We start from the raw sequence: 56400 nt of genomic DNA, 5'->3' as shown, positions 1-56400 counted from the left end.
CGGCGCCGTTGGTCAGCCCGCCCAGCTCACCCTGCGCCGCCTCGTCGCCCCAGAGCCGGCGCATCCGGTCGTTCGCGAAGACCACCCGGCCCGCGGCGTCGCAGGCGGTCACCCCGTCGTGCAGACTCTCCAGCACCGCGTCCAGGAACCGGTGCTCCTGCTCCAGGTCGAACCGGGCCAGCTGCTCGCCGACCAGCAGGGTGGCCACCTCGGCCGCCTCGGCGACCGCGCTGATCTGCTCCGGTGCCCAGTCACGGGGGCGGTGGCCGTACGCGCAACAGACCCCGAGCACTGATCCGTTCCGGTCGTGGATGGGGTACCCGAGATACGACCCCCCGTGCGCCTTGATCAGGCCGGGCGGCACCCGCGGGTCGGCCTCCGCGTCGTCGACGATCACCGCTCCGCCGCCGCGCACCACCAGCCCGCCGAGCGACCCGTCCAATGGCGTGTCCGCGATCGACGTCCAGTCGACCGCCACCCCCCAGCTCCCGTAGAGCCGCAGCCGATCCCCCTCGACCAGCTGCAGACAGGCGCTCGGCACGTGCGCCGCCCGGGCGGTCAGCGCGGCCAGCTGATCAGCGGTCCCGCTGGTCAGCGCCCCCCGGTGCAGCGCCGGCCGCTCCCCGTCGGCTCCCGCGCCCCCGAACACCCGCTCCCCACCCGCCGCCGCACCGGGATCCCGCACATCGGCTCCCGCCGCCGGATCCGGATCCCGCGCGCCGGCGGCCGTCGCCGAGCCGGGATGCTCGTCGACGGCCGTCCCCCCGTAAGGTTCGGCCACACCGGCGAGTGCCGGGTCGTCCGCCGCCCGGCCCCGCTCGGGCCGTCCGGCGACGCCGCCGGTGTCCTCTCGCCGCATGGCCGACCTCCGCCCCTCAGGGTAGTGGCGCGAATCGGCTGAAACCGGCGATTCCCCGTCCCCCGGCGGCCCGCACTCACGGGCACCCGAACAACCCCGGCACCCCGGCCGAGAGGGCGCCGGGCATCAGGCGCGGGCGTACCGGAGATCGGTGATGGGGCGGCCCGCCGCGGAGCCGCGCGTCTCGAACTTGGTGCTGGGCCGATGGTGCGGAACCGGCGGCAGGGGACGCAGGAAGGGGTCGGCGTCCAGCGTCTCGGCCATCGACGCGGCGTACTCCGGCCAGTCGGTGGCGCAGTGCAGCACCCCGCCGGGGCGCAGACGCTCGCGGAGCAGGGCGACGTTGGCCGGCTGGATCAGGCGGCGCTTGTGGTGGCGCGCCTTGGGCCACGGATCCGGGAAGAAGACGTGCACGGCGTCGAGCGAACCGGGTGCGATCCGGTGCACCAGCTGCATCGCGTCACCGAGGGCGACCCGGACGTTGGTCAGTCCCCGCTCGCCGACGAGCGCCAGCAGATTCCCGATGCCCGGCGTGTGCACCTCGACGCCGAGGTAGCCGCGCTCCGGGTCGGCCGCGGCCATCACGGCGGTGGCGTCACCCATCCCGAAGCCGATCTCCAGCACCACCGGCACGCCCGGCCCGAAGAGGTCACCGAGGTCCAGCGGGGTGCGGTCGCCGTCCACCACGTCCAGCCCGTAGACGGGCCAGAGCGCGGCGTGCGCATCGGCGTGGCGGGCACTCATCCGCCCCCGCCGCGGGTGGAACGTGCGGATCGGGCGGTGCGCGTTCTCGGTCTCAGTCATGGCCCGCCCACGATACGGCCCACCCCGGTGTCCCGCCCACTCCCGCCGCTCCCGGTCCCAGCAGGTACTCAGGGCTGTGTCGAGGCCCCGGAAAGAGCCCGACCCTGCCGATCGATTCTGAACCGCCCAGGCGGGACGCCGGATCCCGCGGCGGGCGTCCAGTCGGCCGTCTCCGCCTCGCCGCGCTGCACGGGGTGCCGGGGCCTGGTCGTGCCGGGGCCCGGTCGTGCCGGGCCTGGTCGCACACTCCAGGAGCGGTATCGGGACAGGGCCGTGTGCCAGGGGCCTCGGCGACCCGGACCGCCAGCGTCTACCCGGCGGTGTTCAGCGAGCCCGCTCGAACACTCGCCGCCCGCGGATCGCCGGTTCCGTCGGGCGGGGTTCGTTCGTGGACCGGCCGGGCGGTGCCCCCGTGGGCGGTGGGCTGGCGGTCCGGGGTGTCTCGGGCGCTCCGAGTGACCCGTGAACGCCAGCCGCACCGGGAAAGCTGGCGCTCACGGGTCACTCCAGCCCGCCGACACACCCCTCACCACCAGCCACCAAGATCAAACCCGCAGTTGATCATGAAAAGTTGATCAAACCCGGCCAGCCGGGGCCCACCCCAACCGGGGGAAACCCCCATCCCTAACGGAACAGTGGCACAAAACAGCGATCTTGGCCCGGGGCCCTGTGGATAAACCCCAGCTGTGGATAACCCCCAACCCGGGCCATGACCGAGAACGCCCACCCCGCTACCCCGCCGGCGACGACGATCCCGCCGGAATCGACCAGCGGAGTCAGCCCCGCGAACCAACCGGCGCTAGCGGGAGGTGGGCTGGGAGCCCGGGTGCAGGGGGGTGCGGGTGTTGGTGGCGAGGTCGAGGAGGAAGAGCCAGGATCCGTTGCGGTAGCGGCCGGTGACCACGGCCTTTCCGGTTCCGGCGTACGACAGTTCGCGGTCCAGGGCGGTGCCGAGGGTGCGCTTCGTACGGGACGCGACGTCGTACTCGACCACGTGGATCGGCTCGTTGGACGCCGGGGTCTCGCCGATCTGGGCGGCCGTCCACGCCAGCTTGGCACCGTCCGGGCGCCACGCCGGTACCACCGCGAACCCGCTGTTCTGGGTGCCGCCACCGCCGTAGCCCGCGACCGGCTGCTCGGTGCCGTCGGCGATGGTGCCGATGGTCAGGCAGTCGTCGACGATCGACTCGCAGTCGCCCCCGCGGAACGCCACCCGTCTGCCGTCCGGGGACCAGGCCACCGCGTCGTCGGTGCGCAGGCGCTCGTCGAGGGTCGCGGGTGAACGGCGGCCGGTGATCGCCGGTTCGGCGGGGAGGGGCTCGTGGCGGCAGTCGTTCGGGAAGAGGACCTCGACCTTGCCGCCGGCGGACGGGATCCGGTAGACGCCGGGGCCGCCCGAGCAGGAGAGCGAGGCGAACGCGATCCACTTCCCGTCCGGGGACCAGGACGGCCCGGCGGCGGCGCGGGTGGTCAGGCGGCGCGCGCCGGTGCCGTCCGCCTGCATGGTCCAGAGCCGTCCACCGGTCAGGTACGCGAGCCGCCGGCCCTCCGGTGACCAGCGCGGACGGGCGTGACCGCCGCCGGTGGTGAGCCGCTTCTCGATCGCGCCCCGGCTGGTGTAGACGTCGCCGTCCCGGACGTACGCCACCGGGCCGGGCAGGGCCGGCACAGCGGCGGACACGGGGGCGGGGGCGGGGGCGGGCGGGACCGGGGCGAGAGCCAGTGCCGCCAGCATCACGTTCATCATCATGGCGACCGCCCCCGATGCTCCCGCCTGCGCCTACGTCAGACGTCATCGTCGCAACCGGCCCGCGACTGAGCGGTGACCCGGAAACAAGTCCACGCGGACGGGGTCCGGGCGTCACCCGGACCCCTCGGCGGATCAGCCCGCGGGATGGACCACGGCGGCGGCGCCACCGCCGCGGCGGACCGGCTCGGCGACCGCGATCACCGAGCCGTGCCCGGTGAACTCGATCGAGGTGGCCGCCCCGATCTCGGCGGCGTCGGCGGCGAACGCGTGCCCGAGCGCCGTCAGCTCCGGCCCGTACAGCGTGTGGAAGGACGGCTCCGCCTGGATGCCGGCGGTGTTCCGCTGAGCGCCGCGCGGCGCGGCCATCGCCTGCTGCAGGGTCATCCCCCGGTCCACCCGGTTGTAGATGATCTCCAGGACCGTGGTGATGATCGTCGAGCCGCCCGGCGAGCCGACCGCGAGGTACGGCTGCCCGTTCTTCAGCACGATCGTCGGCGACATCGAGCTGCGCGGGCGCTTCCCCGGCCCCGGGAGGTTCGGGTCGGCCGCGGTCCCCTGCGTACCGGTGAAGTTGAAGTCGGTCAGTTCGTTGTTGAGCATGAACCCGCGACCCGGCAGCACCATCCCGTTGCCGCCGAACTGCTCCAGCGTCAGCGTGTACTCGACCACGTTGCCCCACCGGTCGGTGACGGTGAGGTTGGTGGTGCTCATCCCGGTGTCCGGCGAGACCGACGCCGCGGGCGCCGCGCATCCACCAGCCACCAGGTCACCGGGCGCGACCGGCTTGACCAGTGCCTTGTCCGGGTCGATCCGGCAGGCCCGCTGCGCGCCCCACTCGTTGGAGAGCAGCCGCTTCACCACGTCCGGCGAGGTGTTCGCGCCGATGTAGCGCCCCCGGTCGGCGAAGGCGAGCGCCGACGCCTCGAGGTACTGGTGCACCTTCTCGAGGTCGGTGGCCGAGGCCGGTAGCGAGCTCTCCAGGATGTTGAGCGCCTCGCCGACCGTGGTACCCCCGCTGGACGGCGTGTTCATGCCGTACACGGTCAGCCCGCGGTAGTCGGACGTGGTCGGCGCCGGGGTCCTTACCCGGTACGACGCGAGATCGGAAGCGGTCAGCGTGCCGGGCCGGATCGGGTACGCCCACGCCGTGGTGGGCGACGTCGAGACCGCCGGGGCGTGCACGGTGTTCAGCAGGTCCCGCGCGATCGCGCCCTGGTAGAACGCCGTCGTCCCCTGCTTCGCGATCAGCCGGTAGGTGTTCGCGAGATCCGGGTTCCTGATCGTGGTGCCCACCTCGGGCGGCAGCCCGTTCGGCAGGTAGAGCGCCTTGGTCGCGTCGAACTGCCCGAACGCCGCCGCGTTCTCGGTGACCTGGCGGCGGAACTCGGCGTCCACCGTGTAGCCGCGGTCGGCCACGTCGGCGGCGGTGCGCAGCGCGCTGCTCAGCGACCGGGTGCCCCACGCCCGGGCGGCCGCCTCCCAGGTGGCCAGGGTGCCGGGCACGCCGACCGAGAGGCCGCTGACCCGGGCCTCGTCGAACGCGTACGGCAGCCCGGTCGCCGGGTTGACGAAGTAGGTCTCGGTCATCGTGGCCGGGCCGGTCTCCCGCCCGTCGATGGTGGAGACGCTGTGCTTGCGGGCGTCGTAGTAGACGAAGAATCCACCGCCGCCGATGCCGGAGGCGAACGGCTCGGTCACCCCGAGCGTGGCGGCGGCGGCGACCGCGGCGTCCACCGCGTTGCCGCCCCGGCGGAGCACCTCGAGCCCGGCCGCGGTGGCCGTCTTGTCGACCGTGACGACCGCTCCACCGGATCCGGTCGCACTCGTACCGATCGATGGCGCGCCGCCGGCGAGAGCGGGCGCGGAGGCGACCGCGCCACCGGTGAGAGTCAAGGACAAAGCTGCTAGAGCTGATAGGAACCGCATCGGTCCTCCAGACAGGACAGTCTCGGTTGTCTATCCCTGCCTACCGCCGACGGCGGCGGCGCACAACCGATCGGTCAACGATCAGCCGATGCCGTAGGGCTCGGGCGCGATGGCGGGACAGCTCGTCCCGGCCTCCGGGAGGCGCAGCCCGACCAGGTACCGGTCGACGACGCCGCGGACGCAGTCGCTGTGCGAGTAGGCGACGTGCCCCCACCCCTCGTAGGTCACCAGCCGTGCGTTCGGCCCCAGCTGCGCGGCGACCTGCTGCGCCCAGGCGTGCGCGGTCGCCGGGTCGTGTCGCGTACTGATCAGCAAGACCGGTATCCGTGCGGGCGTCAGCGGCCGTTGCGGATCGGCCGGCCCGCTGGGCCATCCGATGCAGCCCGCGGCGGCGGAGAGCGCGAGCGAGGAGGCGCGGATCTGCGGTGCGCGCGCCTTCAGGCCGTCCAGCCTTGTGACGTACGCGGAAAAGTCCCCGACTGGAAGTGACCAGTCGGCACAGAACACCGACGGGAAGCTGTTGGGTGCCAGATCGACGTCGTCCGCGGCCCTCTCCGGCGCCGGCGGTGGCGGCCCGCCGGCCGGGGCCTCGTCGGCGTCCTTGAGGTAGTGCGCGAAGGAGAACCACTGCGGGTCGTAGAACGCGCTGAACGCCGCCGAGATCAGCCGCCACACGGTCAGCTTCTCCGGCGGATCGTACGGGTCGGCGAGCCGGCCCTCCCCCGCACGGGCGACCAGGGACTCCCAGAGCGCCGGGATGTCCCGCCCGCGCAGCACGCACCGGGTGTCCCGGGCGCACCAGGCGACGAACTCGTCGAAGGAGTCCTGGGCGGCCTCGGTCTCCTGGGTGAGGAACCCGTCCACGTCGACGCTGTGGTCCATCACGCTGTCCAGGGTCACCGCGCGCAGCCGGTCCGGGTAGGACTGGCCGTACAGCTCGCCGATCAGGGAGCCGTACGAGGCGCCGAAGATGCTGATCCGCTGCTCGCCGAGCGCGATCCGGAGCGCCTCGACGTCGTGCACCACGCTGGCCGTGTCGGTGTGCCCGAAGACCGGTCCGCTGCGGGCCGCGCAGTCCGCCGCCAGCTTCCGGTTGTACGCCCCCAGCGCCGCGAACTCGGCCGCGCTGGTGACCAGCGGGGAGGGTTTGGCGTCGATCAGGTCCTGGGCGCAGAGCACCGGGGAGCTGCGGCCCACACCGCGCGGGTCGAGCCCCACGATGTCGAAGCGTCTCCGCAGCTCCGGGGTGAAGAACTCGGTGTCCAGCGTCATGTTCACCGCCGAGCCGCCGGGGCCGCCCGGGTTGACCAGCAGCACCCCGATCCGCTGGGCCGGGTCGGTCGCCGGGCGCCGGGCCAGGGCCAGCTCGATGCCGGTGCCGCGGGGCGCCGCCCAGTCCGCCGGGACGCGCATGAAGCCGCACTGCACGGCCGGGTCCTCCGGGCAGGGCGACCAGGTCACCGCCGGGACGGGGTCCCGCGTCATCACCCTCGGTGGGATGCCCTGGCCCTGGCCGGCCAGGGCGGGCGGTGACGCGTACACCAGAATGGCGCATGCGAACGAGAGCGTGAGCGACCGTCCGAGAACTCGCAAAACCTGTTTTCTCCGCCCTGCGCGGCCGGCGCGCCACGCGGCCCCCATCTTGGGACGCGCCCACCCGGCCAGTCCGGAGAATGCCCGGTTTTACCGCCTATGAGGCATTCACCCCTCAAGGTGCCCGATCGATCATGGCAGGGTTGAGTGATGACGACCGTCACTCGCCTCATCGCCGCGGCGACCGGAGCCGCCCTGCTCTCCGCCTGCTCCACCGACGGCGACGCGGCCGCGCCGTCGGTCGCACCGGTGCCGTCGGTCTCCGGCGCCCCGGCCGCGCCCACCGCCTCGGCCGGGCCGGTGAAGGCGCCGGACCTGACCGCGGAGCCGGAGACGATCGCGACCGGGATCCGGGTGCCGTGGGGGCTGGCGTTCCTGCCGGACGGGACCGCACTGGTCGCCGAGCGCCAGACCGGGGAGGTGTTCCAGGTCGGCCCGGGCACCGGGAAGAGGGCGGTCCACCGGGTCGACGGCGTCGTGACCGGCGGCGAGGGCGGCCTGCTCGGGCTCGCGGTGGCCGCCGACCACGCCACGACCGGGTGGGTCTACGCCTACTACACCGGCGCGGACGACAACCGGATCGTCCGGTTCACGCTCACCGGCGGCGGCGAGCCGGAAGTGATCTTCAAAGGGCTGGACCGGGGCGGACGGCACAACGGCGGGCGGATCGCCTTCGGGCCGGACGGGATGCTCTACGTCGGCACGGGCGACGCCGGCGACACGCCGCAGTCCCAGGACCGGGACGACCCGAACGGCAAGATCCTGCGGCTGACGCCGGACGGCGACGCGGCACCCGGCAACCCGTGGCCGGGCTCACCGGTCTGGACCCTGGGCCACCGCAACGTGCAGGGCCTGGCCTGGGACGCGCAGGGCCGGATGTACGGCATCGAGTTCGGCCAGGACACCTGGGACGAGGTCAACGTCATCCAGGCGGGGAAGAACTACGGCTGGCCCGAGGTCGAGGGGAAGGCCGGCGACGAGAGGTACACCGATCCGATCGTGCAGTGGCGCACCGACGACGCGTCCCCGAGCGGGGCGGCGGTCCTCGGGGACACGCTCTACGTCGCGGCGCTGAAGGGTGAACGGCTCTGGACCGTCCCGCTCGGCGGCGGCACCGCGAAGGCCGAGCTGACAAAGAAGTATGGTCGCCTCCGGACGGTCGCCACGGCTCCCGACGGCTCTCTGTGGCTCACCACTTCGAACACCGACGGCCGCGGCGACCCGTACGACGGAGACGACCGGATCCTGCGCTTCCCTGCGTGATTAGCCTCCTTGCATAATCACGCGTCTTAATTCTTGTTGTTGGGGGGTAGTTCGGGCAGGGACGAGATGGCGGCGGCGTACTGGGCCATCAAGCGCCCGTTCGCCATCACGCCGAAGGCCCGCATCTGGTCGGTCAAGGCCTGCTTGACCTGGGCCTCCTGCTGGCCGCGATGCGTCTGCATCACCTTGTTGACGACGTAGTCGACACGGAGCTGCTGCTGCCAGCCGGGGCCGCGCTGGCCGCCGGGGGCGAGGCTGCTGACTGAAGAAAGGGCTTCCATGCCCCTGGTATTCGGTCGCACAGGTAGCTGTCTTGAAGATATGAGGACCCTGTGCAACGGGACGGATACCGTTCCGCTCCGCAGCCGACATCAGTCCTGCGGGTCCGCCGGATCCGCGGGCTTCGGGGGAGGCGGGTTCAACCGCCTCCAGAGCAGCATCGACAGGCCCACGACGAGCATCCCGAGCCCCATCCAGAGGTTGATCCGGACACCCTGCGCCTTGGTGAGCTCGGCGCCACTGTCGAAGAGCCCCACCCCGGTGACGATCAGGCCGTAGACCACGAACAGGCCGCCGATCACCGTACGTACGTCGAAGAGCATGACGGGCCTCCTACCAGACCGGGATGTAGAAGAGGACGGCCAGCACGACCGCGATCGTGCCGAGCAGGACCGGGTTGCGCCACCAGACCCGATCGCCGGCCAGGATCACCTCACCGGACACGGTCGGCCCCGCCAGCCCGTAGACCAGGCCGCGCAGCTCGTCCTCCGGCTTCGGCGGGGTGAACGCGGAGACCGCGAAGGCGACCAGCACCGCCACCACGAACGCGGCGCCCGCGCCCCAGAAGCTCTCCTCCAGGTCCGAGTTGAAGCTGAACGCGCCACCCAGGTAGCCCAGGTAGAGCGTGAGCGAGGCGAGGAAGCCGAGCAGCAGCGACCAGAAGCCGGCCCACGCGGACATCCGCTTCCAGAACATGCCGACGATGAAGGTGGCGAAGAGCGGCGCGTTGAAGAGCGAGAACAGGGCCTGGATGTAGTTCATGATGTTGTCGAATCCGGCCGCGATGAACGCCGTGCCGATGCCGATCAGCACGCCGGCCACCGTGGCGATCCGGCCCACCCGCAGGTAGTACCCGTCGTCGCGATCCTTCCGGACGTACGCCTGCCAGATGTCGTACGTGAAGACGGTGTTGAATCCGCTCACGTTGGCCGCCATGCCGGCCATGAACGAGGCGACCAGGCCGGTCACCGCGACGCCGAGCACGCCGTTGGGCAGCAGGTCGCGCATCAGCAGCGGGATCGCGTTGTTGTAGGTCAGGTCCCCCTTCTCGGCGCCCAGCCCCTGCACGGTGACCAGCGCGATCAGGCCGGGGATCACGGTGACCACCGGGATCAGCAGCTTCGGGAAGGCACCGATGATGGGCGTACGGCGGGCGGCACTCATGTCCTTGGCGCTCAGCGCGCGCTGCACCTCGGCGAAGTTCGTGGTCCAGTAGCCGAACGACAGCACGAAGCCGAGCCCGAAGACGATGCCGATCCAGCTCGCGCCGAGCGGGTTGTCCGTGCCGCCACTGTTCGCCCAGGTGTGCAGGCCGCCGTCGCCGAGCGGCATGGCGCGGACCCTGTCGAACAGCCCGTCCACGCCGCCGACCTTGACCAGCCCGATGATGGTGATCGGGAGCAGGCCGGCCAGGATCACGAAGAACTGCAGCACCTCGTTGTAGATCGCCGAGGAGAGCCCGCCCAGCACGATGTAGCCGAGCACGATCGCCGCGCCGATCACGATCGAGAGCCAGAGCGGCCAGCCGAGCAGCGCCTGCAGGATCAGGGCCAGGGCGTACAGGTTGACGCCGGCGATCAGCACCTGGGCCACCGCGAAGCTGACCGCGTTGAACAGGTGCGTCGGCCGGTTGAAGCGCATCCGCAGGAACTCGGGGACGCTGCGGACCTTGGAGCCGTAGTAGAACGGCATCATCACGATGCCGAGGAAGACCATGGCCGGCACCGCGCCGACCCAGTAGTAGTGCAGCGTCATCAGGCCGTACTGCGCGCCGTTCGCCGCCATGCCGATGATCTCCAGGGCGCCGAGGTTGGCCGAGATGAAGGCCAGGCCGGTCACCCAGGCCGGCATCGACCGGCCGGAGAGGAAGAAGTCGGCGCTGGTGCTGATCGCCCGGCGGGCCATGAAGCCCACGCCGAGGACGGTGATGAAATAGATCGCGAGGATCAGGTAGTCGACGAAGTGCACGTCGAGACGGAGACCGCTCACGGGCCCACCTCCCAGGGTTCAGGCCTCGACTACCCGATCCGAATCTCCTTCACACGCGGCCGTTCACCAGGTGCTCGAGGCCGTCCAGGATCCGCTCCAGACCGAAGTGGAACGCGTTGTCCGCGCCGGTCGTGTCCCGTAGGGCCGCCATGATCGCCGGGAACTCCGCGGCGTGCCCGGCGAAGCTCTTGGTCAGCTCGCTCTCCGAACCCATCGTGGCCTCCTGAGCCGCGATCGCCCGGACGTGGCCGGCCAGCACGGCGACCGTGTCCATCCGCTCGGAACCGGTCAGCGTCGTGGGGATCCTCGCCAGGGCGGCCTCCATCCAGCCCATCTCGTGCGGGCCGATGGGCCGGTTCCCGATCACCGCCTCCAGCGCCCAGGGATGCCCGATGTAGGCCTCCCGCAGGCACTCCGACCAGGTGACCAGCGCGTCCCGCCACGATCCGCCGGAGATCTCGGGCGCGGGGCCGAGGGCGCGCTCCAGCATCACCGCGACCAGCTCGGCCCGGCCGGGCAGATAGCGGTACAGCGACATCTTGGTGAAGCCGAGGTCGGCGGCGACCCGCTGCATGGAGACGGCCGCCAGCCCCTCGGCGTCGGCGATCGCGGTGGCCGCGTCGGCGATCGCCTCCACGGTGAGGGCGGGCTTGGGGCCGCGGCGCTTCGGGCGCTCCGCCCAGAGGAAATCGGCTGACATCTCACTTGCCTCCCGGAGTAACTGCGTCTACCGTACACAGAAATAACAGCGTCCGGTGGACACAGTTTTTTAGAGGAGAATCATCATGGATGTACTGATCTCGGGGGCGAGCATCGCGGGACCGGCGCTCGCCTACTGGCTGGGCGTGCACGGGCACCGGCCGACGATCGTGGAGATCGCCTCGGCGCTGCGGCCCGGCGGGTCGGCGGTGGACTTCCGCGGCGAGCTGCACCTGGGCGTCCTGCGGCGGATGGGGGTGCTCGACGAGTTGCGCGCGGTGGAGACGCACGGCAAGGCGATGCGCTTCGTCGACGAGAACGGCGCCCGGCAGATGGAGTGGCCCGCCGAGATGGCCGGCGGCGATCTGGAGGTGGCCCGGGAAGACCTGGCCCGCGTCCTCTGCGCGGCGGGCGCGGACCACACGGAGTACCTGTTCGGCGACCGGATCACCGCGATGACCGAGCACGCCGGGGGCGTCGACGTCACCTTCGCCTCCGGGACCGAGCGCACCTTCGACCTGGTGATCGGGGCGGACGGGGTGCACTCCGGGGTCCGGCGGATCGCGTTCGGCCCGGAGTCCTCGTTCGTCAAGCACCTCGGGTACTACGTGGCCGGATGGGAGGTCCCGAACCGGTGGGGTCTGAGCCCCGACCTGGTGATGCACAACCTGCCCGGCCGGATGATCGGGGTCAGCGCCGACCACCGGGACCCCTCGCGGGCCGGGGTGACCGTCGCCTTCGCCTCCCCCGCGCTCACCTACGACCGGCACGATCCGGCCGCGCAGCACGAGATCATCCGCGACCGGCTCGGCGGGATGGGGTGGATGGCACCGGAGCTACTGGCGGACATCTCCCCCGCGATGTACTTCGACCAGATCTGCCGGGTCGACGTGCCGGGGTGGGGCCGGGGGCGGGTCGCGCTGGTCGGTGACGCCGCGTGCGGCGCGACGCTCGGCGGCCAGGGCACCGGTACGGCCGTGGTCTGCGCGTACGTGCTCGCCGGCGAGCTGGCCCGGGCGGGCGGCGACCACCGGACGGCGTTCGCCGCCTACGAGCGGCGGATCGGGAGGTTCGCCCGGGGCACCCAGAAGGGCGGGGACACCACGGGCGCCTTCCTGGCTCCGAAGACGGCACGTGGCATCCGCCTCCGGAACACCCTGAACAACCAGCAGTGGTTCCTCAACCTGATGTTCCGGGTGGCCGCGAAGCGCAGCACGAACCTGGAACTGCCCGCCTACCCGGTGGCCTCCTGACCGCGCAGCGCGGCGACCTTCGCCGAGGTCACCTCGCCGATCGACGCGACCACCAGCGAGGCCTGCGCGATCGCGTCGGCGGCGGGCGGGTAGACGCCGTGCGGCACGCCGATCACGGCGAGCCCCGCGGCGCCCGCCGAGCGCAGGCCGTTGCTGGAGTCCTCGATCGCGGCGCAGACCCCGGGGGTGAGGCCGAGCCGGCTCACCGCGGTGAGGTAGACGTCCGGGGAGGGCTTGCCGCGGGGTACCTCCTCGGTGGAGAGGGTGACCTCGAACGCGTCGGTCAGCCCGGCCGACGCCAGCACCTGGTCGATCAGGATCCGGGCGGAGGAGCTGGCCAGGGCGAGACGGTAGTCCTTGCCGAGGGCGCGGACCACCTCGACGGCGCCCGGGATGAGCGGCAGGTCGTCGCGGTACCGCTCCGCCATCCGGCCCAGCACCTCGGCGGCGACCTGCGGTGCGGGCAGCGGCACCCCGACCTCGTCGGCCAGGTGGGCGGACCACTCGGCGGTGCTCATGCCCATCATCCGGTCCTGCGAGTCGGGCAGGAACTCCCGGCCGTGCGACGCGACGTACGCCCGCCGGACCTCCTCCCAGACCTCCTCCGAGTCGATGATCACGCCGTCCAGGTCGAAGACCACGGCCTCGATGGTGCTCACAGCGCCTCCAGAGCGGGGACGATCTCGTCGCGGTAGACCTCGAAGCGCTCGGTGTCCCAGACGTCGCGGAACCCGCCGTGCATCACGGTGAACCCCATCGCGGCGAACTCGCGGGCCGCGGCGACGATCTCCCGGGGCTCGTCCGGGAAGCGGTAGATCACCGTCTTCTGGATCTCGTCGTAGTCGCGGCCGACCGCGTCGCAGTGCCGCTTGAGCACGTCCAGCTTGTGCTGCAGGTCGGGGCCGGGGAAGAGGTTGCAGGCGTCCGCGTACTTCGCGACCAGCAGCAGCGTCTTCCTCTCCCCGCCGCCACCGATCAGGATCGGCGGCTTCCGCAACGGGAGCGGCGAGTTGAGCAGCCTGCCCAGTCGATAATGCGTCCCCTGGTACGCGGTCTCGTCGCCGTCGAACATCTGCCGGCAGATCTGCAGCGCCTCCTCCAGCCGCTCGAAGCGCTCGGCGGTGGGCGGGAAGGGCAGCCCGAGGCCGAGCGACTCCTCCTCGTTCCAGGCCGCGCCGATGCCGAGCATGGCCCGGCCGCCGGAGAGCACGTCGAGCGTGGTCACCGCCTTGGCGAGCAGGCCCGGCTCCCGGTAGACGACGCCGGTGACCAGGGTGAGCAGGTTGGCCCGCCGGGTGTGCGCGGCGAGGAAGCCGAGCGTGGTGTACGCCTCGAGCATCTCCTCCTCGGGCGGGCCGTTGACGTGGATCTGCCAGACGTGGTCCATCACGCTGATCCGCTCGAAGCCGGCCTCGTCGGCGGCCACGGCCACCTCCGCCAGCACCGGGGACAACCGGGACGGCCCCTCCGGCCAGGTGAAACGGGAAATGTGGAGCCCGAGTCTCATCACGGTCAAAACCCTACCGCCGCACCGTGCACGTCCGTCCCATTCCGGCCGCGAGATGATCACCATCCACCGAACCGAGGAGTTGCCGTACGGTTGCCGCCGGGTAGCTTCGGCGTCATGGCCGTGAACCGCCCCGTGTCACCCACCGTCAGCATCGTGATCCCGGCCGGGACCGCGGCGCTGCCCGTGCTGGTCAGCACGCTGCCCGCGGTGGCCGAGGTGATCGTCGTGGTGGGGCGGGACGACGACACGACCCGGGCCGTGCCCCGGGCCGCCCGGGTGATCCGGCAGACCCGCTCCGGCCTCGGCAACGCGCTGGCCTGCGGGGTCGCGGCGAGCACCGGCGACGTGGTGGTGACCATGCCCGGGGACGGCTCGTGCGACCCGGCCGAGGTGCCCCGGCTGGTGAAGGCGCTGCGCGAGGGCGCCGACGTGGCACAGGGCTCGCGCTACCGGGTCGGCGGGCGGAACCTGGGCGGCGGCGGGTTCGCCCGGGTCGCCGACCGGATCGTGCTCTGGTTCATGAGCGTGCTGTTCGGCTGCCGCCGTACCGATCCGGGGTTCGGGCTGCGGGCGTTCTGGCGGGACTCGGCGGCGGCGGTCGGGCTGCCCCGGGTGGCCGGGCACGAGCCGTGCCGCGGGGACGGCCCGGAGATCGAACCGCTGCTCACCGTGCGCGCCGGCGAGAACGGGCTCTTCGTCACCGAGGTGCCCGCGACCGCCTATCCCGGCGGCGGCTCACCGGGCCTGGCGACGTCGCTGCGGGTCCTGTTCGGCGAGTATCTGGTGATGCGCCGGGCCGCGGCCGCCCCGCCGCCGGAGAGCATCGTGGTGATGACCGGCCGGACCAGAGCGGTGGCCCCGGTCGTCGAGATCGGCTTCCATCAGGAGGCCCCCCAGCGGCGCCAGTGGCGCGACAACCGGTTCGACATCCCGGAACGCCGGATGCCCAGCCGCCCCAACCTGCGGGTGATCCAGGGCGAGGGCGCCACCGGCCAGACGCGATCGGGCCAGACAGGATCGGGCCAGCAGCGATCGAGCCAGCCGCGATCGGGGCACCTGCGCTCGGTGCGATAGGTGTGTATGCTCCTCCGCGATGACGACCTTCTCGTACCGAGAGGAGGCCCCCGCCACCGAAGCTGAGTGCTGACGTGGTCGGCCTCCATCACATTCCGTGGCCGCTCGTCCGGCGTTTCGCCGTACCGCCCACGATGATCACCACCGCGACAGCCCGCCGTGCGGCGGGCGACTGGGCCGGCGCCTGCACGGCCGCGCGGGTCGACGTCGATCTCGATCTCCGTACCGCGGTACGCCGCCACGGAGCCGGCATCGCGCGCCTGATCCGCGCCGATCTCCACCACCTCGTTCCCGACCTGCTGCGCTGGCACCTGCCCAGGGTGGCGCCGGACGGCCTGCTCCGGCCCGGCCTGACCCTCACGCTGGCCCGCCACGAGCACGTCCATCTCGTCGCGCGCACCGCTCCGGCCTGGGCGGACGCGGGCCAGCGGATCAGCCTGGCGCTCTGGTCACCCGGTGACGACGGCCGTCACCCGGACCGGCGGTTCCGCCTCGATCTGCACCGGTGCCTCTGGGACGCCCGGCACACCGCCACACTGGCGGCACGGTTCCGGGACGGGCCCCCGGCGGATCAGTGGGCCCGCGAGGCGCGGATCCTGCGCTCCGCCGACGGTCTCGCCGACGAGCCGGTGATCGTACGCACCGGAGCACGCCGGCTCTGGTTGCTCACCGCGGACGGCGCCCCGCCGCGGCGGTGGGATCCCCGGCCCCGCCGGCCGGACCACCCGGTGCTGCCGGACGCGTCCACCCGGATCCTCCCCGACCTCGTGCTGCTGCGCGAGACGGCGATCACCCCGGCCATGCTGCATCCCCTGGTGGCCGCCGCTCTCGGGTTCACCGGATCACCGCCACCACCGGAGCCCCCGGGTGACCGGCTGGTGGAGTGCGGGGGCGCGCGGCACCGGATCCGCCTGGTCGACGGGGTGCTGACCCCGATCGACCACTCCGCGGCCGAACTCCGGCGCGAGGAGATGCTCGTGACGCTGGGCGGTCCGCCGCTGCCCTGCCTGCGGGCCGTCGACGCGGCGATCCGGCGACCGGAGAGCCTGGACGACATCCGGGCCCGCCTCGATCACGGCGATCTCGGCGGGGCGCTGGACGCGGTCGACGCCCTGCTCGGGCCGGACGCCGTGCTCCGCGACGGCGCGCTCCGCGACGAACTGGAGTCCGCGGCCGAACGGCAGGCCACCTTCGCGCTCTACCGGGCCGGCCTGACGGGACACGCCCCGCCCAAGACCCTGCCGGACCGGCGAACGCGTCCCGGTCGCGGATTCGAGCGGCGCACGGCTGCCCGCCGTACCGCAAACCTCCCTTGATCTTGATCTTTTCTCCCCGCAAAAGGTGATCTTTGTTGAACAGCACCCTGGACATCGCCGCCGACCTGCTCGCGCTGCTCGGCAGCACCGCCACCGAACCCCGGCCCGACGAGCAGTTGGAGGCGCTGACCCTCGCCGTCGCGGCCGACCTGCCGGTCCTGCTCTGGGGCGAACCCGGCATCGGCAAGACCGCCGGGATCACCCAGCTCGCCGAGACGCTCGGCCTGCCGCTCACCACGGTGATCGCCAGCGTCCACGAGCCGACCGACTTCTCCGGCCTCCCGGTGATCGGCGAGGACCCGGCCACCCGCGGCATCCCGATGGCCCCGCCCGACTGGGCCGTCCGGCTCGCCGAAGCCGGGCACGGCCTGCTCTTCCTGGACGAGCTCTCCACCGCGCCGCCCGCCGTGCAGGCCGCGCTGCTCCGGGTCGTCCTGGAACGGCGGGTCGGCGCACTCACGCTGCCGCCGGGCGTACGCATCGTGGCCGCCGCCAACCCGCGCGGATCGGCCGCCGACGGCTGGGAACTCAGCGCCCCGCTCGCGAACCGCTTCGTCCACCTGCGATGGACGCACGACAGCGAGGTGGTCGTGCGCGGACTCGGCGGCACCTGGCCCCGCGCCGCACTCCCCCGCCTGGACGCCGCGCGGCTGCCGGACGCGGTCGCGTACGCCCGCCGCGCGGTCTGCACCCTGCTCCAGGCCCGGCCCGCGCTGATCCACCAGCTGCCGCAGAGCGAGACCAAGCGGGGCGGGCCGTGGCCGTCGCCGCGGACCTGGGACATGGCCCTGCGGCTGATCGCGTTCGCGTCCGCGGCCGGCACCTCCCGCGAGGTGCTCTCCGCACTGGTCCGCGGCACCGTCGGCGACGGGCCCGGCCTGGAGCTGCTGGCGAGCCTGGACCGGATGGACCTGCCCGACCCGGAGGCGGTGCTCGCCGACCCGTACGGCGTGGCGCTCCCGGACCGGGGCGACCTGCGGCAGGCGGTCCTGGACGCGCTGGTCACCGCCGTCCGCGAGCGCCCGGACCGGGCACGCTGGGACGCGGCCTGGGCGGTCCTGGTCCGGGCTCTGGAGACCGGGGCACCCGACCTGGTCGTGGTCCCCGCGTCCACCCTGGCCGCCCAGCGCCGCGACGACTGGCCGGTCCCGGAGGCGATCGAACGGCTCGCCGGGGCCGTCGGCATCGCCCGCCGCGCGGACCGGGTGCCGGCCGGCCGATGAACCTGGAGAAGCTCTACGCGGCCCGGCTGCATGCCACCCGGGTACGGCCGTACCTGGCCGCCGCCCTGTTCGCCCTGCACGTGGTGCCGGACGAGCGGGTGCCGACGATGGCCGTGGACCGGCACTGGCGCTGCTACGTCTCGCCCTCCTTCGTGGACGCCACACCGGTCGGGGAGCTGGCCGGCGTCTGGGTGCACGAGGTCTCCCACCTGCTCCGCGACCACCACGGGCGGGGCGACCGGTACGCGGCCGAGCACCGCCTGAGCGGTGCCTCCGCACGGCTGCGGATGAACATCGCGGCCGACCTGGAGATCAACGACGACGTCTACGGCGAGGGCCTGGCGTTCCCGGCCGGCGCGGTCACCCCGGGCGGGCTGCGGCTGCCGGACGGCCGGCTGATGGAGGACTACCTCGGGATGTTCCGCCTCGGGCCGCACACCGACCGGTACACCTGGCTGGACTGCGGCAGCGGCGCCGACGGCCTGGAGCGCCCGTGGGACCTGGGCCCGGACGGCGGGCACGGTCTCTCCGATCAGGAGCGCGACGCGGTCCGGTTCCGCGTCGCGCAGGGCGTCCGCGGGCACCGGGGCGACGTTCCGCAGGGGTGGCGGCGCTGGGCCGAGGAGGCGTTCCATCCACCGCAGCCGTGGCGCGAGCTGCTGGGGGCCGCCCTGCGCGCGGCGGCCTCCGGCGCCGGTTCCGCCTCCGATTACGCGTACGGTCGTCCACCGCGCCGTGCCGCGTCCCTGCCCGGCGTGGTGCTGCCCAGCCTGCGCCGGTCCCCTCCCCGCGTGACCGTCGTGATCGACACCTCGGGTTCGGTCAGCGACGCCGAGCTGGGCACCGCCCTGCTGGAGGTCGCGGCGATCGGGCGTGCGCTCGGCGGCCGCCGCGATCTGGTCAGCGTGATCTCCTGCGACGCGGCGGCCGGGGTCGCGGTGCCGCTCTGCCGGGCCGAGAGCATCCCGCTGATCGGCGGCGGCGGAACGGACCTGCGGGCCGGGTTCGCCCGGGCGCTGGGTGCCGGCCGGCGCCCGGACGTCATCGTCGCCCTCACCGACGGCGAGACGCCCTGGCCGAGTCGGCAGCCGCCGTGCCGTACGGTCGCCGGCCTCTTCACCGCCCGGAAGGAACGACCGCCGGCGTACCCGCCGGAGTGGGCCCGCTGGGTCCGGATCGGCTGACCCCCTCCGCGGCGCCCTCCGCGGCGCCCTCCATCGTGCCCTCCACAGGGGCAGACATCGATGCCGCTCGACCGTATCCTCTGATGCAAGCAGCAGGAAAGCGCATTCCTGAGGAGCTAGACATGGGTATCCCCCAGCTGATCGCGGTGGCCCTGAGCGCCACCCTCACCGGCACACCCACCCCGCCACCGCCGTCGTTCCCCCCGTCCCCGCAGACCGCCCCGGGCACCTCGTCCCGCCCGATCCTCACCACCGACGAGGCCGCCCCCTTCACCCCGGAGAACTACTTCGCCTACTCCGGCCTCTACGACTCCCCCGCCCCGGACCCGTGGCGCCCCACCCCGGTCCGGCCCCCGTCCCACCCCGACTTCGTCGTCGTCCCCGCCACCTCGGCCACGGCCGCCACCTCGGCCACCACCGCGGCCACGGCCGCGACCTCGGCCACGACCATCGGCGGCGGCTCGCACGGCGGTCCGCGGGTCTTCACCGACGTCCAGGAGGCGGTCGACGCCGCCTACCTGGCCGGTGGCACCGACCGCCTCTCCATCGCGATCCGCCCTGGCACCTACACCGGCACCGTCTTCATCCCGGCCGGCACCCCGCCGCTGACCCTCTACGGCACCGGACGCCCCGAGGACGTGAACGTCGAGTTCACCCTGGACGCCACGATCACCCCGGCCCAGTGGGCGGCCCAGGTCAACGCCGCGAACCGCTACGCCGAGGGGGACCCCGCCTGGCCGATGTACCAGGCCTGCGCGACCAAGACCACCGCGACCGCCGCCCTCTGCGCCACGGTCGTCTGGTCCCAGTCCACCGACGTCCAGTTCGCGAACTTCACCATCACGAACACCCTGCTCGACACGGTCGACAGCGGCACGCATCAGGCCCTCGCCCTGCGTACGGACGCCGACCGCACCCAGATCGACACCATGCGGATCATCAGCCGCCAGGACACCCTGATGACGAACGCCGACGACACCACCCGCATCGCCCGCGCCTCGATCCGCGACTCCTACATCGAGGGCGACACCGACTTCGTCTTCGGCCGCGCCGCCGCCGTCTTCACCGGCTGCACCTTCCGCCTGGTCTCGTCGCGCAAGCCGTCCGGCGGCGTCATCTTCGCCCCGAACACCGCACCCGCCTACCCGTACGGCTTCCTGGTCCTCCACTCCCGTCTGGAGGCGGACGCCGCCTACGCGCAGACCCCTACGGGACACTTCGGCCGGGCATGGGACCAGGGCGCCAGCGCGACGGGTTACCTCCCCGGCATCACCCCGAACGGCCAGCTGGTCCTCCGCGACTCCTACCTGGCCCCCGGCTTCGCCATCACCGCCCCGTGGTCCCCCGCCGCCACCACCTCCCGCCCCTTCTCCGCCCCGGCGACCCTCCCGCGCTCCCTGACCGACCCCCTCTTCAACCGCCTCTGGGAGTACGCCAACCACGGCCCCTCCGCCCAGACCTCCTGACCCCACCCGCACGCGGGGCCACCCGGCGCGCCTCCCGCCCGCCCCTTGGCAGCCGGCTCTCAGGAGCGACTCACTAGCCTGGAGACACCCGGGGGCCACCGAGCCCGCTCGACCACCCCCGGCCCGCTTCCCAGCCGGCACACGCCCCACCCCGCCGGCTGAAGCGACTCCGGACCGCGGCGCTGCCCGCCGCGGTCCGGCCCTCCCTCACCCCACGCACACCATCAGCCCGAGACGGGCGCCGCACACGAACGACGCTGAACGGGCCACCCGGCGGCCCGGCGGCCCGGCGGCCCGGCGGCCCGGCGGCCCGGTCGACCTTGAACACCTGGCGGAACGGTTGCGCCACCACGCCGCCACGAATAGCTCGACATGAATAGATCACCGCACCGCCCGCCGCACATTACATAAATGATCGTGAATTAATTAACTTCACGAAAATAACCACGGAAGGTAGCCGCCCGGTCGCCTTTCTGGAATGGGTCCACTCACCGCCCCCGAATGAGCCCTCCGGAATGGCGCAGCCGAACGGCCCGGCGCCGCGGCACGAGGCGCCACCGACACAGGTTCCGGGCGGGGGATCGCTCACGCAGGGATCAAGCTTGACCGCCCGGAGTGAGTGATCCCCCGCCCGGAACCGCCCACCTCGCGCCGCCGCCCGCCCGGACGAAGCCGCGGCGCCACGAGCCCGGAGCGGACGCCGCGGCACGGCACTGAAAGCCAGGAGCGGGCGGCGCCGAAAGCCAGGAGCGGGCGCGGACGAGGCCGCTGGAGCTAGGAACGGGCGCGCAGGCGCGGCAGGATCTCGTCGGAGTAGAGGCGGAGGAAGCGCTCCTGGTCCGGCCCCGGAGCGTGGAAGACCAGGTGCTTGAACCCCATGTCGAGATACTCCGCGATCCGCGAGACGTGCTCCTCCGGGTCCGACGAGACGATCCAGCGGGTCGCGGTGCGGGAGACCGGCAGGGCGTCCGCCAGGCGCTGCATCTCGACCGGGTCCTCGACCCCGGTCTTCTCCTCCGGCGAGAGCGCCAGCGCACCCCAGTAGTGGGTGTCGTCGCGCGCCTTCTCCAGGTCCTCGTCGAACGAGACCTTCACCTCGATCAGCAGGTCCAGGTCGTCGATCTTGCGGCCGGCCTTCTCGGCGCCCTCGGTCACCGCCGGGAGCAGCGTGTCCGTGTAGAGCGCGTGCCCCTTGCCGCTGGTCGTGATGAAGCCGTCCGCGATCCGCCCCGCCAGCCGGGTCGCCGCCGGGCCCGACGCGCCGATGTAGATCGGCACCGGCGTCGACGGCTTGTCGTAGATGGTGGCGTTCTCGGTCTTGTAGAACTGCCCCTCGTACGTCACCCGGTCCTCGGCCCAGAGCTTCTGGATCAGCAGGACCGCCTCCTTCAGCCGGGCGAAGCGTTCCTTGCCCTCCGGCCAGGCGGTGCCGAGCGGCACCTCGTTGAGCGACTCGCCGGAGCCCACGCCGAGGATCGCGCGGCCCGGCGCGAGGCAGCCCAGGGTCGCGAAGGCCTGTGCGACGACCGCCGGGTGATAGCGGAAGGTGGGCGTCAGCACGCTCGTTCCGATCAACACCTTCTCGGTACGCGCGGCGAGCGCCCCCAGCCAGGGCAGGGCGGCCGGCGCGTGCCCGCCGTCGTGCCGCCACGGCTGCAGGTGGTCGCTGACGAAGACCGAGTCGAAGCCGAGCTCCTCCGCGAGGATGCCGTACCTGAGCAGTTCAGCCGGCGCGAACTGCTCCGCCGACGCCTTGTACCCGAACCGAATCATGAACGAAGACTAACCCGCGGACCGGTACGCCTCACCCGCCTCGGTGGGGGTCGTGCCGTCCCGGTAGAGCCCGAAGTCCACGCTGTCCCCCACGGCGGGCAGGCCGAACCAGGCGTACCGCTCGACGTAGGAGCGTTTCTCCAGACCACGGGTGGCGCCCTTGATGAAGGTGACCTTCTGCGCGCCGGTCGGGTACTTCGGTGAGCCGCTGAAGTTCATCAGCCCGAACTCGGTGATCCAGATCGGTTTGCCGTAGCGCTCGTGGACCGCGTCGACGTAGCCGAGGAACTGGTCGACGGCGGCCGCGCTGAAGTCGGAGCCGTACCAGTGGATCGCGATCGCGTCGACGCGCAGCCCCGAGGAGGAGGCGCCGGTCATGAACCGGTCCAGCCAGCCGCCCTCGGTGTCCCCGCCGTACGCGACCGCCGGGCTGACCAGGTACATCCCGGTCGACTCCAGCTTCGGCCAGAGCGCGAGCGCGTCCTCGACGCTCATGTTCGCCTGCCCGCTCATGTCCGGCTCGTTGAAGCCGAGCAGCACGTCGCCCTCGGACTTCGCCTGCTTCAGGGTGGCCGTGGTGACGTTGGCGGCGCCCCAGATCATCGGCACGAACTCGACGCCGGACGGCCCGGGGACCTCGTCGTCGTTCGGCGCCCAGTCGTAGTACCAGCCCGCACCGACGTCCTTGAGCGCCGCCTTGGACCCGGTGAACTTCCAGACCCCGACGCCCTTCTTCGCGGAGAGCGAGGCGGGCACCGCGGCCGCGGCCGCCGACGTACGGCTCGGGGCCGGCGACGAGGGGGCCGCCGACGAGGGCCGGGCCGGGGAGGGCGACGCGGCCGGGGACGCCGGGGACGCCGCGACGGCCGACGCGGGCGACGACGAGGTGACCAGCGCGGCCGGCACGTCGTCGGCGCGTGTCGCGTAGGCGGCCACCGCGCCACCGCCCGCGACGATGCCCACGGAGAGAGCGCCGACCAGCGCCTTCTGGGCCACGCTGACGCCCACCTTGGCGACGGCGGAGGAGGCTGGCGACACGGCCGCGGAGGGCGTACCCGCAATGAGGTGGGAGAGGGTGACGGGAGGCAGCAGGAGCGGCAGGCCGGCGAGGAGCCGCTCCGCGGCGACGAGGTCCTGCCAGGCGGGCGAGCAGGGCCGGCAGTCCCGGGTGTGCCGGGCGATGCGCTTGCGCCAGAGCGCTCCCGGACGGCCGTCCCAGGGCGCGAGCAGCATGGCCAGTTCCGGGCACCGCGGGCTGTACTGCAACGCCCGGACCACCGCGCGGGCGGTCTCCAGCTGAGCCTTCATCCGCTGGATCCGGACCGCGGCGTGCTGGCGGCCGAGGCCGGTGCCGTCGACGATCTCGTCCCGGGTGAGTTCGCCGGAGGCCTCCAGCCACCAGAGCGAGAGCAGTTCGCGGTTCTCCTCGTCGAGCCAGCGGGTCGCCTCGGCGGTCTCCCGGCGCTGACCGGAGAGTTCGAGCCGGGTGATCGCCAGATCGGTGAAGTCGGCGCCGGGATCGCGCAGGTCCGCGTCGAGCAGGGTGTCCGGGGCGACCTGACGCCGGCGGAAGCGGTCCCGGACCTGGCGGACCGTGATCGCCACCAGCCAGGAGCGGAACGACTCGGGATCGCGGAGGTCGCCGAGGTTCCGCAGCACCCGGATCATCGTCTCCTGCACCACGTCGTCGACGTCGGCGTGACCCTCCAGCGCCCGGCCCACGATGGTGTAGACCAGCGGCAGACACCCGGCCACCAGCCGGTCGATCGCCCCCGCGTCACCCGCCTGAGCAGCCACAACGGTCGCCTTGTCAACCTGCCCTGCCATGACCCTCCTTCATCAGCCCGGATAGGGAGACGGGTGCGGGCACCATGGATAACACGAAACGGGGACGGTTAACGAGTGAGCCGATCGGGCACAGAAAACACCATGCGCATGTCGGTTCGGCTGAATCTTCCCCGCGAGGTGGACAGTGTCCCCGCGGTGCGCCGGCTGCTCCGGAGCGCGCTGTCGATCCTCCGGGTCGACCGTCAGGCCGGTTCCGACCTCGAGATCGCGCTGACCGAGGCGTGCGCCAACGTGGTGAAGCACGCCGAGGGCGCGGAGAACTTCGAGGTCCACCTCGACGTGCACGACACCCGCTGCTCCATCGACGTGGTCGACGAGGGCACGGGTTTCGACCCGGAGACCGCGTCGGCAGCGCCCACCTCGGACGGCGAGCACGGTCGTGGCCTGTTCCTGATCCGGGCGCTCGGTGAGAACGTGCGGATGCAGTCGAGCCCGCGTACCGGCAGCCTGATCCACTTCGAGAAGTCGTTCGCCTGAGAGCACGGGCCGGCTCCCCCGCGAAGGGGGCATGCTGCCCTGCCCTCGCGAAAATACTTGCCGTATAACAAATAATGGTCCGAGAGGAGTGTGCGAATGTCCGACCGTCCGGTTCCCGTGGGTGCGCTGCTGCGTGCCACCCCGCCCGATCGCCTGCCCGAGGCCGCAGCCGAGCATCTGCGCCGACACTTCGCGGCCGAACGGATCGAGCTGTTGCTCGCCGACCTGTCCCACACCCGCCTCTGCCCGCTACTCGGCGGCTCCGGCCCGGACGCCGATCCGGCCGCGATGCGCTGCCTGGGCAGCCAGCGGCCCGGCCGGGAGAGCACCGTCGCCGGGCACACCCGGCTGCACCTGCCGCTGACCTGCTGGGGCGAGCGGCTCGGCGTCCTCCGGCTGGAGGTGCCCCGGCCGCCCGATCCCGAACAGCACGACCAGATCGCCGCGATCGCCGACGAGCTCGCGGTCGCCCTGCGCGGCGCCGACACCAGCACCGACCGGTACCGCCGTGCCCGGCGCCGGGAACGCCTGACGATGGCCGCCGAGCTGCAGTGGGACCTGCTGCCCGGGCGCTCGCTCGGTGACGACCGGTTCCTGCTCGCCGGGCAGCTGGAGCCGGCGTACGACGTGCACGGCGACCACTTCGACTGGGCGCTCACCGGCGACCGGCTCACCGTCACGGTGCTCAACGGCGACGGGTACGGCATGGACGCCGCGATGCTCTCCGCGCTCGCCGTGAACGCGATGCGCAACGCCCGCCGCCGCGGCGCCGACATCGTCGAGCAGGCCGAGCAGGCCTCCGACGCGGTGCACGCCCGGTTCAACGGCGCGCTGCACGCGGCCACCCTGCTGCTGGAGATCGACCTGGTCAGCGGCTGGGTGGACGCGGTGGACGCCGGCTCGCCGCAGTGCCTGATCGCCCGCGGCGGCGACGTCACCCAGGTACGCCTGGAGCAGCAGCTCCCGCTCGGCATGTTCGCCGAGGCGCACTACGAGATTCAGCGGTTCCGTCTGGAACCCGGCGACCGGCTGCTCGTGGTGAGTGACGGAGTTCACGCCGCGGCACCCGGCGGCACCACCACTTTCGGGGAATCCGCCCTGCTCAGCGCGTTGCGAAGGACACGGCTGCAGCCCGCCACCGAGGCGGTGGGTACCGTGATGCGTGGTCTGCGCGAGTTTCACGCCGGCCACGAGCCGGAGGACGACGCGGTGATGGTCTGCATGGACTGGCGCCGCTGACGAGATTGAACCCCTCTCCGGCAGGGCAAGAGTAGTTCCTCACGGATCCGTGACTCTTCTCGACGGGGAATGCATGGAGTACGCCAGCGAAATCGCCGAGGCGGTCGAGTCGTCGGTGGATGCGCTGGTGGCCGTGCTCGAACGGGCCCGCCTCGCGCAGTCCCCGGCGATCCCGCCCGCACAGCTGCGTGTCCTGACGATCGTCGCGGCCAACCAGCACACCAACATGAGCCGGCTGGCCGAGGCGCTCGACGTGGTGCCCTCGTCGGCGAGCCGGCTCTGCGACCGCCTGGAGGCGACCGGGCTGCTGCGCCGGGTCGCCGACCCCCGGGACCGGCGCGAGGTGCGGCTGCTGCTGACCGTGGCGTCCCGGCGGCTGCTGGCCGACCTCCGGGAGCGACGGCGTACCGCACTGGCCGAGATCCTGGAGCGGATGCCGGCCGGGTCCCGTCAGGACCTGGTACGCGCGCTCCAGGCCTTCGAGTCGGCCGCCGCCGATCCCCCTGCGGCCACGGACGACCTGCGCACCGCCTGAGCGGCTAATGTCGAACCGTGCGCTTTGGCATCGTCATTCTTCCTGACCAGCGGTGGAGCGAGGCGAGCCGGCGGTGGCGGCTCGCCGAGGAGTACGGCTTCGACCACGCCTGGACGTACGACCACCTCGGCTGGCGCGACCTCGTGGAGGGGCCGTGGTTCGACGCGGTCACCACGCTGACCGCCGCCGCCACCGTCACCTCACGGATCCGGCTGGGCACCTACGTCGCCTCGCCCAACTTCCGGCACCCGGTGCACTTCGCCCGGGAGTCGGTCGGCCTCGACGACATCTCCGGTGGCCGGCTGATCCTCGGCCTGGGCGCCGGCGGCATCGGCTTCGACTCGGCCGTGCTGGGCCGCCCGGAGCTCACCCCGGGCCAGCGGGTGGACCGGTTCGCCGAGTTCCTGGAGCTGTTCGACACCGTCCTGCAGTCCCGCTCGACCACGTGGAGCGGGAACTACTACGCCGCCGTCGACGCGCGCAGCACGCCCGGGCCGGTCCAGCAGCCCCGGCCGCCGTTCGTGATCGCCGCGAACGGCCCGCGGGCGCTGCGGCTCGCCGCCAAGTACGCGAACGGCTGGGTGACCACCGGCCCGCAGGGCGAGGAGAGCGCCGAGGTCTGGTGGCGTACGGTCGCCGAGCTCCGGGACCGCTTCGAGAAGACCCTGGCCGATACCGGTCGCGCCCCGGAATCGGTGGACCGCTATCTGAACCTGGATTCCGCGCCGGTCTTCTCGTTGAGCAGCGTGGCGGCATTCCAGGACGCGGCGGGCCTGGCCGCCGAGCTCGGCTTCACCGATGTGATCACGCACTGGCCGCGCGAGTCGAGCTGGTATGCCGGCGACGAGAAGGTGCTGGAAGCCGTCGCCGCCGAGCTGCCACGTTTTTAAACTGTCGTCCAATTCGGACAGTACTTTTCCCCGGTTCGGGCGGTGCCGCGACGGCGCCGCCCGAACCCGCTTCCCGGCCTAGGCCGCGTTTCCGAAACGCGGCCTAGCGGCCGTGCGCGGCCCGATAGGCGTTGCTGACCTCCTGTGGAATGCGCCCACGCTCCGAGATTTTGTGCCCGCTGCGGATGGCCCACTCGCGGATCAGCCTGTTCTCGTCGCGGGAGCCGGCGGTGCGGACCGGCACGGCGCCACGGGACGGGATGCGGTTGGTCGCGGTGCGGCCCAGGCGCGTTCCCGCGCTGATGTACGGGTCCAGAAGCTTACGAAGCTTTCCGGCATTGGCCTCGGAAAGGTCGATCGTGTAGCTGACGCCGTCGAGACTGAACTCGACCGTCCGATCCGCCTTCTTGCCGTCCAGATCGTCGATCAGGGTGGTGATTACCTGCCGCGCCATAACGACTCCCGAGTGAAATTAATCGACCGCGCCCAGTCTGGCTCGCAACCCGCATCGAGCGCAACTCTCCGGCAATTCTTTCCGTCCGGAAGCCAGGTTCCCTTATCAGAATGGGCAGCCGGTATTCGGTCCGAATCCACAGAAAGGCCCGGTTGACTTCCCGCGGGGCTCTCACGTTAGGGTCGGCGCCATGCAGGACGAGCACGCCGCCTGGCTGGAACACCACCGGCTGGCCGTGGCCGGCCGTGCGGCCGCCCTGGACGCGGGCCGCAGCGCCGAGGCCCGGCACGCCGCGGCGCTGCTCGACGACTTCGTCCAGCGGGCCGGCGAGGCCGGTCTGCGCCCGCACACCCTGACCGCCAGGTCGTACGACGGCCGGTGGACGTATCAGACCCGGGTCAGGGGCTGGTACCTCAAGGCGAACCGGTCGGTCGCGGTCGGCGAGGACGGGGAGTACTACGTGCTCACCGTGCCCGCGTCGCTGCGCGCCCGGTTCACCGGCGCCGAGATCGCCCCGAGCATGCCCCGGCTGATCGTGGGCGCCGGGGGCGGCGACGGCGAGACGATCCCCCTCGAACATCTGCTGCACCGCCGTCTGGAAGCGGGAGAGAGTTGGCCGTGATCCGTGGTTTCGCCGCGCTCCTGCTGGTCGCCGCCGGGGTGGCCGTCCCGTCCACACCGGCGCTGGCTGCCGAGGTCGACTGCCCGCACCCCGACCTGGCCAAGCCGAGCGCACCGGCCCGTCCCGTCCCGCCGGCCGATGACGCCGAGGACATGGCGGTCGGCGGCGAGGACCTGGCCACCCACGGGCTGATCGTCCCGGACGGCGCGAAGAAGCCACCGTCGCTGACCGCGACCACCTGGATCGTGGCCGACCTGGACACCGGCGAGGTGCTCGGCGCCTGCGGGCCGCACGTGTACCAGACGCCGGCGAGCGTACAGAAGACGCTCCTGGCCGCGACGATCATCGACAAGCTGGACCCGGAGCAGAAGGTCAAGGTCGTGAAGAGCGACCTGAAGATCGAGGAGAACAGCTCCGCGGTCGGCATCGTGGTCGGCGGCACCTATCCGATCTCGACGCTCTGGCTCGGACTGCTGCTCAACTCCGGCAACGACGCGGCGAACGCGCTGGCCCGGACGGCGGGCGGCGGCGGCTCGGACGGCGTGGCGACCACGGTCGCGGCGATGAACGCGAAGGCGGCGGCGATCGGCGCGTACCAGACGCACGCGGTCACCCCGTCCGGACTGGACGGTAAGGGGCAGTTCACCAGCGCGTACGACCTGGCCCTGATCGCCCGGGTCTGCTTCGCCAACGCGGACTTCCGCAAGTACGTGCTGACCGAGACGGCGCAGATGCCGGCCCAGAAGTCGCTCGGCGTCGGCGGGTTCCAGTTCCAGAACGAGAACAAGCTGATCTACAACTACCCGGGCGCCCTGGGCGGGAAGACCGGGTTCACCACCCTGGCCCGGCACAGCTACGTGGGAGCGGCGGAGAAGAACGGGCGGCGTCTGGTGGTGACGGTGCTCGGCGCCGAGGCGTACCCGAAACGCGGCTGGCAGCAGGGTGCGGCCCTGCTCGACTGGGGTTTCTCGCTGAAGGAGGGATCCTCGGTCGGCCATCTGGTCACGCCGGAGGAGATCGCCGCTTCCAAGATCACGCCGACGGCGTCCGAGGAGGGCGGCACCGGGAAGGTCAGCGCCGCCGCCAAGACCAGCCGGCAGGGCATGTCGCTGCTGGTCGCGGGCGGCGTCGCGGTGCTGCTGGCGATGATCCCGCTGCTGCTGCTCCTGGTCCAGCGGCGCCGGAGGCTGCTGGCTAGGCGAGCGCCACGGCGCCACTGAACAGCAGCCCGAAGAGCCACACCACGGCGATGCCGAGCGCCGACGCCAGCTCCACCAACAGGGAGAGGCCCACCGCGGCCAGCGCCCGCCGGGTGGACGGCCACGCCCGGTCGGCGCCGAGCCGCCCCGCCTCCATGGCGTAGACCCCGAGCAGGAACCCGAGGATCAGCCCCACGATCGGCACCAGGAAGAAGCCGATCACCCCGAGCACCCCGCCGACCAGCAGTGAGGCGAAGGGCACCCCGCTGCCCTTGAGCTTCTTCCCCGGCCACAGGAACTTGATCACCAGCCCCAGACCGGCGATCACCGTGGCCACCGCCAGCACGCCCCAGCGCCAGCCCGCACCGACGTCCGCGAGCAGCGCCCAGAGCAACACCCCGGACCAGGTCAGCAGCAGGCCGGGGAGGACCGGCAGGATCACCCCGAGCACCCCGGCCACGATCACCAGGCCGGCGATCAGGTTCACGGCGGCGCCACTGTCTCCCAGGTCCATGCGGCCCACCCTCTCGCAACCTCGCAGAAACCCTCAAGCGAGGACCTTGCCCGCCGATCGGCACGGGCAACCCACCGGTGCGGAGGCAACCGGAGAGCAACCGCGCGCGACCTCGTCCCGCACCCCACGGACTTCAGAGTTTCTCCCTGTCAGCCGGGCCCGCCGACAACGGGCACCGACAACAACCGGGGGGAACCGACATGACGACCGTTGCCGACATCGCCGCCGACACCGCGACCACCACGCCGGTTCTCTCCGCCCGCGAGCAGGAGGAGCTGATCCGCACGCACATGCCGCTCGTCGGCCACCTGGTGCGGGACATGCTCAGCCGGATCCCGAACCACATCCACCGGGACGACCTGACCAGCGCCGGCCTGCACGCCCTGGTCACCGCGGCGCGCGGCTGGGACGCGGAGCGCGGCGTCCCGTTCCACCGCTTCGCCGGCACCCGGATCCGCGGCGCGCTCCTGGACGAGCTGCGCGCGCTCGACTGGGCGACCCGTTCGGTGCGCTCCAAGGCCCGCAACACCGACACCACCCGGCAGAGCCTGACCACCAGCCTGGGGCGTACGCCCACCCCCGAGGAGCTGGCCCAGGCGCTCGGCACCACCACGTCCGAGCTGCACCAGACCGACACCGACGTGCAGCGCGCGACGGTCCTCTCGCTGCAGGGCTTCACCACCAGCAGCGCCGACGACCTGGTCACCGAGCGCACCCCGGGCCCGGAGGAGATGCTGATCCGCCGCGAGCAGATCGGCTACCTGCACCACGCCATCGCGTCGCTCCCGGACCGCCTGCAGACCGTCGTCACCGAGTACTTCCTGCGGGAGCGCCCGATGGCGGAGATCGCCGACGACCTGGGCGTCACCGAGTCCCGCGTGTCGCAGCTGCGCGCCGAGGCCCTCTCCCTGCTCCGTGACGGCCTCAACACCCACCTGGACCCCGACCTGGCCCCGGTCCCCGACAACCCGGACAGCATCACCGCCCGGCGCCGCGCGTCGTACTACGCCACCATCGGCAACAACACCACCATGCGCAGCCGTCTGGCCATGACCAACGCGCACGGTCACACCGCGCACGCCAAGGGCGCCTCCCGGGCTGCGTGATCCAAGCTCCGGTCTGCGGGCCCGGCGTCTGGCGGACGCCGGGCCTCCTCCTCAGGTACGCCCTACCGGCCTTCGCCATAGGCGTCACACTCACCGGTCCCACCCCGCCCTCGCGTTCCCGCCCGGCCCCGGCCACCCCGGTCCCACACCGAGGACCCACCGACGCCGCGTGGCATGCGGCAAATTGGGTGTTTTATCCGACAATTGTGGTGTATTCCACAGAGAGGAAGTGACGGGGAGTACGGGAGAGGGACGGACCATGGGGGAATTCGCAGTCGGGGTGGCCAGCGCCGCCGAGGTACGGGTCATCGTGCAGTGGGCCGCCGCCGAGGGCTGGAACCCGGGCGCCTGGGACGAGAACATCTTCTTCGCCGGCGACCCGAACGCGTTCCTGGTGGGCCGCCTGGACGGACGCGCCGTCACGTCCATCGCCGCGATCCGCTACGGCGAGAAGCACGGCTTCATCGGCCTCTACCTGACCGTCCCGCAGTGGCGCGGTCACGGCTACGGCAGGCGGGTCTGGCAGGCCGGCATGGAGCGGCTGGCCGGCCGCAACGTCGGCCTCGACGGCGTGCCCCTCCAGCAGGAGAACTACCGTCGCTCCGGTTTCCGGACGTCCTGGAACACGGTCCGGTACCGCGGCCGGATCGACCGCATCGAGACCGCCCCCGGCGTCACCGTGGTCGACGCCCGCAGCATCGGCTTCGCCGACCTGGCGGCCTACGACCGCCGCTTCTTCCCCGCCGACCGCGACGCCTTCCTCGCACTCTGGATCTCCGCCCCGAAACACCGGGCCCTGGCGGCTCTGCGCGACGGCGAGTTGGCCGGCTTCGCGGTACGGCGCCCGGCCGGCGACACCGCCCGCATCGGCCCGCTCTACGCCGAGTCCCCCGACATCGCCGCTCACCTGCTGAGCGTGCTGGCCATGTCCGAGGGGGACGCCCCGATCCTCCTCGACGTCCCCGACGTGAACTGGTCCGGCGTCACCCTGGCCGAGAAGTTCGCGCTCACCCCCTGCTTCGAGACGGCGCGGATGTACACCGGGGGCACCCCCGACATCGAGATCCCCCACATCTTCGGCACCACCACACGCGAATTCGGCTGACCCCGGCCATCCGACCGGCGAGCGGGGTGCCGGACGCAATAGGCGTTCTCGGTTGTGTCGGCGGGCTGGAGTGACCCGTGAGCGCCAGCTTTCCCGGCGCGGCTGGTGGTCAGGGGTCACTCGGAGCGCCCGAGACACCCCGGATCGCCAGCCGACCGGCCCGAGATACCCCGGATCGCCAGCCCACCACCCCCGCGGGCACCCCGGACCGCCAGCCCACCGCCCACGGGGCACCGCCCGACCGGGTCCACGAACGAACCCCGCCCGACGGAACCGGCGATCCACGGGCGGCGAGTGTTCGAGCGGGCTCGCTGAACACCGCCGGGTAGACGCTGGCAGTCCGGGGCGCCGAGACCCCTGGCACGCGGCCCTGTCCCGATACCGCTCCTGGAGTGTGCGACCAGGCCCGGCACGACCGGGCCCCGGCACCCCGTGCAGCGCGGCGAGACGGAGACGGCCGACTGGGCACCCGCCGCGGGATCCGGCGTCCCGCCTGGGCGGTCCAGAATCGATCGGCAACGTCGCGCACCACCCACGACCGGGAATCGCGCCCCGGATCCCCGTCCCGGGCGGGACGTCTCAGCCGAGCGAGGCGAGCACCGCGGGCAGCTCCTCGGTGTGCAGGACGCCGAGGCGCTGGGTGGCCCGGGTGACCGCGACGTACAGATCGGAGAGCCCGCGAGGACTCTCCGAGATGATCAGCGACGGGCAGACCACCAGGACCGAGTCGAACTCCAGCCCCTTGGCCTGCCGGACGGTCATCACGACGACCTGGTTCAGCAGATCGGGCTGTTCACCCACGGCCGCGCCGGGGATCTCCGCGACCACGGCCGCACCGAGCGACGCCTCCAGGCTCTCCGGGACGAGGACACCCACGCGTCCGTGCTCGGTGGCGGCCGCCTCCTTGCGTACGTCGGAGAGCAGTTCGTCGGCGAGCGCGGGAGGCGCCACCCGCCGCGCCCACGGCGTGACCCCGGCCGACCGGACCGACCGCGGCGGCCGCAGCGACGGGTCCACCGCCGCGAGAACGTCCGCCGCCACCGCCATCACCTCGGCCGGCGTCCGGTAGTTGACGGTCAGCTCGACCAGCCGCCACCGCTGCGCCACGTAGGGCTCGAAGACCTGGTCCCACGTGGTGGTCCCGGCCAGCTCCGACGTCTGGGCGACGTCACCGACCGCGGTCACCGACCGGCTCGGGCAGCGGCGCATCAGCAGGCGCCAGGCCATCGGCGACAGCTCCTGGGCCTCGTCCACGATCACGTGCCCGAACATCCAGGTGCGGTCCGCCGCCGCCCGCTCCGCCGCCGTACGCGTGTCCAGCACCTCGTGCCGCTCCACGAACGCGCTCGCGTCGACCACGTCGATCGCGGAGAGGATCTCCTCCTCCACGTCCTCGAAGTCGAGCGACCGGGAGCCCTCGACGATCTCCAGGACGCCCTCCGCGTACTCGATCGCCGCCCGCCGCTGACGGTCCCGCTCACGGACCTTGAGCGTGTCGTCCACGCCGAGCAGTTCGGCGAGCTCGTCCAGCAGCGGCACGTCGGCCGGCGTCCACCCGGCGTCCCGGCCGCGGTGGAACGAGGCCGGCAGCCCCGCCGACTCCAGCCGATCAGGATCGGTCAGCAGATCGCGCAGCACCTGGCGCGGCGTGAGCACCGGCCAGAAATCGAAGAGCAGTTGCTGTACGTCGATGTCCTCGCGCAGCTCGCGCCGGGTCTCGGCGAGGTCCGCCGCGGAGAGCAGGTTCTCCCCGCCGAGCGGGTCGGCGCCGATGCGCTCGGCGATCTGCAGGGAGAGCGCGTGGATCGCCTCGGTCACGAAGACCGCGCGGGCCACGTTGTGCGGGCGGCCGGTCCGGCGGGCGGCGGCCCGGGCGTCCTCCAGCACTGCCCGCTCGATGCGCAGCGGGTAACCGTCGTGGTCGACCTCGACGAAGCCCTCCGGCACGGTCTGCCGGTCGGCGACCGCGTTCTCCAGCGCGGGCAGCATCAGGTCGAGGTCGCCCTTCTGTGCGGCGATCGCGGGCGGCTCGGTGGCGCGGGCGCGTACGCCGGGGAACATGTCGCCGAGGGTGGCGAGCAGTACCCCGGTCTCCGCCAGCGACGGGAGCACCTGGGAGATGTAGCGCAGGAAGGTCGGGTTGGGACCGAGGATCAGCACGCCCGAGCGGGTGAGCTGCTGCCGGTACGTGTACAGCAGGTACGCCGCCCGGTGCAGCGCCACCGCGGTCTTGCCGGTGCCCGGCCCACCCTGGACCACCAGGACGCCGGGCAGACCGGAACGGATCACCTCGTCCTGCTCGGCCTGGATGGTCTCGACGATGTCCCGCATCCGGCCGGTCCGGTTGGCGTTGAGCGCCGAGAGCAGCGCAGCCTCCCCGGTCACGTCCTCGCGCCCGGTGCCGTCGCCGGCCGCCAGGTCGAGCACCTCGTCGTCGATCCCGGTGAGGGTCCGCCCCCGGGTGCGTAGGTGCCGCCGCCGGGTCACGCCGTCCGGGCTGACCGCGGTGGCGAGGTAGAACGCCCGCGCCGCCGGGGCGCGCCAGTCGACCAGGAGCGGATCCTCGTCGCGGTCCTCGGCGAAGAGCCCGATCCGGCCGATGTACCGCGGCCGCACGGCGGAGAAGTCGAGCCGGCCGAAGCAGAGCCCGTTCTCCACCGAGTTCATCTGGGCGAGCTGCTCGGCATAGTGGGAGCGGGTGGCCTCCCGCTGGGTCCGTCCCTGCGGGGTTCCGCCGGCCTCCAGCAGGATCGCGCGCAGCCGGCCGTCCGCCTGGGCCCGCAATTGATCGAGCCGCTGGTAGAGCGCGGTCAAGTACGCCTGCTCGGAATCGAAGTCGGCGTTCAAGCTTGACAAAGTCGCCCCTTTTCGTGCTATCATTCCGGCGCTCGGCAGCCTCTTTTTCAGGCTGCCGTTTCGTGTTTCCGGCCATTCGGCAAACGACCAGATTAGCCGACGGTTCGGGGGTTACGGGCCGGGGGCGTCAGTGTCCGGAATCCGTCTGGACACGCCGGGCCCGTTACGTGCGACCATGCGCGCCCTTTAACCGGGACATGGACAAACACCACCCGATCTACCGCCTGACCGTCCTGGCCCTCAGTGGTGTCGCCGCGCTCGGCCTCGTCAGCGCCTGCTCCGACAAGCCCGAGGACGGCGCTGCCGCCGCGGCCGCCGCGGCCGGTGGTCCGGAGCCGAAGACCCTGGAGGGCGCGAAGGCCGCCGCGCAGACCGTCTTCGACCGGTTCAGCGGCGGCGACTACGACGGCGCGTGGGAGATGTACACCAGCGCCGGCAAGCAGGCGATCAGCAAGAAGGACTACGTCCAGCTCAACCAGGCGTGCTCCCGCAAAGGCCTGGCGATCCAGCTGACCAGCGCGCGGCTCGAGGGCACCGACAAGGCCATCGTGATCGCGAAGCAGCTGGTGGCGGCGCAGTCGTACACCATGGTCTACGAGAAGGACGCGTGGAAGCTGGAGCCCGCCCAGGAGGGCCTGGCGCTCTACAAGCTCGGCGCCGCGAAGGCGATCGCCGCCCAGAAGAAGGCCGGCACCTGCGCCAACCAGTAGGAACCGCCCTGGGCCCGCCGCGAACCGCGACGGGCCCACACCAACCGGCGATGGTCTCAGGCGGCGACCGGCAGCCCGTCCGGGCCGGTCAGCGCGAGCCGGGTGTGCAGGGTGCCCCGGCTCGCGATCCGGTCGTAATACGCCGCCCGGCGCCGGGCGACACAGCCCTCCTTGGGCGGGTTCTCGGCGGCGAGCGCCGGGTCGAGGTGGGTGTTCAGCCCGTCGCGGAGCAGCACCAGCGCCTCGGCGCGCAGCTGCGACACCCGGGACTCACTGACACCGAGCTCGGACGCGATCTGGGCCATCGGGCGCTCGTCGAAGAAGTAACCCTGGACCACCACCCGGAGCCGCTCCGGCAGCGCGTCGACGGCGTGTTTGAGGTATCCGAGGCGCTCCCGGCGGATCAGCATCTCCTCCGGCCCGGCACCCGGCTCGGTGACGATGTCGTCGGCCGTGGCGGTGGCGAACCCCTGCAGACTGAAGACCGTGGCGCGCTGAACGTCGTCCTGCGCGTGCTCGATGTCCTCGACGGTGCAGCCCAGGCGCTCGGCGACCTCCGGCAGGGTCGGGGTACGGCCCAGCTCGGCGGTGAGTTCCTCGCGGGCCGTGTCGGTCCGGCGGGCCCGCTGGCGCACCGAGCGGCTGGCCCAGTCCAGGCCGCGCAGCTCGTCGAGGAGGGCGCCGCGGACCCGGGCGGCGGCGAACCGGGGGAACGGGACACCCCGCTCCGGGTCGAACCCGCGGGCGGCGGCCACCAGGGCGGCGTATCCGGCGGAGAGCAGGTCGTCGCGGTTGACGTGCGCCGGCACCCGGGCCAGCATCTCGCGGACCAGGTGCCCGACGAGCGGCATGTTCGCCCGTACGATGTCCTCGCGACGCCGATCGACGGCAGGCGCCTCACCGTTCATCAGGGGTCTCCTCAGTCGTTCCGCCGGAGGGGGAGTTCCGGCGCTGAGGAAAAAGATCTGCTGCTTTGAGTGCTACCCGGTTCGCGAACGGGTGCGAATCGGTTGCCCCTGAGCCGATGCGACGGGGCTCACTCACAGGGGCGAGAACCGGGTGCGAACCGATCGCCCTCGGTGAGCAGTACGATTGATCTTCACCTGACCTACGGAGTTACCCCCTTAATGACGACGTTCCTCGAGCTGGGCGTTCCGGCCACGATCACCGGCACGCTCGCCGGACTCGGCATCACCGCACCGTTCCCGATCCAGTCGGCCACGCTGCCGGACTCACTGGCTGGGCGCGACCTCCTCGGGCGGGGGCGTACCGGATCCGGTAAGACGTACGCCTTCGTCATCCCCGTGGTGGTCCGGCTGGCCGCCTCGGCGGCGCCGCGACGGCCCGGAAAGCCGCGCGCGCTGATCCTGGCGCCGACCCGCGAGCTCGCCACCCAAATCGAGGCGACGCTGCGCCCGCTGGCCGAGGCGGCCGGTCTGCGCACGCTCACCGTCTTCGGCGGTGTCGGCGCGAACCCGCAGATCAAGGCGCTCCGCGCGGGCGTCGACGTACTGGTCGCCTGCCCCGGCCGGCTGGACGACCACATCCGCAACGGCCACGCCTCGCTCGACGCGGTGGAGATCACCGTGCTGGACGAGGCCGACCACATGGCCGACCTGGGCTTCCTGCCGGTGGTCCGCCGCCTGCTCGGGCAGACCCCGGCCGGCGGGCAGCGGCTGCTCTTCTCGGCGACCCTGGACAACGGGATCGACGTGCTGGTCAAGCAGTTCCTGCGCAAGCCGGTCACGCACCACGTGGACTCCGCGGCCCAGGCGCCGGTCGAGATGGAGCACCATGTGCTGCACGTCACCGACGGCGACCGCTTCGGCGTCCTGGTCGACCTGCTCGCCGCGCCGGGCCGGACGGTGGTCTTCACCCGCACCAAACGACGCGCCAAGGTGCTGGCCAAGCAGCTCAACGCGGCCGGGGTGCCCGCCGTCGAGCTGCACGGCAACCTGGCGCAGAACGCCCGGAACCGGAACCTCTCCGCGTTCTCCGACGGGTCCGCCGAGACCCTGGTCGCCACCGACATCGCGGCCCGCGGCATCCACGTCGACGACGTCAGCCTGGTGATCCACGCCGACCCGCCGATGGAGCACAAGGCGTACCTGCACCGCTCCGGGCGGACCGCCCGGGCCGGCGCGCGCGGCACGGTGATCACGCTGATGACCGACGAGCAGCAGGGCGACGTGCGCGACCTGACCCGCAAGGCGGGCATCCGGCCGCTCACCCGCCGGGCCCGTCCGGGCGACGCGCTCCTCTCCGAGTTGGCCCCGGGAGAGCGCACCTTCGTGAAGCCGGCACCGCCGCAGGCCGAGGCGCCGTCCCGTCCGGCCTCGCCGGAGTCCCCGGGCACCGGGTCCCGCCGCCGCCGGGGTGGCCGCGGCCGCAGCGGCGCCGGCACCGCCCCCGCGACGTCCGCCTCCGACCGCTCCACCACGGGCGCGTCGTCGGGCCGCACCACCTCCGGCTCGGCCACGGGTCGCACCGGCGCCGGGTCGGCACGCAACGGCGCGAACGACGCGACGGCCGGAGGCGGCCGCTCCGCGAACGGCGGACGCCAGGCGAGCGGCTCCCGGGGCGGCAACGCGGCCGGGCGCCAGGCTGCCGGCACCGGCGGCAGCGGCGAGAAGGGCCGCCGCCGGGGTGGCGACGCCGCGGCACAGGGCCCGTCGCAGCGGACCACGTCCGGTCAGCCGCGCACGCCCCGTTCCTCCGGCACGGCCTCCTCGTCGGGCGGCGGCGCGGCCGCATTCTCGGCCCGCGCCGGCGGCCGCCGCTCCCGCTGACCCCTCGTGGTGTGAAGTCCGGGCGCTCTCCGCACCGGACTTCACACCACGCCGGGCGGGTCAGGCCTCGGGGACGCTCACGGCGATCTCGTCGCCCAGGCGGTAGCCCGGACAGAGGTCGAGCTCGTCACCTGACCAGAAACGGCCAGGGTCGTACCAGTTCGCCTTGCGGTTGTGCGGCAGCAGGCCCATGTCCTCGTAGGTGACCGCCACCACCTCCGCGCAGTACGCCTTCTCCAGCGAGGCGTCGTTCGGCCGGTGCGCCTGCCACGGGAGGCGGACCTGCGGCACCCGGCCCCGGGCCCACCGCCACGCCAGCTGGGACGTGGACGGGAACGGCGTACCGTCGAGGCGGGCGACCGTCTTGAGCGCCCGGTCCTCCATGGCCCGCGTCACGCCGGGGTCGAGCTGCCGGAGCCAGCCGCGCTGCCCGTAGCGGCGGGCCCAGACCGTGACCGCGTCCCGCAGGTCGTGCAGCTGCACGCCGCGCTGGAACGTCCCCGACCACATGTCCGGCAGTGATCTGCCCAGCTCGGCATGCCAGAGCAGCGGCGGCATGTCCTCGATCACGATCGACATCCCGACATGGTTCACCGGGCTGTTGGTGAGCGTCTGGATGGCCCGGTCCGGGCCGGAGCGACCGCGAAAGATCCAGATATCACCGGTACGCGTCAGTTCGATGGCCTCGTCGAGGCTGATGTCGGCAACCACGTGTCTATTCTCAACGGATGCGTTGGTGGAAGGTAGCGGGACTGGCAGGGCTGGCGGGCGTGGCGGCGACCGGGGTGGTGATCGCGCGGGCCGAGCGTAAGCGCCGGGCGTACTCGCCGGACGAGATCCGGGAGCGTCTGCACACCCGGGTCACCGAGTCGGCGGCCCAGCCCGCGATCGAACCGGACCCGGCGGACTGACCGTCACGCCGGCTCGTGGTCGTCCTTGCGGAGCAGGTATCCGCGGAGCACCGACCACAGGCCGGCGCCGTCCGGGGCGGCGAACCAGGTCTTGCCGCCCGACGGCACCATCTCCGGTGTCTCGGACGGCCCGGGTATCGCACCGGCCAGCACCGCCTGGGTCGGCGAGAGCCGGCGGATCGCCACGGCCGCGACGTTGTCCGGGTGCTCCCGGGCGAACTCGGAGTAGATCTCCTGGTCGTGCTGGCCGTCGTCGCCGACCAGCAGCCACCTGATGTCCGGGAACTCCCGGGCGAGGCGGCGCAGCGTGGTCCGCTTGTGCTCCTGGCCGCTGCGGAACCAGCGGTCCGGGGTGGGGCCCCAGTCGGTGAGCAGGATCGGGCCGGCCGGGTAGAGGTGCCGGCTGAGGAAGCGGGTCAGCGTCGGCGCGACGTTCCACGCCCCGGTGGAGAGATAGATCACCGGAGCGCCCGGGTTCGCGTTGATCAGCCGCTCGTAGAGCACCGCCATGCCCGGCACCGCGGCGCGGGCGTGCTCGTCGAGGACGAACGTGTTCCAGGCGGCGAGCAGCGGGCGCGGCAGCGCGGTCACCATCACCGTGTCGTCGATGTCGGAGATCAGGCCGAACCCGACCGACGGGTCGATCACCCGGATCGGCGCGTCCACCGGGGCGCCGCCCTCGGTGGTCAGCCGGGCGCTCCCCCAGCCCGGGTCGAGGTCGCCCTTGACCCGGCAGTCCAGGTACCCGCTGCGGTCGGTACGCGTCTCGGTGACGCTGCCGCCGATCTCGATGCGGACCACCGCGCCGCTGACCGGGGTGGTGGTGAAGCTGCGCCAGCCGCGGAGTTTCTCCCGGCGCCGGCGGACCATGCCGGGGCGCGCCAGCAGCACGCGGCCCATCACCCGGGCCCAGCCCGGCGCGCCGTACCCGGTGTACGCAGTGATGTACGGCTTCCAGCCCCGGTTGCGAAGACGGCGCTCGATGACCTCGTGGACGGCGTCCTCGACCAGGGCGGCCCGGTGCATCCTCACGGGCACGTTGCTCCCCGCCGGTGTTACCGACACCATCGCCTCCTCAGTGCTTCGAACCTCCCGCCGTAACGAGCAACGTTACCGGGCCGCTGTTACGGAGCCGGTCGGAACGGGACCGCATCGACGGATGTGCATCACGCCGCCGCCCTCAGTTCGGGAGTCGTCCACTGCTCGGTCCACCACCGCTCGTCGGCGGTCTCCCGGACCCGGTCACGCAGCGGTGCGGCCATCGCCTCGGCGCGCAGGGCACGCAGCGCCTCGGCCGCGGCCTCGGCGGCGCGCCAGGTGGTCTGCTCCCGTTCCACCGCTCTCCGGTACGCCCGCAGCCGGTGCTCCCGGACGGCGTTCGCCAGCACCGCCTCCTGCTGCACCGGGTGGAGCCGGGGATTCCATCCGCGGTGCGCGAACACGTCGTTGAGCGCGGAGATCGGCAGGTCCTGGGTCCGGCACAGCTCGCTCGCCGCCCGGTGCAGGTAGCGCTGCCGGTCGACGTTCTCCCCCGGCTTCCGGCGGCGGCTCATCATCGGGTACGCCGTGGCCGAGGCGATCCGCCGCGCCTCCCGGTCGGCCCGCTCGTACGCGCCCCAGGCGGCGCCCACCTCCTCCTGGGCGGACTCCCAGACGCTCCGGCGGCGCTCGGCGGTGACGGCGGCCCGATCGGCGGCGACACCGATCTCGTCCGCGTACCGGGCGGCGTCCGAGGCGGCCTCGGACGGCCGGGTGAGGCGGCGGGGCAGCCGGATGGTGGCGGCGGCCACGGCGAGCAGCACGACGATGGTCAGCCAGATGGCGACGGCTTGCGGCACCGAGCTCAGAAAGGCGGAATCCACGGAACACCCCCAAGAGAAGACTGCTGTAGCGGTACGTCGGGAAGCGGGACGTCAGAGCGCGGGGGGTGCGCGGGAGGCCCTGACCGGCGGGACCACACCGGCGGGCAGGGCGACGTCGGCCGCCGGGATCGGGACGGCGCCCGCGGGCTCGTCCGGGGACCGGTCGGCGGGCGGCACGGCGGGGCGCCGGGACACCAGGCCGAGCAGCAGCACGGCGAGGCCGGCCAGCAACCGCAGCACGCGACGACCACCCCACGGGCGGGTCGTCTCGGGCGCCACTGCGGTCACATGGATCAACGTACCGCCCGGGGGCCCCTCGTGCACGGCACAGGAGAGGAGCGCCACCTGTCGGATACACCGTGTCGTCATCCGGGCGAGGGACGATTCATGCGTGGACCTTCAGGTGGTGGAGCAGGTGGCGCGCCTCGACGGGTGGCTCGCCGAGGGCGGTGTCGTGGTGCTCAGCGGCGCGGGCCTGTCGACCGACTCCGGTATTCCGGACTACCGGGGCCCGTCCGGTTCGGCCCGGCGGAACACCCCGATGACGTACCAGACCTTCACCGGCGATCCCCTGGCCCGCCGCCGCTACTGGGCCCGCAGCCACCTCGGCTGGCGGACCATCGGGCAGGCCCGGCCGAACGACGGGCACCGGGCGGTGGCCCGCTGGCAGGAGCGGGGCCTGCTGCACGGGGTGATCACGCAGAACGTGGACGGGCTGCACCAGGCGGCCGGCGCCCGGGACGTGGTCGAGCTGCACGGCAACCTGGCCCGGATCACCTGCCTGGCCTGTGGGGTGCTGACGCCCCGGGAGGCGTTCGCGGTCCGGCTGACCGACGCCAACCCGCGGTTCGCCGCGGTGGCCACCGCGGTGAACGCGGACGGCGACGTGGAGTTGGACGACGCCGAGCTGGACGGCTTCGCGGTGGTCGACTGCGTGGACTGCGGCGGGATGCTCAAGCCGGACGTCGTGTACTTCGGCGAGACCGTGCCGGCCGACCGGGTGTCCCGCGCGTTCGAGCTGGTCGCCGGCGCGCGCACGCTGCTGGTCCTGGGCTCCTCGCTGACCGTCATGTCGGGCCGCCGGTTCGTGCTGCGCGCGGTGAAGCAGGGCGTCCGGGTGGCGATCGTGAACCGCGGGGTGACCCGTGGGGAGCCGTACGCGGACCTGGTCATCGACGCCCCGCTCGGCGTGGTGCTCCCCCACCTCGGCGCCGCCCCGGTTATCGGATAGAAACTTAAAAGATCGACGGATGCATTGACGTGACGGTCCTCACTGCGGTTGACTGCCGGAACCGGTACCGAAACCGGTTCCGAACCCCTTCGTAAGACGGAGGAAACAACCGTGCCGATCACCATCGCCGACGTGGCGGCCCGGGCCAAGGTCAGCAAGACCACGGTCTCCCGGGTTCTCAACGGCAAGGGTGAGCTGGACGAGTCGACCGCCGCGCGGGTCCGCGCGGTGATCGCCGAGCTCGGCTACGTCCCCAGTGCCCGTGCGGTCAACCTGGCCCGCGGCCGCACCCGGGTCGTCGGCATGCTGGTGCCCTCGCTCACCTGGCCCTGGATGGGCGAGGTGCTGCAGGGCGCGGTGGACGTGCTGGAGGCCGAGGAGTACGGCCTGCTGCTCTTCACCGTCAACCGCGGCCCGGACTCGATGCGCCAGTTCGACGCCCAGGTCGCCGCGAAGTCCTTCGACGGGCTGCTGGCGATCGAGCCCGAGGGCACCCTCGACTACATCGCCACCCTGCACGCCCGCGGCCTGCCGATGGTCCTCATCGACGACCGCGACCAGCTCTCCGGCGGCACCATCGCCACCGTGGGCACCACCAACCACAGTGGAGCCGCCGACGCCGCACGCCACCTGCTGGCGGTCGGGCGGCACACGCCACTCGTGGTCACCGGGCCCGCCCGGTTCGGCTGCACCGTCCAGCGCACCGACGGCTTCGCCACGGTCTTCGCCGAGGCCGGCCACCCGATCCCCGGTCAGCGCGTGCTGCTCGGGGACTTCACCGTGCAGTGCGGCGCCGACGCGGTCCGCCGGGCGATCGCCGGCGGGATCGCGTTCGACGCGGTCTTCTGCCACAACGACCTCTCCGCCTTCGGCGCCGTCCAGGCGATCCAGGACAGCGGCCGGCGGGTGCCGGAGGACGTCGCGGTGGTCGGCTTCGACGACATCCCGATGGCCGCGCACAGCCAGCCACCGCTCTCCACCGTCCACCAGCCGATGCGCGAGATGGGCGAGGCCGCGGCCCGCACCCTGCTCGCGCACTTCGAGGGTGTTCCGCTACCGACCCGGCCGACGGTGATCCCGGCGACCTTCGTGGCGCGCTCCTCCACCATTTCCTGACATCTCCCCTTCATCCCGGGTCGGCGGCGACTGCCGTCCCGCGATGAGGCACGCCCTCTCAGGAGTATTTCGATGCAGCGACGGACCCTCTTCACCGCCCTGGGCGGAGCGCTCGCCGCCGGCGCGCTCGCGGCCTGCGGCGACTCCCCCAACGCCAACAAGGACACCGCGAACGGCAAGGGCGCCGACCACCTGTCGATCGGCATGCCGAACGGCACGGTCTCGGAGAACAACAACCCCTTCATCGGTACGTCTGCGGGCGCCTCGCTCGGTTACCGCTGGGTCATCTACGAGCCGCTCGGCATGTGGAACAACGTCAAGCCCGCCGACCCGGCCAAGCCCTGGCTGGCCAGCGAGATCACCTGGGCCGCCGACTACACGTCCCTCGACGTCACCGTCCGCGACGGCGCCACCTGGTCGGACGGGGAGAAGCTCACCGCCGACGACGTGACCTACACGTTCAACCTGATCAAGTCGAACGAGGCGCTGAACATCTTCGCGATCCCGTTCGGCGAGATCACCCAGGACGGGAACAAGGTCCACATCGCCTTCACCTCGTCGCAGTTCACCGCCTGGCACAAGATCATCAGCCAGATCCCGATCGTGCCCAAGCACCTCTGGGAGAAGATCGCCGACCCGGCGACCGACCCGGTCAAGGAGCCGGTCGGCAGCGGGCCGTACACCCTGACGACGTTCAGCCAGCAGGGGATCACGCTCGCCCGCCGAGAGAGCGGTTACTGGCAGGACCCGCCACAGGTCAAGGAGCTGCGCTACACGTCCTACACGGACAACAACGCGCAGACCACGGCGCTGGCCACCGGCCAGTCCGAGTGGAGCTTCGTCTTCATCCCGAGCTACCAGCAGACCTTCATCGCCAAGGACCCGGAGCACTACAGGGTCTGGGCGCCGGGCGTGCTCGGCATCCACGGCCTCTACCTCAACACCACCGCGAAGCCGTTCGACGATCCGTCGCTGCGCCGGGCGATGAACATGGTGATCAACCGGGCGGACATCTTCAATCAGGCCGAGGCGGGCTACTTCCACCCCGAGCTGAAGAGCGTCACCGGGCTGCCGGACGGGGCGGGCGACGCGTACATCACGGCCGCGTACCAGGGCAAGACGTTCACCGTGGACGTCGCGGGGGCGAAGAAACTCCTCACCGACAACGGCTACACGTACGACGGTGACACGCTGAAGGACAAGACCGGAAAGGCGGTCACCATCAAGCTCAGTGACCCGGCGCCCTGGTCGGACTACCAGACCTCGCTGGAGATCATCAAGAGCAACCTGGCCGACCTCGGCATCGCGGCCACCGTGGAGAAGCCGAACCAGAACGTCTGGGACGCCAACGTGCAGAAGGGCGACTTCGGCGCCACCATGCGCTGGACCAACGGCGGGTCGACGCCGTTCGACATCTACCAGACGGTGCTCGACGGCGACCTCTACAAGCCGATCGGCACCGCCGCCCAGCAGGGCAACTTCGGCCGGTTCAAGAGCCCGGAGGCGACCGCCGCGCTGAAGGCGTACGCGAACGCGACCAGCGACGCGGACCGCACCACCGCGCTCGCCACCATCCAGCAGGTCTTCGTCGAGCAGGCGCCGATGCTGCCGGTCGGCTCGGACAACGTCGGCGGCGCGTACAGCGTGAAGAACTGGATCGGCTGGCCGTCGGACGAGGATCCGTACGCGCCCCTGCAGCCCACCCAGTCCGGCGCGCTCGACGTGATCATGCACCTGAAGCCCGCCAGCGCCTGATCCGATGACGTCGATCCCCGACGCGAAAGCCCCCGCCGGCGAGGTGGTGCTCGAGGCCGTCGGCCTCACCAAGCACTTCCCCGTCCGGCGGCGGCTCCGCGACCTTCTCACCCTTGAACCCTCTTCTTGGGTACGCCGCCCGGCGGTGCACGCCGTCGACGACGTGCATCTGACACTGCGGCGTGGGCGGGTGGTGGCCCTGGTCGGCGAGTCCGGCTCGGGCAAGTCGACCATCGCCCGGCTGCTGGCCCAGCTCCACCCGCGGACCGGTGGCGACATCCGGCTGCACGGCGAGTCGACGCGGGCGCACGGGGGCGCCGCGTTCCGCCGGTACTGCTCGCGGGTCCAGATGATCTTCCAGGACCCGTTCGCGTCGCTGAACCCGACGCACACCATCCGCTACCACCTGACCCGGTCGCTGCGGATCCACGGGCACGCCGGCGACGACCTCGACGGGGCGCTCCGCGAGCTGCTGGAACGGGTCCAGCTCACCCCGGCCGACCGCTATCTCGACAAGTTCCCGCACGAGCTCTCCGGCGGGCAGCGGCAGCGGGTGGCGATCGCCCGGGCGCTCGGCGCGCATCCCGAGGCGCTGCTCGCCGACGAGCCGGTGTCCATGCTGGACGTGTCGATCCGGCTCGGCGTGCTGAACCTGCTGCGCGACCTGCGGGACCGGCTCGACCTGGCGATCCTCTACATCACCCACGACATCGCGTCGGCCCGCTACTTCGCCGACGAGACGGTGGTGATGTACGCCGGGCGCCTGGTGGAGGGGGGCGACAGCGAGTCGGTCACGCAGCGCCCGGCTCATCCGTACACGAAACTCCTGATCGACTCGGCGCCGGACCCGGACCACGTGGCGCGAGGAGTCGCGACGGTCGACGGCGAACCGCCGTCGCTGGTGCATCCGCCCAGCGGATGCCGCTTCCATCCCCGCTGCCCGGCGGCGATGGCCCGCTGCTCGACCGACCTGCCGGTGCCGTTGCAGATCGGCGACGCACCGGGCCACTGGGCGGCCTGCTGGCTCTACGACCAGGCCGGTGACCAGGCATGAAGTACTTCCTGCAACGGCTGGCGTTCTACCTCTTCACCGCCTGGGCCGCGATCACGCTGAACTTCTTCATCCCACGGATGGTGCCCGGCGACCCGGTCCAGGCCCTGATCACCAAGTACCAGGGCCAGCTGAGCAGCCAGGCGATCGAGTCGCTCTACGTGCTCTTCGGCCTCGACCGGGACAAGGGCCTCTGGGCCGAGTACGCGGACTACTGGAAGCAGTTGCTGCACGGCGACCTCGGGCTCTCGTTCACCTTCTTCCCGACCCCGGTCTCCGAGATCATCGCGTCCAGCCTGCCCTGGACGCTGCTGCTGGTCGGCATCACCACGGTGATCAGCTTCTTCCTCGGCACCGGGCTCGGCGTGCTGGCCGGGTGGCGGCGCGGCTCCTGGGCCGACGGGCTGCTGCCGGTGACCACGTTCCTCTCCTCGGTGCCCTACTTCTGGCTCGGCATCATCGCGATCTACCTGCTCACCGGGCCGGACAGCTTCTTCCCGTCGTCCGGCGGCTTCGACACCGGGCTGGTGCCCGCCTTCGACCAGTACTTCGTGCCGAGCGCGATCCGGCACAGCCTGCTCCCGGCGCTGACCATCCTGATCTCCTCGGTCAGCGGCTGGATCCTCAGCATGCGGAACATGATGGTCACCGTCTCCAGCGAGGACTACATCACCGTCGCGCACGCCAAGGGGCTCTCCGACCGGCGGGTGGCGATGAGCTACGCGGCCCGCAACGCGCTGCTGCCGAACGTCTCCGGCTTCGCGCTCTCGCTCGGCTTCATCGTCGGCGGCACCCTGCTCGTGGAGATCGTCTTCTCCTACCCGGGGGTCGGCTTCCAGCTCTTCCAGGCCCTCGGTGCCCAGGACTACCCGCTGATGCAGGGCATCTTCCTGATCATCACGATCGCGGTGCTGGTGGCGAACCTGCTGGCGGACGTGGCGTACCTGCTGCTCGATCCGCGTACCCGGAAGGAGGGCTGAGCGATGACCGCGACCGTGGCGACGCTCCCCGTGCCGGCGGTGACACGACGCCGGCGGTTCCGGTTCGTGGCGAACCGGAAGGCCGCGACCGGCCTGATCATCCTCGGTGTCTACCTGGTCTTCGCGGTGATCGGCCCGTGGATCACCCTGTACGACCCGGACGCGCGGAGCAACGCGCTGGTCCAGCCGCCGTCGGCGGATCACTGGCTGGGCACCACCCACCTCGGGCAGGACGTCTTCAGCCAGCTCCTCGCGGGCACCCGCAGCGTGATCTTCGTGGGGTTCTCCGCCGGCATCGTCGCCACCACGCTCTCGGTGCTGATCGGGGTGACCGCCGGATACCTGGGCGGGCGGGCCGACGAGGGGCTCTCGGCGCTCTCCAACGTCTTCCTGGTGATCCCGGCGCTGCCGCTGATCATCATCATCACCTCCACCCTGCAGAGCGCCGAGGACTGGCTGATCGCCCTGGTCATCGGCCTGACCTCGTGGTCCTGGAACGCCCGGGTGCTGCGCGCGCAGACGCTCTCGCTGCGCCGCCGGGATTTCGTCGACGCGGCCCGGGCCACCGGCGAGAAGACCTGGCGGGTGATCGTCTTCGAGCTGATGCCGAACCTGACCGCGGTGATCGCCTCCGGCTTCGTCGGCACGGTCATCTTCGCGGTGCTCTCCGAGATCACCCTGGCCTTCATCGGCGTCACGTCGAGCACCACCTGGAACTGGGGCACCATCCTCTTCTGGGCGCAGGGGCAGCAGGCGCTGGCCCAGCACGCATGGTGGTGGTTCATCCCGGCCGGACTGGCGATCGCGGTGCTCGGCACCGCCCTCTCCCTGATCAATTTCGGTATCGACGAGTTCGTGAACCCGCGCCTGCGCATGGCGAAGTCCTCCGTGCGGATGCGCGTCGGGTTCACCCCCGTGGTGAGGAAGGGCCGATGAGCGGCGCACCGGTTCTCGAGATCAAGGGTCTCGACGTCGACTACGGCACCGGCGCGGACGCCGTCCGGGCGGTCCGCGACGTCAGCCTCACCCTGCACCGGGGCGAGGTGCTCGGGCTGGCCGGCGAGAGCGGCTCCGGCAAGTCCACCCTCGCCTACGGGATGACCCGGCTGCTCCCGCCGCCCGGCGTGATCACCGGCGGCGAGGTGATCTACCACCCGCAGGCCGGCGAGTCGTACGACGTGCTCGGGCTCACCGACTGGAACCTGCGCGCGTTCCGCTGGGCCGAGACGGCGATCGTGTTCCAGGGCGCGATGAACTCGCTCAACCCGGTACACAAGATCTCCACCCAGCTCACCGACGTGCTGCGGGCCCACGAGCCGTCGATGGGGAAGGCGGAGCGGACCGAACGGGCGAAGGAGATGCTCCGGCTGGTCGGGATCGCGGCGGACCGGATGGACGCGTACCCGCACCAGCTCTCCGGCGGGATGCGGCAGCGCGTGATGATCGGGATGGCGCTGATCCTCCGCCCGCAGGTGGTGATCATGGACGAGCCGACCACCGCGCTCGACGTGGTGATGCAGCGGCAGATCCTCGGCCAGCTGATCGAGCTGCGGGAACGCCTCGGCTTCTCGGTCATCTTCATCACCCACGACCTCTCGCTGCTGGTCGAGTTCTCCGACCGGATCGCGATCATGTACGGCGGGCGGATCGTCGAGGAGGCGCCCGCGAAAGCCGTCTACCGGGACGCGCTGCATCCGTACTCGAAAGGGCTCCTGGGATCCTTCCCGGCCCTGCGCGGTCCACGCCGCGAGCTGACCGGCATCCCGGGGTCGCCGCCGGACCTCAAGGGGATGCCGGCCGGGTGCGCGTTCCACCCGCGCTGCCCGCAAGCCTTCGAGCGGTGCGGCGTGGAGATCCCCGTGCTCAGCGACCAGGACGGGCGCACGGTCGCCTGCTGGCTGCACTGAGCCTTTTCAGTCAGGAGGCCGGTCCCCTGCCGTCGGGACCGGCCTCCACCACATCGGGAGGATCCGTGACTTTCACCTGGGGCGTGGCGACGTCCGCCTATCAGATCGAGGGCGCGGCGAGCGAGGACGGGCGGACACCGTCCATCTGGGACACCTTCGCCCGGGACGTGGTCGGCGAGACCGGTGAGGTGGCCTGCGACCACTACCACCGGATGCCGGAGGACGTCGCGCTGATCAGGGACCTGGGCGTCGGCGCCTACCGCTTCTCGGTCTCCTGGCCGCGCGTGCAGCCCGGTGGGCGGGGGCCCGGCAACGCCCGCGGCCTGGACTTCTACGACCGGTTGGTGGACGAGCTCCTCGGCAGCGGGATCGATCCGTGGCTCACGCTCTACCACTGGGATCTGCCGCAGGAACTGGAGGACGCCGGCGGCTGGCCGCACCGCGACACCGCCTATCGCCTGGCCGACCTCGCAGCGATCGTTTTCGGTCGTCTCGGTGATCGAGTGCGGAACTGGCAGACGCTCAACGAGCCGTGGTGCGCCGCGTATCTCGGCTACCAGCACGGGGTGCACGCGCCCGGTCGGCGGTCCCTCGCCGACGCGGTGGCGGCCACTCATCACCTGCTGCTGGCGCACGGCCTCGTCTACCCTATCCTGAAAAATCAGGACAATGTGGTGGGCATCGCGCTCAACATCGGCACGGCCACCCCTGCGTCGGACGATCCGCTCGACGTCGCGGCCGCCCGCCAGGCCGACGGCAACGTCGCCCGGATCTTCCTGGATTCGCTGACCCGAGGCCACTACCCCGCCGACGTCCTTTCTCACCTGGCCGATCGCGGACATCGGCTGCCGGTCCAGGACGGCGACATGGCGATCGTCGCGCGGCGTCCGGACCTGCTCGGGGTCAACTTCTATTTCGGACAGGACTTCGCCGGGCGCGACGAGCGGGGGAACACGCACGACGCGGACGGGCTGCCGGTGGTCCGGGAGATCCTGCCGGACGTGCCCCGGACCGCACTGGGCTGGCCGATCACGCCGGACCGGTTCACCACGCTGCTGCTCCGGCTGCACCACGAGTACGGCCTGCCGCTCGCGGTCACCGAGAACGGCGCGGTCTTCGACGACCACCCCGGCGAGAACGGGTTCGTGGCTGATCAGGAACGGACGGCGTACCTGGCCGCGCACATCGACGCGACCCTCGCCGCCCGGGCCGCCGGTGCCGACGTGCGCGGCTACTTCGCCTGGTCGCTGATGGACAACTTCGAGTGGTCGGAGGGCTACGCCAAACGCTTCGGCCTGGTCGCCGTCGACTACGAGACCCTTTCCCGTACGCCCAAGCAGAGTGCCCTCTGGTTCTCCGCCCGGGTTAAGGAGTCAATACCACCCATGTGAAATCTCGATCTCATAGCTCGTGATGCTCGCCATACGCTCCTGCCAAGTGACGCCCCACACGCAGGAGGTATGCACATGCTCCGAAGAAGAGTGGCGATCTCGCTCGCCCTCGCGACGGCCGTCTCGGCGAGCTTCCCGGGCGTGGCCCAGGCCGGCACCAAGGGTCTCGTCGTCGAGAGCGGCGAGACCGTGACGCTCACCCAGACGACCAGGCTGCGGTCGTTGACCATCGAGGAGGGCGGCTCGCTGGTGGCGCCGGACGGCTCCGCCGTCACGCTCACCGTCAACGGCGTGGAGACCGGGCAGAAGCAGGTCACCACCGAGGGCGTCACCACCGCGCTGCAGCCGGGCACGTACCGCGGTGACGTGGTCCTCAGCATCACCGGCGCGACCTCGGTGGACTGGTCCGGCACCACGTTCCCGCTCCGGCAGGCCCTGCGGGTCACCGCGGACGGCGTGGAGACGGGCACCTCGGTCCTCGACGCGATCAGGGGCGGCCGGGTCACCGCGACCTCGGCCACCGGGATCTCGCTGGCCTCGACCGGCGAGGGCTTCAACGGCGTCTGGGTGGCCGGCGGCGAGTACGCGCTCTACGGGCCCACCGTCCGCTTCACCGGCAACGGGCGCTACGACTTCGTCGGCGCGGGCGCGGGCGTGGTGGCCACCGGCGCGGACAGCCGGCTGGTGGTCGACGGCGCGAAGATCGACAACACCGGCGCGGTACGGACCGGGATCGAGGCGACCGACGGCGCGAACCTGATCGTGAAGAACTCGAGGATCGCCACCCACGACGGCACGCTCCCGGCGGACTTCGAGCCGACCCTGATGCCGGGCCAGATGCGCTCGGCACCGTGGATGCTCGGCATCGTCGGCAACGTCCGCGCCACCAACCTGGTCGGGAAGAACACCACGGCCACGTACATCGGCTCGGACGTCTACTCGACCGGCTGGGGCGTGCTCTCCACCGACTCGACCGACAACGGGCAGCTCACCGCGATCAACACCCGGATCACCACCGGCACCGAGGGCTACGGCTCGTACGCCGACGGCTCCACGGTGGTCGACCGCTTCCTGGGCACCACGTTCGACGTCGACGACTACGGCGTGATCAGCACCGGCGGCACGATCGTGCTGGACGACTCGGACGCCGCCACGGTCAAGGGCCTCGACACCGATCTGGACCTGCGGCTCAGCACGAAGGAACGGCGGGCCATCCGGGACCAGGCCACCACGGTGAACTCCGGGCGCTTCGGCATCATGTGGCACGGCGGCGGCTCGGTCCGGCCCGGCGGCACCGTCGCGATCGGCGGCCATACGCAGGTCACCACGGGGAAGACCACCTTCGTCGACAAGGGCCTGTCGCTGGCGCTGACCGTCGACGGCTCCGAGGGCGCCCGCCTGAAGACCGGCAACGGCGTGCTCTTCCAGTTGATGGACAGTGACGACCCGGGCCCGGTCATGGTGAACGGCAAGCTGGTCAACCAGGGCGTCTGGACCGAGCCGACCGGCACCCCCGAGAAGGTGACGAGCTTCGACGTCACCGCCGCGCACTCCGACGACGCGGTGGTCAACCTGAAGAACCTCGCGGTCAGCGGCGACTTCTACAACGGCCTGCGCGCCGCGAAGAACCTGGTGCTGAACCTGGACGGGGCCACGGTCACCGGCGCGGTCTCCTCGTCGACGACCAGGCACGCGATCAGCACCATCACCGCGGCGGACTACCGGCAGATCAGCGAGGTCACCAACACCGCCACGGCGACCGTGAACAACGGCGTCGTGCTCTCCCTGGCCGGGAAGTCGGTCTGGAAGGCGACCGGTACGTCGTACCTGACCAGCCTCACCATCGGCGCGAAGGCCTCGGTCACGGCGGCGCACGGCACGCTCACCGCGACCGTGAACGGCGTCGCGACCACGCTGAGGCCCGGCACCACCTACACCGGGACGATCGTGGTCACCGCGTCCTGATCAGGTTCGGACGCCGCCGGTTTTGCGATCGGGCAGCTTGCAAAACCGGCGGCGGACATCCACGCGTTTCCCCTACGCTCCGGCCGTGACCGACTATCTGACCGTCAACCGGGCCAACTGGGACGAGCGGGCTCCGGCCCACGCCGCGTCCCCCGACTACGGCGTCGAACGGTTCGCCGCCGACCCCGGGCATCTCAGCGACGTGGTCCGCTTCGACCGGCCGCGCCTCGGCGACATCGCCGGGCTGCGCGCCGTGCACCTGCAGTGCCACATCGGCACCGACACCGTCTCCCTCGCCCGGCTCGGCGCCCGGATGACCGGCCTGGACTTCTCCGGCGCGTCGCTCACCGAGGCCCGCCGGATCGCCGCGCTGGCCGGGGCGGAGATCCCGTTCGTCCAGTCCGACGTCTACCACGCGCGGGACGCTCTCGACGGCGACTTCGACCTGGTCTACACCGGGATCGGGGCGCTGGGCTGGCTGCCGGACATCCGGCGCTGGGCGTCGACCGTCGCCTCGCTGCTCGCCCCGGGCGGGCGGCTCTTCATCCGCGAGGGGCACCCGGTCCTCTGGGCCTGCGACTACGACCGCACCGACGACGTGATCGCGCTCGCCGAGCCGTACTTCGAACAGATCTCACCGCAGGTGTACGACGAACCCGGGACGTACGTCGCCACCGACCACCAGTTCCAGCACACCGTGACGCACGAGTGGAACCACGGGCTCGGCGAGATCGTCACCGCGGTCCTCGACGCCGGGCTGGTCCTCACCGGTCTGGAGGAGCACCAGTCGGTGCCGTGGAACGCGCTGCCCCGCCGGATGCGCGCGCTGGAGAACGGCGAGTACCAGCTGGCCGACCGGCCGGAGCGGCTGCCGCACACGTACACGCTGCAGGCCCGCAAGCCCGCCTAACCGCCGCTCACCACCCGGTTGCGGCCGCCCCGCTTGGCCGCGTAGAGCAGGTCGTCGGCGCGCAGCGTGGCGTCCTTGCGGTCCTCGCCCGGCCGGACCCCGGTGACGCCGACGCTCGTGGTGACCGCGAGCCCCTCGGCCACCTCGGACCACGGGTAGCCCTCGACCGCGACCCGGAACTGTTCGCAGTGCCGGGCCGCCTCGTCCAGGCCGGCGCGGAAGACCAGGATGAACTCCTCGCCGCCCAGCCGTCCCGCGAAGCCGGGCACCTCGTTCATCAGCGCGGCCACCCGGCGCAGCACCTCGTCGCCGGCCGCGTGCGAGAACGTGTCGTTGACCTTCTTGAAGTGGTCCAGGTCGAGGATCGCCAGGCAGACCGGCCCACCGGCGGCGACCGCGGCGACCAGGTCGGCCTCCGAGCGGCGCCGGTTGCCCAGCCCGGTGAGCGGGTCCCGCTCGGCCATCTCCCGGAACCGCTCGGTGTCCCGGTACGCCTCCTCGACGGCGAACTGCGCGTGCGCGAACCGGGCCGCCAGATCGCTCTGCTGCGACCGCCGCGCCTCCCACGCCTCGTGGAACTCCACCATGGACCGGTAGGCCGCCTCGAAGTCCCCGGCACCCGCCTGACAGACCGACACCATCCGCAGCGCCTCGGCGTCGGTCTCCGGCAGATCGCGCTCCGCGGCGAGCGCCCGGCATCGTTCCAGGGTCCGGATCGCCCCCGCGAAATCGCCCCGGCGCTGTTCGATCTCCGCCAGGGTCAGGAGCGCTCCGGGTACGGCGTCCGAATCGGTGCTGGCCGTGTTCTCGATCGCGTCGAGGATGACCCGCTCGGCCTCCGCCGGCTCCCCGGTCTCCAGCAGCACCCGGGCCACGGTGTCCGCGCACGAGGTGTTCAGCACCTGCCCGGCGGACGCGGCCCGCTCCCGCATCCGGCCGAGCATCGTGCCGGCGGTCGCCATGTCCCCGGCCTCGTAGCTGCACCACGCCCAGTTGTTCAGGTTGGCGATCTCCAGCGAGGGCATCCCGGAGGCCTCCGCCTCGCGCTGGGCGGCCGCGAACTCGACCCACTCGAAGTCGCCCATCCGCTGGTCGTTGACCTGAACCGCGAGGATGATCGCGTGGTCGGCCCGGATCGCCGGCGGGTCCTCCGGCAGCAGCATCCGCATCGACCAGAGCGAGTGGCGTACGGCGTTCGCATTGTCCCCGATCCGCCAGAGGCCACCGGCGATCACGGCGTGCGCGTGCGCCCGGATCAGGCGGTCGTCGCTCGCGCCGAGCAGCGCCCGGGCGACCGCGACCGCCTCGGGCACCCGGCCGCTCCGGTTGTCCAGCTCGGCGCGGACCAGCCGGGCCAGGTCGGCGCTGCGCCGGTCGCCGAGCGCCTCGGCCCGGTCGATCAGTTCGGCGGCGCGCTCGGGCAGGCCGTGGTGCGACTCGTACGAATCCGCGACGAGCCGTTCCACCTCACCGAGCAGCACGCCGGTAATCATCGCCCGGCGATGGCCGCCGTTTAGAGATCAGCCGAATTCGGGTACCTGCCGCGCATCCCGGCGTTCGCCGCTCTCCCCGGCGTCCGCCGTTCTCCCCGGCGTTCTGGAGGCTCTCATGCGCATCGGTGCGGTCATCATCGTCATCTGGCTCCTGCTCGGCGTCGTCGCCGCCTTTGAGCGCGGCTACTTCAAGGACAGCGGCGACGCGAGCTGTGCGGAGGCGGGCACGGTCATCGTCACCACGATCGCCGGCCCGCTCAACTGGGTCGGCGCCAACCCGAAGATCGACTGCGACGTCCCCGAACCCAGCAAGTAGAACCGGTCAGCGGGTCCAGGGCGGGGCGATCGTGGATCCGTCGGGCAGGGTGGCCTCGAAGCCGACGCTCGTGGTCACCCACGCCTCGGCGGTCTCCGCGCCGTCGTTGTGGATCGCGAACTCGGCACCGCCCGGCACCCGCAGCACGTCGCCCGGTGCCAGCTCGCCGGTCACCCCGTCCGTCTCGGCGGTGACCCGGCCGGCGAGCAGCAGGATCACCTCCTCCCGGCCGACCCGGTGCAACGTCCCCCTGGTGCCCGGCCCGATCTCCAGCCGCCAGGCACAGAGCTCCTCACTCCCGGCCGAGGGATTGACGTACGCGTGAAAGGCCGCACCGTGCAGACGATGCGCCACCGCTTCCCCATGCCGATGAATCGCCATCCCGCCTCCTCAAGTAGACAATCTGCTTGACCATATAGTCAAGCAGATTGACCAATGTGTCAAACTCTCCCGGTGCGACACGATCTCCTCGACCTGCCCGTCCTCCTGCTCGGCGCCGCGACCGCACTGGTCGACGGCATCGACGCCCGGGTCCGGGCCCGCGGTTTCACCGACATCCGCCCGGCGCACGGGTACGCCTTCGTCCGCCTCGCGCCGCACGGTGCGACCGCGGTCGAGCTCGCCGAACACCTGGGCGTCACCAAGCAGGCGGCCGGCCAGATGGCCGACGAGCTGGTGCGGAAGGGCTACGTGGAACGCCGGCCGCACCCGCACGACGCCCGTGCCCGCCTGCTGGTGCTGACCGAGAGAGGCTGGGCCTGCACCCGCGCGGCGGACGAGGCCGCCGACGAGGTCCTGCGCCCGTGGGCCGACTCCCTCGGCCCGGACCGGCTCGCCACCGTCCGCGCCGCCCTCGCCGGCCTCACGACCCCCGGCCGCATCCGCCCCACCTGGTGACGGCTGCCGGCGTTCAGGGCCGTGGGCCGGCGTTCCGGGGTGCCCCGCGGCCGTGGGCTGGCCATCCGGGGTGTCCCGCGGCGGTGGGCTGGCCATCCGGGGTGTCCCGCGGCGGTGGGCTGGCGATCCTGGGTGTCCCGGGCGCTCCGAGAGACCCCGGAACGCCAGCCACGCCGGGAAAGCTGGCGCTCACGGGTCACTCAAGCCCGCCGGGAGTGGATCCCGGCGGGCGGTGGGGCGGTGGAGCGGGCGGTCAGTCGCGTTCGATGTGGTGGCCGATGAGCTGGGGGCCCATGATGACCGCCGCACC

53 protein-coding genes and 1 pseudogene (2 of these 54 running past the window's edge) are annotated in these 56400 nt (G+C 72.0%); 30 read left to right on the top strand and 24 right to left on the bottom strand.

Annotated elements, in window-relative coordinates; all coding sequences use genetic code 11:
- From AB0M08_RS11235 to AB0M08_RS11215, 5 genes are all read right to left on the bottom strand, one after another.
- Nucleotides 1-859 carry the beginning of an ATP-binding protein gene (locus tag AB0M08_RS11235; protein ID WP_364491577.1) on the bottom strand. 1388 nt of this gene lie to the left of the window's left edge, so 859 of the gene's 2247 nt are visible here — the first part of the coding sequence; its start codon is at nt 857-859; its stop codon lies off the left edge, out of view.
- 126 nt (nt 860-985) lie between these two features.
- Complete coding sequence (trmB, locus tag AB0M08_RS11230; RefSeq protein ID WP_364491575.1) at nt 986-1663, bottom strand: tRNA (guanosine(46)-N7)-methyltransferase TrmB; 678 nt, start codon at nt 1661-1663, stop codon at nt 986-988.
- A gap of 799 nt (nt 1664-2462) precedes the next feature.
- A complete protein-coding gene (locus AB0M08_RS11225; RefSeq protein WP_364491573.1) occupies nt 2463-3398 on the bottom strand; it encodes a hypothetical protein in 936 nt (311 codons plus the stop codon).
- Nucleotides 3399-3545: 147 nt separating this feature from the next.
- Nucleotides 3546-5339 (bottom strand): gamma-glutamyltransferase, encoded by a 1794-nt coding sequence (gene ggt / locus AB0M08_RS11220; RefSeq protein ID WP_364491571.1) that lies wholly within the window; start codon nt 5337-5339, stop codon nt 3546-3548.
- Between the two features lie 81 nt (nt 5340-5420).
- Nucleotides 5421-6824: an alpha/beta hydrolase gene (locus AB0M08_RS11215; protein WP_364491569.1), complete on the bottom strand. Its 1404-nt coding sequence runs from the start codon at nt 6822-6824 to the stop codon at nt 5421-5423.
- A gap of 258 nt (nt 6825-7082) precedes the next feature.
- Between AB0M08_RS11215 and AB0M08_RS11210 the strand changes: the two genes are divergently transcribed.
- Complete coding sequence (locus AB0M08_RS11210; RefSeq protein WP_364491567.1) at nt 7083-8195, top strand: PQQ-dependent sugar dehydrogenase; 1113 nt, start codon at nt 7083-7085, stop codon at nt 8193-8195.
- 26 nt (nt 8196-8221) lie between these two features.
- Here AB0M08_RS11210 and AB0M08_RS11205 read toward each other — a convergent pair whose 3' ends face one another.
- From AB0M08_RS11205 to AB0M08_RS11190, 4 genes are all read right to left on the bottom strand, one after another.
- Nucleotides 8222-8476 carry a hypothetical protein gene (locus tag AB0M08_RS11205; protein ID WP_364491565.1) on the bottom strand — a complete coding sequence of 85 codons (255 nt, stop codon included), beginning with the start codon at nt 8474-8476 and terminating at the stop codon, nt 8222-8224.
- Nucleotides 8477-8566: 90 nt separating this feature from the next.
- Nucleotides 8567-8797 carry a hypothetical protein gene (locus tag AB0M08_RS11200; protein WP_364491563.1) on the bottom strand — a complete coding sequence of 77 codons (231 nt, stop codon included), beginning with the start codon at nt 8795-8797 and terminating at the stop codon, nt 8567-8569.
- Nucleotides 8798-8807: 10 nt separating this feature from the next.
- Nucleotides 8808-10463 (bottom strand): sodium:solute symporter family protein, encoded by a 1656-nt coding sequence (locus AB0M08_RS11195; RefSeq protein ID WP_364491561.1) that lies wholly within the window; start codon nt 10461-10463, stop codon nt 8808-8810.
- Between the two features lie 49 nt (nt 10464-10512).
- Complete coding sequence (locus tag AB0M08_RS11190; protein ID WP_364491559.1) at nt 10513-11163, bottom strand: TetR/AcrR family transcriptional regulator C-terminal domain-containing protein; 651 nt, start codon at nt 11161-11163, stop codon at nt 10513-10515.
- Between the two features lie 85 nt (nt 11164-11248).
- Between AB0M08_RS11190 and AB0M08_RS11185 the strand changes: the two genes are divergently transcribed.
- The gene (locus AB0M08_RS11185) at nt 11249-12415 is read left to right on the top strand and encodes an FAD-dependent monooxygenase (protein WP_364491557.1); all 1167 of its coding nucleotides are present in this window, start codon (nt 11249-11251) and stop codon (nt 12413-12415) included.
- Here AB0M08_RS11185 and AB0M08_RS11180 read toward each other — a convergent pair.
- Together AB0M08_RS11180 and AB0M08_RS11175 are read right to left on the bottom strand one after the other, a co-directional pair.
- Entirely contained in the window at nt 12397-13074 is a 678-nt protein-coding gene (locus AB0M08_RS11180; protein WP_364491555.1) for an HAD family phosphatase, read from the bottom strand. The two genes, AB0M08_RS11185 and AB0M08_RS11180, sit on opposite strands and share 19 nt — an antisense overlap.
- Complete coding sequence (locus tag AB0M08_RS11175; protein ID WP_364491553.1) at nt 13071-13922, bottom strand: LLM class F420-dependent oxidoreductase; 852 nt, start codon at nt 13920-13922, stop codon at nt 13071-13073. Before AB0M08_RS11175 ends, AB0M08_RS11180 begins: the two co-directional genes overlap by 4 nt.
- Nucleotides 13923-14039: 117 nt before the next feature.
- Between AB0M08_RS11175 and AB0M08_RS11170 the strand changes: the two genes are divergently transcribed.
- From AB0M08_RS11170 to AB0M08_RS11150, 5 genes are all read left to right on the top strand, one after another.
- Nucleotides 14040-14999: a glycosyltransferase family 2 protein gene (locus AB0M08_RS11170; RefSeq protein WP_364491551.1), complete on the top strand. Its 960-nt coding sequence runs from the start codon at nt 14040-14042 to the stop codon at nt 14997-14999.
- Between the two features lie 134 nt (nt 15000-15133).
- The gene (locus tag AB0M08_RS11165; RefSeq protein ID WP_364491647.1) at nt 15134-16315 is read left to right on the top strand and encodes a hypothetical protein; all 1182 of its coding nucleotides are present in this window, start codon (nt 15134-15136) and stop codon (nt 16313-16315) included.
- Between the two features lie 32 nt (nt 16316-16347).
- Entirely contained in the window at nt 16348-17538 is a 1191-nt protein-coding gene (locus tag AB0M08_RS11160; protein ID WP_364491549.1) for a MoxR family ATPase, read from the top strand.
- Nucleotides 17535-18722, top strand: a complete 1188-nt coding sequence (locus tag AB0M08_RS11155; protein ID WP_364491547.1) for a VWA-like domain-containing protein — start codon at nt 17535-17537, stop codon at nt 18720-18722. Before AB0M08_RS11160 ends, AB0M08_RS11155 begins: the two co-directional genes overlap by 4 nt.
- Before the next feature lie 122 nt (nt 18723-18844).
- The gene (locus AB0M08_RS11150) at nt 18845-20188 is read left to right on the top strand and encodes a pectinesterase family protein (protein WP_364491545.1); all 1344 of its coding nucleotides are present in this window, start codon (nt 18845-18847) and stop codon (nt 20186-20188) included.
- Between the two features lie 774 nt (nt 20189-20962).
- Here the strand turns inward: AB0M08_RS11150 and fgd are convergent.
- Together fgd and AB0M08_RS11140 are read right to left on the bottom strand one after the other, a co-directional pair.
- Complete coding sequence (fgd, locus tag AB0M08_RS11145; RefSeq protein ID WP_364491543.1) at nt 20963-21961, bottom strand: glucose-6-phosphate dehydrogenase (coenzyme-F420); 999 nt, start codon at nt 21959-21961, stop codon at nt 20963-20965.
- Between the two features lie 9 nt (nt 21962-21970).
- The gene (locus AB0M08_RS11140; protein WP_364491541.1) at nt 21971-23788 is read right to left on the bottom strand and encodes a sigma-70 family RNA polymerase sigma factor; all 1818 of its coding nucleotides are present in this window, start codon (nt 23786-23788) and stop codon (nt 21971-21973) included.
- Between the two features lie 108 nt (nt 23789-23896).
- On the opposite strand from AB0M08_RS11140, the gene AB0M08_RS11135 reads away from it, so the two are divergent.
- The 4 genes from AB0M08_RS11135 (at nt 23897) to AB0M08_RS11120 (ending at nt 26950) form a co-directional block, all read left to right on the top strand.
- Nucleotides 23897-24286 carry an ATP-binding protein gene (locus tag AB0M08_RS11135; RefSeq protein ID WP_364491539.1) on the top strand — a complete coding sequence of 130 codons (390 nt, stop codon included), beginning with the start codon at nt 23897-23899 and terminating at the stop codon, nt 24284-24286.
- Nucleotides 24287-24382: 96 nt separating this feature from the next.
- Nucleotides 24383-25525: a PP2C family protein-serine/threonine phosphatase gene (locus AB0M08_RS11130; protein ID WP_364491537.1), complete on the top strand. Its 1143-nt coding sequence runs from the start codon at nt 24383-24385 to the stop codon at nt 25523-25525.
- A gap of 73 nt (nt 25526-25598) precedes the next feature.
- Nucleotides 25599-26060, top strand: a complete 462-nt coding sequence (locus tag AB0M08_RS11125) for a MarR family transcriptional regulator (protein ID WP_364491645.1) — start codon at nt 25599-25601, stop codon at nt 26058-26060.
- Between the two features lie 17 nt (nt 26061-26077).
- Entirely contained in the window at nt 26078-26950 is an 873-nt protein-coding gene (locus AB0M08_RS11120; RefSeq protein WP_364491535.1) for an LLM class flavin-dependent oxidoreductase, read from the top strand.
- A gap of 103 nt (nt 26951-27053) precedes the next feature.
- Here AB0M08_RS11120 and AB0M08_RS11115 read toward each other — a convergent pair whose 3' ends face one another.
- On the bottom strand, nt 27054-27404 hold the full coding sequence (locus AB0M08_RS11115; RefSeq protein ID WP_364491533.1) for an Lsr2 family protein: 351 nt from the start codon (nt 27402-27404) through the stop codon (nt 27054-27056).
- Between the two features lie 190 nt (nt 27405-27594).
- Between AB0M08_RS11115 and AB0M08_RS11110 the strand changes: the two genes are divergently transcribed.
- Both AB0M08_RS11110 and AB0M08_RS11105 read left to right on the top strand, forming a co-directional pair.
- Entirely contained in the window at nt 27595-28026 is a 432-nt protein-coding gene (locus AB0M08_RS11110) for a hypothetical protein (protein WP_364491531.1), read from the top strand.
- Between the two features lie 38 nt (nt 28027-28064).
- On the top strand, nt 28065-29246 hold the full coding sequence (locus AB0M08_RS11105; protein WP_364491643.1) for a D-alanyl-D-alanine carboxypeptidase: 1182 nt from the start codon (nt 28065-28067) through the stop codon (nt 29244-29246).
- On the opposite strand, the gene AB0M08_RS11100 is transcribed toward AB0M08_RS11105, so the two are convergent.
- Nucleotides 29221-29739: a DUF456 domain-containing protein gene (locus AB0M08_RS11100; RefSeq protein ID WP_364491529.1), complete on the bottom strand. Its 519-nt coding sequence runs from the start codon at nt 29737-29739 to the stop codon at nt 29221-29223. The two genes, AB0M08_RS11105 and AB0M08_RS11100, sit on opposite strands and share 26 nt — an antisense overlap.
- A gap of 200 nt (nt 29740-29939) precedes the next feature.
- Here AB0M08_RS11100 and AB0M08_RS11095 point away from each other — a divergent pair, with 200 nt between their 5' ends.
- On the top strand, nt 29940-30845 hold the full coding sequence (locus AB0M08_RS11095) for a sigma-70 family RNA polymerase sigma factor (protein WP_364491527.1): 906 nt from the start codon (nt 29940-29942) through the stop codon (nt 30843-30845).
- A 259-nt stretch (nt 30846-31104) separates the two neighbouring features.
- Entirely contained in the window at nt 31105-31950 is an 846-nt protein-coding gene (locus tag AB0M08_RS11090) for a GNAT family N-acetyltransferase (protein WP_364491525.1), read from the top strand.
- A 579-nt stretch (nt 31951-32529) separates the two neighbouring features.
- Here the strand turns inward: AB0M08_RS11090 and AB0M08_RS11085 are convergent.
- Nucleotides 32530-34830: an ATP-binding domain-containing protein gene (locus AB0M08_RS11085; RefSeq protein ID WP_364491523.1), complete on the bottom strand. Its 2301-nt coding sequence runs from the start codon at nt 34828-34830 to the stop codon at nt 32530-32532.
- Nucleotides 34831-35003: 173 nt separating this feature from the next.
- Between AB0M08_RS11085 and AB0M08_RS11080 the strand changes: the two genes are divergently transcribed.
- Entirely contained in the window at nt 35004-35516 is a 513-nt protein-coding gene (locus AB0M08_RS11080; RefSeq protein ID WP_364491521.1) for a hypothetical protein, read from the top strand.
- Nucleotides 35517-35572: 56 nt separating this feature from the next.
- On the opposite strand, the gene AB0M08_RS11075 is transcribed toward AB0M08_RS11080, so the two are convergent.
- A complete protein-coding gene (locus tag AB0M08_RS11075; protein ID WP_364491519.1) occupies nt 35573-36424 on the bottom strand; it encodes a sigma-70 family RNA polymerase sigma factor in 852 nt (283 codons plus the stop codon).
- Between the two features lie 219 nt (nt 36425-36643).
- Between AB0M08_RS11075 and AB0M08_RS11070 the strand changes: the two are divergent.
- Nucleotides 36644-37801, top strand: a pseudogene (locus AB0M08_RS11070) (DEAD/DEAH box helicase); the annotation flags it as partial.
- A gap of 564 nt (nt 37802-38365) precedes the next feature.
- Here AB0M08_RS11070 and AB0M08_RS11065 read toward each other — a convergent pair.
- Complete coding sequence (locus AB0M08_RS11065; protein WP_364491517.1) at nt 38366-39016, bottom strand: hypothetical protein; 651 nt, start codon at nt 39014-39016, stop codon at nt 38366-38368.
- Between the two features lie 17 nt (nt 39017-39033).
- On the opposite strand from AB0M08_RS11065, the gene AB0M08_RS11060 reads away from it, so the two are divergent.
- On the top strand, nt 39034-39216 hold the full coding sequence (locus AB0M08_RS11060) for a hypothetical protein (RefSeq protein ID WP_364491515.1): 183 nt from the start codon (nt 39034-39036) through the stop codon (nt 39214-39216).
- A 3-nt stretch (nt 39217-39219) separates the two neighbouring features.
- Here AB0M08_RS11060 and AB0M08_RS11055 read toward each other — a convergent pair whose 3' ends face one another.
- From AB0M08_RS11055 to AB0M08_RS11045, 3 genes are all read right to left on the bottom strand, one after another.
- Nucleotides 39220-40284, bottom strand: coding sequence for a phosphatase domain-containing protein (locus AB0M08_RS11055; protein WP_364491513.1), 1065 nt, complete (start codon nt 40282-40284; stop codon nt 39220-39222).
- Between the two features lie 98 nt (nt 40285-40382).
- Entirely contained in the window at nt 40383-41078 is a 696-nt protein-coding gene (locus AB0M08_RS11050; RefSeq protein WP_364491511.1) for a hypothetical protein, read from the bottom strand.
- Nucleotides 41079-41129: 51 nt separating this feature from the next.
- Nucleotides 41130-41366: a hypothetical protein gene (locus tag AB0M08_RS11045; protein WP_364491509.1), complete on the bottom strand. Its 237-nt coding sequence runs from the start codon at nt 41364-41366 to the stop codon at nt 41130-41132.
- Between the two features lie 103 nt (nt 41367-41469).
- Between AB0M08_RS11045 and AB0M08_RS11040 the strand changes: the two genes are divergently transcribed.
- From AB0M08_RS11040 to AB0M08_RS10995, 10 genes are all read left to right on the top strand, one after another.
- The gene (locus tag AB0M08_RS11040; RefSeq protein WP_364491507.1) at nt 41470-42309 is read left to right on the top strand and encodes an NAD-dependent protein deacetylase; all 840 of its coding nucleotides are present in this window, start codon (nt 41470-41472) and stop codon (nt 42307-42309) included.
- A gap of 111 nt (nt 42310-42420) precedes the next feature.
- Entirely contained in the window at nt 42421-43425 is a 1005-nt protein-coding gene (locus AB0M08_RS11035) for a LacI family DNA-binding transcriptional regulator (RefSeq protein WP_364491505.1), read from the top strand.
- A gap of 72 nt (nt 43426-43497) precedes the next feature.
- Entirely contained in the window at nt 43498-45180 is a 1683-nt protein-coding gene (locus AB0M08_RS11030) for an ABC transporter substrate-binding protein (protein WP_364491503.1), read from the top strand.
- Between the two features lie 4 nt (nt 45181-45184).
- Nucleotides 45185-46234 (top strand): ABC transporter ATP-binding protein, encoded by a 1050-nt coding sequence (locus tag AB0M08_RS11025; RefSeq protein WP_364491501.1) that lies wholly within the window; start codon nt 45185-45187, stop codon nt 46232-46234.
- Nucleotides 46231-47211: an ABC transporter permease gene (locus AB0M08_RS11020; protein WP_364491499.1), complete on the top strand. Its 981-nt coding sequence runs from the start codon at nt 46231-46233 to the stop codon at nt 47209-47211. The genes AB0M08_RS11025 and AB0M08_RS11020 overlap by 4 nt, the downstream gene beginning before the upstream one ends.
- A gap of 3 nt (nt 47212-47214) precedes the next feature.
- Nucleotides 47215-48147, top strand: coding sequence for an ABC transporter permease (locus AB0M08_RS11015; RefSeq protein WP_364491497.1), 933 nt, complete (start codon nt 47215-47217; stop codon nt 48145-48147).
- On the top strand, nt 48144-49118 hold the full coding sequence (locus AB0M08_RS11010; protein ID WP_364491495.1) for an ABC transporter ATP-binding protein: 975 nt from the start codon (nt 48144-48146) through the stop codon (nt 49116-49118). The genes AB0M08_RS11015 and AB0M08_RS11010 overlap by 4 nt, the downstream gene beginning before the upstream one ends.
- Before the next feature lie 65 nt (nt 49119-49183).
- Nucleotides 49184-50509, top strand: coding sequence for a GH1 family beta-glucosidase (locus tag AB0M08_RS11005; protein ID WP_364491493.1), 1326 nt, complete (start codon nt 49184-49186; stop codon nt 50507-50509).
- A 75-nt stretch (nt 50510-50584) separates the two neighbouring features.
- A complete protein-coding gene (locus tag AB0M08_RS11000) occupies nt 50585-52474 on the top strand; it encodes a hypothetical protein (protein WP_364491491.1) in 1890 nt (629 codons plus the stop codon).
- Between the two features lie 85 nt (nt 52475-52559).
- Nucleotides 52560-53384, top strand: a complete 825-nt coding sequence (locus AB0M08_RS10995; RefSeq protein ID WP_364491489.1) for a class I SAM-dependent methyltransferase — start codon at nt 52560-52562, stop codon at nt 53382-53384.
- On the opposite strand, the gene AB0M08_RS10990 is transcribed toward AB0M08_RS10995, so the two are convergent.
- A complete protein-coding gene (locus AB0M08_RS10990; RefSeq protein ID WP_364491487.1) occupies nt 53381-54865 on the bottom strand; it encodes a GGDEF domain-containing protein in 1485 nt (494 codons plus the stop codon). The genes AB0M08_RS10995 and AB0M08_RS10990 overlap by 4 nt on opposite strands.
- 127 nt (nt 54866-54992) lie before the next feature.
- On the opposite strand from AB0M08_RS10990, the gene AB0M08_RS10985 reads away from it, so the two are divergent.
- On the top strand, nt 54993-55193 hold the full coding sequence (locus tag AB0M08_RS10985) for a hypothetical protein (RefSeq protein WP_364491485.1): 201 nt from the start codon (nt 54993-54995) through the stop codon (nt 55191-55193).
- Nucleotides 55194-55199: 6 nt separating this feature from the next.
- Here the strand turns inward: AB0M08_RS10985 and AB0M08_RS10980 are convergent, their stop codons facing one another.
- Complete coding sequence (locus tag AB0M08_RS10980) at nt 55200-55574, bottom strand: cupin domain-containing protein (protein ID WP_364491483.1); 375 nt, start codon at nt 55572-55574, stop codon at nt 55200-55202.
- Between the two features lie 72 nt (nt 55575-55646).
- Between AB0M08_RS10980 and AB0M08_RS10975 the strand changes: the two genes are divergently transcribed.
- Complete coding sequence (locus AB0M08_RS10975; protein WP_364491481.1) at nt 55647-56090, top strand: MarR family transcriptional regulator; 444 nt, start codon at nt 55647-55649, stop codon at nt 56088-56090.
- Nucleotides 56091-56343: 253 nt separating this feature from the next.
- Here the strand turns inward: AB0M08_RS10975 and AB0M08_RS10970 are convergent, their stop codons facing one another.
- Nucleotides 56344-56400, bottom strand: partial view of a DNA topoisomerase IV subunit A gene (locus AB0M08_RS10970; RefSeq protein WP_364491479.1) — the end only. It continues 2463 nt past the right edge of the window; 57 of the gene's 2520 nt are visible here — the last part of the coding sequence; its start codon lies beyond the right edge, outside the window; it ends in the stop codon at nt 56344-56346.

The sequence above is a fragment of the Actinoplanes sp. NPDC051851 genome (assembly GCF_040681165.1).
Taxonomy (GTDB): Bacteria; Actinomycetota; Actinomycetes; order Mycobacteriales; family Micromonosporaceae; genus Actinoplanes.
Note: the sequence above shows the minus strand (reverse complement) of the source record. Positions and strands in the feature narration are given on the sequence as shown.

What these genes read in the sequence shown, in the direction of transcription:
- trmB (WP_364491575.1), bottom strand. Translation starts at nt 1,663, where the DNA reads ATGACTGAGACCGAGAACGCGCACCGCCCGATCCGCACGTTCCACCCG.
- AB0M08_RS11225 (WP_364491573.1), bottom strand. Translation starts at nt 3,398, where the DNA reads ATGCTGGCGGCACTGGCTCTCGCCCCGGTCCCGCCCGCCCCCGCCCCC.
- ggt (WP_364491571.1), bottom strand. Translation starts at nt 5,339, where the DNA reads ATGCGGTTCCTATCAGCTCTAGCAGCTTTGTCCTTGACTCTCACCGGT.
- AB0M08_RS11215 (WP_364491569.1), bottom strand. Translation starts at nt 6,824, where the DNA reads ATGACGCGGGACCCCGTCCCGGCGGTGACCTGGTCGCCCTGCCCGGAG.
- AB0M08_RS11210 (WP_364491567.1), top strand. Translation starts at nt 7,083, where the DNA reads ATGACGACCGTCACTCGCCTCATCGCCGCGGCGACCGGAGCCGCCCTG.
- AB0M08_RS11205 (WP_364491565.1), bottom strand. Translation starts at nt 8,476, where the DNA reads ATGGAAGCCCTTTCTTCAGTCAGCAGCCTCGCCCCCGGCGGCCAGCGC.
- AB0M08_RS11200 (WP_364491563.1), bottom strand. Translation starts at nt 8,797, where the DNA reads ATGCTCTTCGACGTACGTACGGTGATCGGCGGCCTGTTCGTGGTCTAC.
- AB0M08_RS11190 (WP_364491559.1), bottom strand. Translation starts at nt 11,163, where the DNA reads ATGTCAGCCGATTTCCTCTGGGCGGAGCGCCCGAAGCGCCGCGGCCCC.
- AB0M08_RS11185 (WP_364491557.1), top strand. Translation starts at nt 11,249, where the DNA reads ATGGATGTACTGATCTCGGGGGCGAGCATCGCGGGACCGGCGCTCGCC.
- AB0M08_RS11175 (WP_364491553.1), bottom strand. Translation starts at nt 13,922, where the DNA reads ATGAGACTCGGGCTCCACATTTCCCGTTTCACCTGGCCGGAGGGGCCG.
- AB0M08_RS11170 (WP_364491551.1), top strand. Translation starts at nt 14,040, where the DNA reads ATGGCCGTGAACCGCCCCGTGTCACCCACCGTCAGCATCGTGATCCCG.
- AB0M08_RS11165 (WP_364491647.1), top strand. Translation starts at nt 15,134, where the DNA reads ATGATCACCACCGCGACAGCCCGCCGTGCGGCGGGCGACTGGGCCGGC.
- AB0M08_RS11155 (WP_364491547.1), top strand. Translation starts at nt 17,535, where the DNA reads ATGAACCTGGAGAAGCTCTACGCGGCCCGGCTGCATGCCACCCGGGTA.
- AB0M08_RS11150 (WP_364491545.1), top strand. Translation starts at nt 18,845, where the DNA reads ATGGGTATCCCCCAGCTGATCGCGGTGGCCCTGAGCGCCACCCTCACC.
- fgd (WP_364491543.1), bottom strand. Translation starts at nt 21,961, where the DNA reads ATGATTCGGTTCGGGTACAAGGCGTCGGCGGAGCAGTTCGCGCCGGCT.
- AB0M08_RS11140 (WP_364491541.1), bottom strand. Translation starts at nt 23,788, where the DNA reads ATGGCAGGGCAGGTTGACAAGGCGACCGTTGTGGCTGCTCAGGCGGGT.
- AB0M08_RS11135 (WP_364491539.1), top strand. Translation starts at nt 23,897, where the DNA reads ATGTCGGTTCGGCTGAATCTTCCCCGCGAGGTGGACAGTGTCCCCGCG.
- AB0M08_RS11130 (WP_364491537.1), top strand. Translation starts at nt 24,383, where the DNA reads ATGTCCGACCGTCCGGTTCCCGTGGGTGCGCTGCTGCGTGCCACCCCG.
- AB0M08_RS11125 (WP_364491645.1), top strand. Translation starts at nt 25,599, where the DNA reads ATGGAGTACGCCAGCGAAATCGCCGAGGCGGTCGAGTCGTCGGTGGAT.
- AB0M08_RS11115 (WP_364491533.1), bottom strand. Translation starts at nt 27,404, where the DNA reads ATGGCGCGGCAGGTAATCACCACCCTGATCGACGATCTGGACGGCAAG.
- AB0M08_RS11110 (WP_364491531.1), top strand. Translation starts at nt 27,595, where the DNA reads ATGCAGGACGAGCACGCCGCCTGGCTGGAACACCACCGGCTGGCCGTG.
- AB0M08_RS11100 (WP_364491529.1), bottom strand. Translation starts at nt 29,739, where the DNA reads ATGGACCTGGGAGACAGTGGCGCCGCCGTGAACCTGATCGCCGGCCTG.
- AB0M08_RS11095 (WP_364491527.1), top strand. Translation starts at nt 29,940, where the DNA reads ATGACGACCGTTGCCGACATCGCCGCCGACACCGCGACCACCACGCCG.
- AB0M08_RS11090 (WP_364491525.1), top strand. Translation starts at nt 31,105, where the DNA reads ATGGGGGAATTCGCAGTCGGGGTGGCCAGCGCCGCCGAGGTACGGGTC.
- AB0M08_RS11085 (WP_364491523.1), bottom strand. Translation starts at nt 34,830, where the DNA reads ATGATAGCACGAAAAGGGGCGACTTTGTCAAGCTTGAACGCCGACTTC.
- AB0M08_RS11080 (WP_364491521.1), top strand. Translation starts at nt 35,004, where the DNA reads ATGGACAAACACCACCCGATCTACCGCCTGACCGTCCTGGCCCTCAGT.
- AB0M08_RS11075 (WP_364491519.1), bottom strand. Translation starts at nt 36,424, where the DNA reads ATGAACGGTGAGGCGCCTGCCGTCGATCGGCGTCGCGAGGACATCGTA.
- AB0M08_RS11060 (WP_364491515.1), top strand. Translation starts at nt 39,034, where the DNA reads ATGCGTTGGTGGAAGGTAGCGGGACTGGCAGGGCTGGCGGGCGTGGCG.
- AB0M08_RS11055 (WP_364491513.1), bottom strand. Translation starts at nt 40,284, where the DNA reads ATGGTGTCGGTAACACCGGCGGGGAGCAACGTGCCCGTGAGGATGCAC.
- AB0M08_RS11030 (WP_364491503.1), top strand. Translation starts at nt 43,498, where the DNA reads ATGCAGCGACGGACCCTCTTCACCGCCCTGGGCGGAGCGCTCGCCGCC.
- AB0M08_RS11025 (WP_364491501.1), top strand. Translation starts at nt 45,185, where the DNA reads ATGACGTCGATCCCCGACGCGAAAGCCCCCGCCGGCGAGGTGGTGCTC.
- AB0M08_RS11020 (WP_364491499.1), top strand. Translation starts at nt 46,231, where the DNA reads ATGAAGTACTTCCTGCAACGGCTGGCGTTCTACCTCTTCACCGCCTGG.
- AB0M08_RS11015 (WP_364491497.1), top strand. Translation starts at nt 47,215, where the DNA reads ATGACCGCGACCGTGGCGACGCTCCCCGTGCCGGCGGTGACACGACGC.
- AB0M08_RS11010 (WP_364491495.1), top strand. Translation starts at nt 48,144, where the DNA reads ATGAGCGGCGCACCGGTTCTCGAGATCAAGGGTCTCGACGTCGACTAC.
- AB0M08_RS11000 (WP_364491491.1), top strand. Translation starts at nt 50,585, where the DNA reads ATGCTCCGAAGAAGAGTGGCGATCTCGCTCGCCCTCGCGACGGCCGTC.
- AB0M08_RS10985 (WP_364491485.1), top strand. Translation starts at nt 54,993, where the DNA reads ATGCGCATCGGTGCGGTCATCATCGTCATCTGGCTCCTGCTCGGCGTC.
- AB0M08_RS10980 (WP_364491483.1), bottom strand. Translation starts at nt 55,574, where the DNA reads ATGGCGATTCATCGGCATGGGGAAGCGGTGGCGCATCGTCTGCACGGT.